Here is a 57,671-nt window from a genome sequence, read left to right as displayed (position 1 = left end):
TGATTTGCCTTATGAGATGCACTGCTTTTTAAGTAGTGCATTTTTTATAGAGTAACTTTAATGGAAGTTATCTCTTTACCATGACCTGGATATAACAATCTTATATTAAGTAAACTAACTTTAAGAACACTTTTCCTTAACATATCTATATCTTCTACAATTAAAGCTTCAGTTGGATATATTACATTCATGAATGTGTCCCCAACTATAAGCTCATTATTATTAAGAAGAACACCTATTGAACCTTTGGTATGACCTGGAATATGAATTATCGTTGCATCTAGTCCAAACTTATTTAAAGAATCGCCATCTGAGAAAAATATATCTGGTTCGAAATTTTCTGTTGTAACCTTTTTAAGAGCTTTTAAAGACGTAAATCTTAGAAAATTACCTAAAAAGGAGTTTACATAAATATTATGTATACTATTATTTTTAGATAACTTATAATCATCAGAATGCATAGCTACTTTTGCATTAAAATGCTTGGACAAGAATGCTGTATTCCCAATTTGATCTATATGGCCATGGGTTAGAATAATAAGTGTTATATTATATCCTTCGAGTTTTTTAATTAGATAGTCCCTGTATTTCTCTCTTGCCGTATCTATTAAAATAGCGAAGCTATCACAGTCTAGTAAGTAACAGTTTACATTTCCGCAGGGAATTGTAAGTATTTTGCACATTAGTTTCACCGCCTATAAATAGTTTTTCGTTTATTATAGCATTAACAAGAAGAAAATTCAACAAATGGAATAAAAAGTAAGTATATTCTAAAGAATTCTACATAGAATTATTTTTTGTAGGATTTTGTGAGGAATTAAATAGATTTATTCAACTAAAATATGGGTATATGTTATAATTAAAAAGTTGAGGTGAAATGAGACGAAATATATAGATTTACATTGTGATACTGCAGGAAGAATATTATATGAAAATCAGGGACTAAAGAATAATACCTTTAAAATTGACATACAAAAATTAAGAAAAGGAGACGCCTTGGCACAGGTTTTTGCTTTTTTTATAAATTTAACAGAGAGAAAAGAGCCTACCTTAGAGTTTGAGATAATGTATGATAATTTTAAACAGGAATTAGAGAAAAATAAAACAGATATAGAATTAGTCACCAATTTTAAAGAGTTAATTAATGCTGAAAAATCAGGCAAAATAGGTGCATTTATATCCATTGAAGAGGGTGAAGTTCTAGGAGCAAAGGTTGAAAATCTTCAGATGGTTTATGATAAAGGAATAAGATTTATTACATTAACTTGGAACCATAAAAATACTTTAGGATATCCTAATTATCAATATTTCTATAAAAATAATGGATTAAAACCCCTAGGAATAGAAATGGTAGAAGAGATGGAAAGGCTAGGAATAGTCCCAGATGCATCTCATCTTTCTGATAAAGGTTTTTATGATTTAGTTAGTATATGTAAAAATCCATTTATTGTAACTCATTCAAATAGCCGAGAAGTAACAAACCATCCTAGGAACTTAACAGATGACATGATTAAGCTTTTAAGTAATAAGGGTGGAGTTATGGGAATTAATTTTTGCGCAGAATTTATTGGGAAAAATAAGGTGACATCTATAGAAGATATGGTAAAACATATTAAGCATATTAAAAATGTTGGAGGAATAGATGTACTTTCTTTGGGAAGTGATTTTGATGGAATAGAAAATGAAGTGGAAATAAAAGATGCTTCAAAAATGGGAGATTTATATCATTATCTAACTAAAACAGGATTTACAGATTATGAGATTGAAAAAATATTTTATAAAAATTCATTAAGAATATTTAAAGAAAACTTGAAATAAAGAGGATAAGAATATGAGTAAATTATTAGGAAAAGTAGCAATAGTAACTGGGAGTTCAAGAGGAATAGGTAGAGCTATAGCAATAGAATTAGCAAAAGAAGGCGCATCAATAGTAGTTAACTTTTCTAAGGATGAAGAAGGGGCAAAGAAAACTTTAGATCTGCTAAAGAGAATTGGTGTGTCTGCTATTGGAATAAAAAGAGATGTGTCTACCTTTGAAGAGACTGAGAAAATAGTTGAAGAAACAATTAAGCATTTTGGAAGAATAGATATTCTAATAAATAATGCAGCCACAAGTAAAATAGGAATATTTTTAGATTCAACTAAAAGAGATATAGATGAACTAATAGGCACAAATCTTTTAGGAACCATGTACTTAACAAGAAATGTCCTTCCTCATATGTTAGGTAAAGACGGAGTAATAATTAATATTTCCTCAATGTGGGGAGAAGTTGGAGCTTCTTGTGAAACTTTATACTCAACATCTAAGGGTGGTATTAATTCATTTACAAAGTCCTTGGCAAAGGAGATGGCTCCATCCAATATAAGAGTTAATGCAATAGCTCCCGGAGTCATTGATACTAAGATGAATTCATTTTTAACAAAAGAAGATAGAGAAGAGCTAGAAAATGAAATTCCTATGGGGAGGTTTGGCTTAGCTTGCGAGATTGGAAAGGTTGCAGTCTTTTTATGTAGTAATGAATCATCGTATGTTACGGGACAAATTCTAAGAGTTGATGGTGGAATGATTTAATAAGGCACAATCAAAAAAAAGAAAGTTGGTAAATTTTAATGAAAGCATTAGAAATTAATAATTTATCCTTTAAGTACAAAGAGCTAGATAAGCTTATATTGGAGGATCTATCCTTTAGTATAGATAAAAATGAGTTTGTTACAATTATAGCTCCAAGTGGAACTGGAAAGAGCACTCTTTTCAGATTGATTTTAGGATTATTAAAACCAAATAAGGGAAATATAAATATAGAAAATCAAAATAAAAAAAATGTCATAGGGTATATGCCACAAAAGGATTGCTTAATGCCTTGGAGAAGTATACTGGATAATACCTCTGTAGGCCTGGAATTAAACGGATATAGTAAAAGAAAAGCTAGAAAAATAGCTCAAGATTACTTTGAAAGTTTTAATCTTCAGGGAACAGAAAAGCTTTATCCTCATGAATTATCAGGTGGTATGAGACAAAGGGCTTCTTTTTTACGAGCAATAGTTAACAATCCGCCATTATTACTACTAGATGAGCCTTTCTCGTCCTTGGATTCATTAACAAGACGGAAGATGCAGGAGTGGTTATTAGATCTTTGTGAAAAGGAAAAAAATACTGTGTTTATGATAACTCATGATATTGAAGAGGCTTTACTTTTATCTGATAGGATATTAATTTGTACCCAGCTTCCCTATAAAAATTTAAAGTCTATTGATGTTAATATTAAAAGACCGAGAACATATGAGACGAGTCTTACAAGTGAATTTATAGAATTAAAAAGATCTATTCTAAATATATTAGACGATTTAGAGGCAAATAAGGAGGGAAAACAGAATGAAAAAGATTAACAATATTATTTTTCCTCTAATATTTGTTTCTATAATACTTTTCTCTTGGGAAGTATTAATACCATATTTTCAAGTTCCTGATTTTATTCTACCTAAATTTTCTAAGATTTTAGTAGCATTATGGGAACAAAAAGAAATTTTATATACACATTCTTTAACTACCTTAGGGGAAGCTGTTCTTGGATTAAGTATATCTGTAGTTATAGGTATATTATGTGCTTTCTCCATATATTCTTGGAAGAATGTAGGAAAAACATTATATCCAATAATAATATTTTCTCAGACTATTCCCATAATAGCCTTATCACCAATAATGGTTATGTGGTTTGGATATTCTATATGGTCAAAAGTAGCCGTAGTAATATTATTTTGCTTTTTCCCTATAGTTGTAAGTACACTAGATGGCTTAAACAGTGTAGATAAAGACTTAGAAGATGTTCTAAAAGCCTTAGGTGGAAGCAAAACTAAGATATTCATGAAATTACATATGAGGTCAGTATTACCTAACTTTTTAAGTAGCTTCAAGATAGCGGCTACATATAGCATTGCAGGGGCAAGCATAGGAGAATGGCTTGGTGCTGACAAGGGGCTAGGTATGTATGTGAAAAGAGTAGCAGGAATGCTACAATCAGATTCGGTTTTTGCAGGAGTATTAGTTCTATCATTTTTAGGATTACTTTTATTTTCAATAGGAATTATATTAGAAAAGATTTTACTAAGATACAGAAAAGAAATAAAGGAGAGTAATTATGAAATTAAGAAAATTTAGTATGTTATTAGTTGCAGTTATGGGGTTAAGTTTTGTATTAACTGCATGCAGTAAGGTGGAATTAGAAAATAGTAATACAGAATTAAAGGAAATGGATGTTCTTTTAGATTGGTATCCAAATGCAGTTCATTCATTTTTATATGCGGCAGAAGAACAAGGATATTTTGAAGAAGCAGGACTTAAGGTTAATTTAATTACACCAGCAGGAACAGATGATGGAATTAAATTAGTAGCAGCAAATAAAGCTGATTTAGCTATAAGCTATCCAAAACAGGTGATTTTAGCTAAAGGAGAAGATATTCCTGTGGTTTCCGTAGGAACAATAGTTAGAAGTCCTTTAAATCAACTTATAGTTCGCAAGGATTCAGGGGTTAATAATTTAAAAGACTTAGAAGGGAAAAAGGTAGGGTTTCCATCTTTTGAGGTTGATAAAGAAACGGTAAAAGCAATGATTACAGAAGCTGGAGGAGATCCCTCTAAGGTTGAATTTATAGATGTAGGATATGATTTAATGCCTGCTATACAAACTAAAAGAGTTGATGCGATTATAGGTGGTTATATAAATCATGAAAAGATTTTATTAGAAGATGAAGGAATTGAGTTAGTTACCTTTAATCCAACGGATTATAAAATTCCTAGTAATTATGAGTTATCATTTATAGCTAGTGAGGATGGAGTTAGTAATAATAAGGATAATATAGAGGCATTTTTAAATGCAGCAAAAAAAGGATTTGATTATACTAAAAATAATCCTGATAAAGCTATAGATTTATTATTAGAAGTTCAAAATGAAAGTTTTCCACTTGAACCAGAGGTAGAAAAGAAGAGTTTAGATATATTACTTCCTCTAATGGAAAATGATGAGGAGACTTTCCTAAGTCAAAAGGAAGAGAACTGGAGTAATTATTCTAAATGGTTAGAGGAAAAAGGGATACTTAAAAACAAGATTGATATTAAAGATATTTTTACAGAAATAATCAAATAATAATTTAAAGCTCTGGAATCTAATTGATTCCAGAGCTTTAATATTTTATTACAGGGAGAATATTAATCTTCGTGTGATTCTTCCTTTGGTAAGTAATAAGTAAAGCATACGCCATTTTCTATATTTGCAAGAGAGTATTCAAATTCATGAAGGTCTAAGATATTTTTAACTATAGATAATCCGAGTCCTGTACTATTAGTATCTCTTTGTCTTGCTTTATCAACTCTATAAAATTTATCGAAAAGCTTATCTATGTTTTTATCATCTATTTTTGAGCCAGTATTAATTATTGAAATTCTATATCTTGCACCATCTTCGTTAATGGATAGGATAACATCATTTCCTAGTGGAGTGTACTTAATGGCATTTGTCATCAAATTTGTTAGTACTTGCTCCATTTGAAAAATATCAGCTAAGACATAAGAATAATCAGTATTTTGATTAAATGTAAGGGCTAATTGCTTTTCTTTAGCATCAAGACAATGTTTGTGAATTACCTTATTAATTAATCTGTTAATATTGAATATTTCTAGTTTTGGTTTTAAAACTCCAGATTCTAATTTTGAAAGTTCAAGCATATTTGAGACTAAAACTCCCATTTTTTTAGATTCATCAATAATTGTTTCAAGGTAAGTTAATACATTATCTCCAGTTACAATGCCATCCTTTAATCCTTCGGCATAACCTTCTATAATTCCTATAGGTGTCTTTAATTCATGACTTACGGAATCAACAAAATCTTTTCTCATAGTTTCAAGATTACGTTCCTTTTCAATATCTTCTTCTAATTTTTTATTTTTTGTTTTAAGATCTTGTAAGGCTGCATTAAGATTAGAAGATAAAAAATTCAAAGTTGTTGCAAGATTACCTATTTCATCCTGTCTTTCAACAGTACAGTTTTCAGTAAATTCCATTTTACTCATTTTCAATGCTACATTATTTATTTTAATAAGGGGCTTAGAAATGAGATTAGAATATATGAATGAGAGTAGAATTGAAATAAAGATAAACCCAATAAAAATATAAACATAAAATTCATTAGTAACAGCTGAAGCTTCTTCAATAGGTTGAATAGAGGCTACAGATATAACAACAGAGTCGTTTTTAGAGGTTAAAGACATTGGAGTTACAACACCAATTTTTTTAAAACCACTACTTTTATTATAAAATATTTGCGTTTCAGTAGTATCTTTGGAGGTAACTTTATAAAGCAGATCTTTATTATTGATTAACTCTGTACAAAAGGCAGTTAAAGTTTTAGTATCCTCAGAGGTACTATTCTGTCCATCAGATAAATATTTTAAATCTCCATTTAAGGAAAATATGGCAATTTTTGAATTGGTACTTTCCTCGAAGCTTTTCATAGCTTTTGAAACTACTGAGTTATCATTTAATTGGTAAGAATTAAGATCTCTAAATTTTGTTAATTCATTTGTTAGCATATGCTGCTTCTTTATTTCATAAAATTTTTGAAAGAAAAACACTTGGAATATTAATGTAGTTGCCATTAATATAAGTAATAAGGCTAATGTAATAGCAAAAAGTCTAGTAGATAGTTTATTAGAGAGCTTATTAGATAGTTTAATCCTCATTATCTGACCTCAAATCTATAGCCACTGCCTCTAACCGTTACTATATATGTAGCTTTATCGCATAATTTTTCCCTAAGTCTTTTTACGTTTGTATCTACAGTTCTTATGTCACCATAGTAATCAATGCCCCAAACATGGTCTAATATATTATCACGGGTTAAAGCAATTGATTCATTGGTAGTTAAATATACTAAAAGCTCATACTCTTTAGGGGATAGAGATAGAGGCTCACTATGTAATTTAACCTCTCTTGACAGCTTGTTAATTGTAAGTCCATTATACTCCTGAGAGCTTGAGTCTACGTCATCACGAGTTCTTTTTAAAAGTGCTTTAACTTTTGCAACTAGTACCTTAGGACTAAAAGGTTTTGTCATATAGTCATCAGCACCGTAGGCATAACCTTGAAGTTTATCATCTTCTTCACTTTTTGCAGTTAGTAAAATTATTGGAAGAGTAGACACTTCCCTAATCTTTTCTAAAACAGTTAGTCCATCCATAATGGGCATCATTATATCAAGAATTATAAGATCTATTTTCTTTTCTTTATATAAGTTAAGAGCAGCTAAACCATTTTCAGCTTCATAAATTACAAAACCTTCCTTTAGGAAATAGTCCCTTAATAAAAATCGTATTCTTATTTCATCTTCAACTATAAGAATAGCTTTCTTCATAATAATTTCTCCTTTCATAGGTTAATTGCAAAGTAGTATAAAACGAATCCCTAAACCTATTATATATAACATTAGCAAGATATAACATAGAAGAATGGAATAATATATTGTAATGTTGTAGAAAAAAGCTTATATTTAAACTTACTACAAATTAAAAGGAGATGTTGAATGTTAAATTTAAATTTTGACGTAAAGAAGTTTATTTTAGAAAATGGATTAGAAATTTTAACTATAAAGAAAAATACTCAAATAGCTTCGATTAATGTAGGAGTTAAAGTGGGGTCAATATATGAGACTATAGAGGAAAAAGGGATAAGCCATTTCATCGAACACATGTTATTTAAAGGAACAAAAAAAAGAAGCAATGAGGAGCTTAATGATGATCTTGAATCCCTAGGGGGAGAGTATAATGCCTATACAGATTATAGTGCTACTGTTTATACTATAAGTTGTCTATCAGAAGAACTTAAAAATGCCGTAGACTTACTTGGAGATATGATTACTTCATCTGTTTTTGAAGAAAAAGAAATGGAGAGGGAACGCGGAGTGATTCTAGCGGAAATTAGGACTGGTAAAGATGATATAGAGGATTTGAGTTTTAAAAAGATAAATGAGATAGCATTTAAGGAAAGTCCTTTAAAATATGATGTTACTGGCATTGAAGAGAGGATTAAAGAATTCAAAAGAGATGATATAGTAAACTTTTATAAAAAATATTATAGTCCTAAAAATAGCTTAATAACAATGGTTTCATCATTAGATCATGAAGATGCTAAAGATCTTATAGAGGCTAAATTTAAGAATTGGGAAGGTTTAAGTGTTGAGGACCCAGTAATAGTAAAAGAAAAGAATGCTAATGTAACAATACAAAGCTTTAAAAATGATATGGAGCAAAGCACAATAGTATATTTATATACTTTCTATCATTTAGATAAAAGTTATGAATTACCATTAAGAATATTAAATCATAAACTTGGAGAGAGCGCTAATTCTCTGTTATTTAGGGAAGTTCGGGAAAAAGAGGGCTTAGCTTATGATATTTATACGCAAATGGATGTAACAAAATATATAAAGACTTTATATATTTATACTGCAGTGGCAGATGATGATGTTGATGGTGCTATTAAAGCAATAGATAAAACATTGAATTCTATTTTGGATGGAGAAATCATAATTGGAGACAAGGACTTAGGTGTAATGAAGAAAGTTCATAAAACTGCAGTTATATCCACATTAGAGGATTCATCAGAGTTATGTAACTATATACTTCATCAAGAACTTGAGAAAGAGGATATATTTGAGTTTGTTAATGATATGGAAAGGTTAAATAAATTAGAAAAGGGAATAATCTATGAAGTATCAAAAATGGTTTTAAAGGACCCAACAGTTCACATTTTAACATCCTCAAAGGAGTAAAAATGGGTAAAATAACAAGAATTGATGTGCAAAAAAGGAATAAAGAACGATTTAATATATATATTGATGAAGTGTATGCTTTTTCAGTAAATGGAGAACTTGTTTATACGGAAAAACTAGAAGTAAATGGAGAAGTTGATGAAGAAAAACTTCATAAGATAGCATTTAAAGAAAATTTATCGAAGTGTAAAAATACAGCCCTTAGAATAATAGAAAGAAGTTATAAAACAGAAATGGAAATTAAGGAAAAACTAATTGAGAAAGGCTATGATTTAGAATCTATTTTACCCACAGTAGACTTTTTGAAGGAATATAGTTTTATAGATGATAAAGAATATATAAAACTATATATCAAAGATAGAATTAGACGGCAAGGATCACAAAAAATAAAATATGCTTTAATAAGAAAGGGTATAGATCCAAATGAAATAGAGGATAATTTAACAAACATTAATAAGGAGCAGGAAAAAGATGTGGCTTTGGAATTAGTGAAGAAAAAATATTCTCAGCTAGTTAATAGAGAAAAGGATATATATAAAATATCTAGTAAGCTTTATAGGTTTTTAGTTGGACGTGGATATGATTATACCTTAGCAAAGGATGTAATAAAGAAGACTATGAATATGGATGATATAGAGGGCATAGATTAAAGGAGAAAATTATGGATATTAGTATTCAGATGTTAATTTGTCTAGTTATAATAGTAGTTTCGGTTATAGTATCAGTAAAAACTGTAATGCAGAGCACAGATATTTCAGATGCAATTATGCCTATAATAGGAGGGTGCTCAACAATAATAACCTTTTTTATAATCCTTGGATTTTATGATTGGTTAAATAGCAAAATTAGTGGACTAATAAGTAAGTATTTACCCGCTATTATGAATAATGGAATAGTTCATTTGGGGGCTATTATAATAGCATTTATTGCAATGAAAATGTTGATTGAGAATTTATTAAGATTAATAAATTCATTTTCATTTAATAGCTCTATTACGAAGCTTAAGAATCACAAACCGTTTTTAATGATTTTCTCTACCGTATTTGGTGTTATACGAGGAATGGTTGTTATTATATTAATATGTATTCCATTAGCTTTGTATAATAGTGTATCATCAGGGACAAATCGAATAGCTGTTTTAGATAATCTAACGGTTTATAATAAGATGGAGAAATTTATAGATGCAGGTAAGATTAAGAATATATCAAATGGGCTATTGGAAAATGTTTCAGCAAATAAAATATCATATTATAATGGAGTTACTTTAGATGAAGGAGTAGCATCAAATTCTAGTATAGATAATAGAGCAAATGAAATTACTAAAAGTTCAAATACAGATAGACAAAAAGCAAGAGCTATATATACCTGGGTGGGAAGTAACATAAAATATGATGATAATAAAGCTGTAAAAGTTATGAATCAGGAGAAGGGCTATGAAAGTGGATCTATACCAGCTTTTAGAGATAGAAGTGGAATATGTTTTGATTACGCTTGTCTTTTCACATCAATGACAAAGGCTATAGATTTAAAATCAAGGATTATAATAGGAGAAGGTTTTAATGGAAGTGAATTTGTTAGCCATGCTTGGAATCAAGTATATTTAGAAGATGAGGGGATTTGGATTAATGTAGATCCAACATTTTATGTAGCAGGAGATTATTTTGATAATAGCACCTTTGATAATGAGCATAAAATGACAAGTATAGCAGGAGAATTCTAAATAAGACTCTAGTTTTGCCTAAATTATACCATCAGTTAGATAAGAATTGATTAAAAGAAATAGAGGCAATTTTAGCATGAAAAAGTTTCGATGAGAATCGAAACTTTATTTTTTCCCGATACGAGATGTAATTAAATTTATTGCCTTTTCACAATCGGTGTCCTCATTATTTAAAGACCATGCAATGTTAAAGTTTATAAGAGCCTTTTTTGTAGTTTCATTCATAGCATAGCAATAGCCTAAATTAAAATAATATTTGCTATCCTTATGTAATGCTAGGGCTTTTTTAATCATAGCTATTGCATTATAGTAATCTTTTAACTTAATAAAGCAAACACCAGAATTATAATAGGAACAAGCCTCGTTATCTTTGGCTGTTATTGCTTTTTTGTAACAATCAATAGCTTGTGTATAGTCTTTTGTATTATATAGTTTATTTCCTTCAGTAAAAAAGTTCATAAGACCTCCCAGATTAATGCTAGTTGAATTATAAATATTATTATGATTATAGACATAGATTTTATATTATATACATGAAAAACTAGACTTATTACTATATAAAAATTTTAAATAATTTCAAAATATAAATATAAACTTGAAAAGTATCTTGTAGAATGTATAATATAATATATGTATATTTAAATTATGGGGGTAAAAATGAATAAATTTAACATGGGACTTGATGTAGGATCAACTACAGTAAAAGTAGTAGTACTAGATCTTAATGAAAAGATTATTTTTAGTGAATATAGAAGACATTTTTCAGATATAAGAAGTACAATTATTGAAATAGTTAGAGAATCATATGAAGCTATTGGAGAAGCCGAGGTTACTCTGTGTGTTACTGGTTCAGGGGGACTCTCTGTAGCTAAGTGGATTAATATAGACTTTGTTCAAGAAGTTATAGCATGTACTAAAACAGTTGAGGAAGTCGTTCCACAAACTGATGTAGCTATAGAACTTGGCGGAGAGGACGCGAAAATTACATATTTTAAGGGTGGAATAGAACAAAGAATGAATGGTACTTGTGCAGGCGGTACTGGGGCATTTATAGATCAAATGGCAACCCTTTTAAACACGGATGCCGCTGGGTTGAATGAACTTGCAAAAAACCATAAAGTAATATATCCAATCGCATCAAGATGTGGAGTATTTGCTAAAACAGACGTACAACCTCTTATAAATGAGGGTGCGAAGGCTGAGGATATTGCAGCTTCAATTATGCAAGCTGTTGTTAATCAAACAATTAGTGGACTTGCTTGTGGTAAGCCTATACGAGGTAAAATAGCTTTCTTAGGAGGGCCTTTGTTTTTCTTATCAGAACTTAGACAAAGGTTTATAGAAACATTACAATTACAAGATGAGGATATTATTTTTCCTGAAAATTCGCAACTCTTTGTTGCCTACGGAGCAGCTTTATTATCTAAAAAATCTAAAAAGATTAATATTAGTGAATTAGCAGCAAGAGTGGATAAAATTGCAGATATAAAGGATGATAATATAGATAGACTTAAGCCTTTATTCAAGGATGCAGCAGAGTATATGGAGTTTAAAGACAGACATAATAAGGCTAAGGCTAAAAGAGCAGACCTTAATGACTACACAGGAAAGGCATTTTTAGGAATAGATGCTGGTTCAACAACAACTAAAGTTGTATTAATAAATGATATGGGAGAAATTCTTTATGATTTTTATGGCAGCAATGGGGGAAATCCTTTAAAAAAAGTTATAGAAATCTTAAAGGTCTTATATTTTAAAATGCCAGTTGGAGTTGAAATAATGAGCTCCACAGCTACTGGATACGGCGAGGCTTTAATTAAGTCTGCTCTACATGTAGATCTTGGTGAAATTGAAACAATAGCCCATTACAAAGCAGCAGAATATTTCTTGCCAGGAGTAGATTTTATCTTAGATATAGGTGGACAAGATATGAAGTGCTTAAGAATAAAAAATGGAGTAATTGACTCTATTCTTTTAAATGAGGCGTGTTCATCTGGGTGTGGCTCATTTATAGAAACTTTTGGGAAATCATTAAATATGGAAGTTGAAGATTTTGCTAAAGAAGCATTAAAATCTAATGCTCCAGTAGACCTTGGTTCAAGATGTACTGTATTTATGAATTCAAGAGTAAAGCAGGCTCAAAAAGAAGGCGCGCAGGTTTCAGATATTTCTGCGGGATTATCTTATTCTGTTATAAAAAATGCTTTATTTAAGGTTATTAAAATAAGAGATGAAAAAGAAATGGGCGAGAAGATAATAGTACAAGGGGGAACCTTCTATAATGAATCTGTTCTTAGAAGTTTTGAGCAAATTTCTGGTAGAGAGGCCATAAGACCAGATATAACAGGTCTTATGGGAGCCTTTGGAGCAGCATTAATCGCAAAGGAAAGATACATAGAAGGCAGTAAGTCAAAATTGCTAAAGAAGGACGATATAGATAGTTTTACAATGGTTTCTGATTTCAGAAGATGTGGAAAGTGCGGAAATAACTGCCTTCTAACTATAAATAAATTTTCAACTGATGAAGAATTTATATCAGGTAATAGGTGTGAAAAAGGTCTTGGAATTGATATGATTAAAGAAGAAGTTCCAAACCTTTTTAAATATAAGTTTGATAGGATATTTAAATATAAAGCTCTAAAGAAAGAAGATGCTAAACGAGGAGTTATAGGTATTCCGAGGGTATTAAATATCTATGAGAATTATCCGCTATGGTTTACTGTTCTAACTAATCTTGGATTTAGAGTTGAACTGTCACCTACTTCAAGTAAAAAAATATATGAGCTTGGAATAGAGACAATACCATCAGAATCAGCCTGTTATCCGGCTAAAATAGTTCATGGACATATTATGGCTCTTATTAATAGAGGAATAGGAACAATATTCTATCCATGTATTCCTTATGAAAGAGTAGAATTTAAGGATGCAAATAATAATTATAATTGCCCAATTGTAACTTCTTATCCAGAGGTTATAAAAAATAATATGGATGCTATTAAAGAGCAAAATGTTAAATTTATGCAACCATTTATATCACTAGAGAATAAAGATGTTTTAATTACTAGAATAGTAGAGGAATTTAAAGATTTTAATGTATCTAAGGATGAGGCGAGAAAGGCTGTAGAAGCTGGTTTTAAAGAAAGAGAGAATTTTGATAATGATTTAAGAGCTAAAGGTAAAGAGGTTTTAGATTACTTAGAGAAAACAGGCAAGAAGGGGATAGTACTTGCAGGCAGACCTTATCATATAGATCCAGAAATACATCATGGTATTCCCGATATAATTAATTCATTTGATATGGCGGTATTAACTGAGGATAGTATTTCACATTTAGGAGTATTAGATGCTCCTCTTAGAGTTGTTGATCAATGGATGTATCACTCAAGATTATATAGAGCCGCTGCATTTACGTCCAAGAATGATTCATTGGAGTTAATCCAGCTTAATTCATTTGGTTGTGGGTTAGATGCAGTTACATCAGATCAAGTATCTGAAATATTGGCTTCAAAAGGAAAAATTTATACTTGCTTAAAAATAGATGAAGGTAATAATCTGGGAGCAGCTAAAATTAGAATTAGATCTCTAAAGGCAGCTATAGAAGAAAGAGAAAGAAATGGATATATACCAGTAGAAGAACCTATTGTATATAAAAATACTGTATTTACTAAAGAGATGAAGAAAACTCATACAATATTAGTGCCTCAAATGTCACCTATCCATTTTGATATAATTGAGCAAGCTATAAATTCATGTGGATATAATTTTAAGGTATTGCCATCTATTGACAATGAAGCTGTGGAGGATGGTTTAAAGTATGTTAATAATGATGCTTGTTATCCATCGATTATAGTTGTAGGACAAATTATCCATGCATTAAAATCTGGAGATTATGACTTAAAGAATACATCAGTTATAATATCTCAAACTGGTGGAGGCTGCAGAGCTACAAACTATGTCGGATTCTTAAAGAAGGCTATGAAGGAAGCCGGGTTTGAAGATATACCAATATTGTCTTTAAATGCAGTTGGACTTGAAAAGCAACCAGGCTTTAAGATGTCATTGCCATTTATTCAAAGAGGTCTTATGGCACTTATATATGGAGATCTCTTTATGAGAATTTTATATGCCACAAGGCCTTATGAAAAGATAAAGGGATCGGCTGATGCTCTTTATGAAAAGTGGAATGAAATTGCAAAACAAAATGTTAGAAATGGAAGTAAGAGAGAATTTAATTCTACTGTATCGAAAATTGTAGAAGCATTTGATACTATTGAACTTTTAAATATAGTTAAACCTAAAGTTGGGTTAGTTGGAGAGATATTAGTTAAGTTTCACCCAACAGCTAATAATGATGTAGTGAAGATTATTGAATCAGAGGGTGCTGAGGCTGTAATGCCAGATTTAATGGACTTCTTCTTCTATACAGCATATGATGAAGAATTTAAATATAAATATTTAGCTGGTAGCAGACTAACTAAGAATATTTATATGTGGTCTATAAAATATATGGAAAGTTATAGAAAAAGTATGAAAAAAGCCTTGGATAAATCAAGTAGATTCCATGCTCCAAAGAGCATTGTAGATCTAGGGAAAATGGCATCCCCTATATTATCTTTAGGAAACCAGACTGGTGAAGGTTGGTTTTTAACAGCAGAAATGATTGAGTTAATTGAAAGTGGAACAGATAATATCATATGTATGCAACCTTTTGCATGTCTACCAAACCATGTAACAGGAAAGGGAATGATTAAGGCATTAAAGGAAAAATATCCAGTAGCAAATATAGTAGCTGTGGATTATGATCCAGGTGCATCACAGGTTAACCAGCTTAATAGAATTAAGTTAATGCTTTCTGTTGCCTTTACTAAAATAGAGAAGCAAACTTTCGAATTGCCAGGAAATAAGGCAACGACGGTTATAACAGAAGAGAATCAAGGTATTGAAATAGTTAAATAAATATATCAGACACTAGATGTAAACAAGCATCTAGTGTCTTTTTTTGCTTTACACACAAATTATAATCAAATTTATGTAAGTCATTTAAGTTTTGTTTAAGCTACAAATTATATTATAGACACATAGCAGAGAAAGAAAAAAATCGCTAAAAACGATAGAGAGATTCTCTGCAGAAGGGAGATCGGTTATGGCAATAGAGGTATTCAATAGACATGAAGTTAAGTTCTTAATTGACAGGGATATATATGAGAAACTTCAAGAAAAGTTGCTTGAACACATGGTGGCAGATGAATTTAATAATAGTCAAGAGTTCTATTCAATTAGTAATATCTATTATGATACTAAGGATAATACACTAATAAGAAATTCTTTATCAAAACCTAAATACAAAGAAAAGCTTCGCCTTAGAGGATATGGAGTTCCAAGTCAAGATTCAAATGTGTATTTAGAGATAAAGAAAAAATATTGTGGTCAAGTAAATAAAAGAAGAATAACTTTAGAACTAGGTGAAGCTTATGATTTTCTTAGCAAAGGAATAAAACCTGAACCTAAGGATTATTTAAAAAAGCAGATCTCAAATGAAATAGAATATATTCTGGAATTATATGATTTGGAACCAAAGGTGTACGTATCATATGACAGAAAAGCAATGTTTTGCAGAGAAGATCATGACTTAAGAATAACTTTTGATACAAATATAAAAACAAGAAGAAATGATCTAAGGCTTGAAAGCGGTAATTATGGGGAAGCCCTATTAGATGAAGGACAATGGATAATGGAAATTAAGACAGGAAAAAGCATGCCAGTATGGCTAACAAATTTACTTTCAGAGAAGAAAATTTATAAAAATAGTTTTTCGAAATATGGAAAAGAATATGAAAAGCTAGTGATGAAGAACAAATTACTTAAGGGGGAGAAAAGTTTATGCTTGAATCAATTTTCAGTACAACAACAGATGTTAGCACAATAACAGCATCAAATGCATTATTAACAATACTTATATCATTTATATTAGGTACAATAATAAGTGTAACTTATATAAAAACTAGTAGCAAAGGAGGTCATTCTCAGAATTTTGCATTGACAATGGTATTAATACCTTCAGTAGTAGCAATTATAATTCTTTTAATCGGAAGCAATATAGCAAGAGCCTTTAGTTTGGCAGGAGCATTTTCAATTATTAGATTTAGAAGTGCACCAGGAGATCCTAAAGACATTGGGTATGTCTTATTTACCATGGCAGCTGGACTTGCATGTGGTTCTGGATATTACGGATATGCAATATTATTTACTGGAGTTTTATGCTTGTTAATGGTTATTCTTAGTATAACTAAGTTTGGTGCAAAGAAAAACTCACAGAAATTACTTAAAATAACTATTCCAGAAGATTTAGATTATGAGGGAGCTTTTGATGGAATTATAAGTAAATATACGACTGCCTTTGAACTGAAAAAAGTAAAAACTACTGACCTAGGCAGTCTTTATGAATTGGTTTATACAGTGACGATGGAAAACAATATAAGTCAAAAGGAATTTATAGATGCACTTAGGTGCAGAAATGGAAATCTCAGTATTACGTTGCTTATGAGTGCGGAATCCTCAGAGTACTAAAAATTGACACTTGGAAGGCGCCCTTTGTAGGGAGTTGAGAGTTGACACCTGGAAGGCGCCCCTTGCGGGGAGTTGAAAATAATTAGGAAAGAAGTGTGGTTTTATTATGAATAAATTTAAGATATCAAAATTATTGGCAGGAATTTTGTGCATGGCCATGTTGGTTTCATGCAGTACTTCTAATACAGGAACTACTGAAGAAATAGCAACAACGGAAACAAGTGTAAGTACAGTTACAAGTGATATGATTACATTTGATGAGGATGACTATTATACTGAATGGATAGACGAAAATCCAAATTATATTGAATTAAACAAAACTGAGGCAGCTTTAAATGGCTCAGGAGCAGAGATAGATGGAAGTACAATTACTATAACAGCTGCTGGAGTATATGTAATTAGTGGAACTTTAGATGATGGACAAATCATTGTTGATGTGGAAGATGAGGATACGGTTAAACTAGTTTTAAATGGAATGACAATAAATTGCAGTGACAGTGTACCGATTTATGTTAAAAATGCAGAAAAAACTATCATCTCTTTGGTAGATGGAACAGAGAATTCAGTGATAGATGGAGAAACTTATACATTTGATGACTCTGATTCAAATGAACCTAATGCAGCAATCTTCAGTAAAGCTGATCTTAGCATAAATGGAGATGGTACTCTAACTGTTGATGGAAATTATAACAATGGAATTAGAAGCAAGGACAGCCTAAAAATTACTAGCGGTAATATTAATATTACTTCAAAGGATGATGGGTTAATGGGAAAAGATATGGTATTGACGGAAGATGGAACTATTACTATTGATGCTGGAGGCGATGCAATTAAATCAACTAATGACACTGATACTTCTAAAGGGTTTATTGGTATTCTAGGTGGAACTTTTAATTTAAAATCAGGATCAGATGGAATACAAGCGGAAACAGCGGTAATTATTACTGATGGAACCTTTACTATTTCCACCAATGGAGGTAGCGCAAATGGTGCTGTTAAAACTGGTGAAAACAATCAAGGTCCAATGGGAAATAAGGATAAGAGAGCAACAACAACTACAGAAACTACAGAAACAACAGAGGAGGAAACAGAATCTACAAGTGCAAAAGGAATTAAATCCTCTGCAGATATAGAAATTACTGGAGGAACATTTAATATTGATTCATCTGATGATGGTATACATAGTAGCAACAGTGTTACTGTAGCAGGTGGTGATATTTCAATTGCTACTGGTGATGATGCAATTCATGCTGATTCATCTGTATTAATAAAAAATGGAATTATAAATATTACAAAAAGTTATGAAGGAATAGAAGGTTCACAAATTACTATTTCAGGTGGTAATACTAATTTGATTTCAAGTGACGATGGAGTAAATGCAGCTGGAGGAAGTGATAACTCTTTAAATATAGAAGATGGTTATATATCAGTTGATGCCAGTGGTGATGGTCTAGATTCAAATGGAAACATTACTATGACAAATGGTACAGTTATTGTAAATGGACCAACAAATAGCGGAAATGGTTCTTTGGATTATGATGGAACATTTGACGTGAGTGGAGGAAGACTTATTGTAGCTGGAAGCTCAGGAATGGCACAGACAACTTCTACGGATTCTTCACAGAACTCTATAATGATGACTTATTCAAGTGCACAAGCAGCAGGGACAATTGTTTCTTTAAAGGATAGCGATGGAAATACAATAGCTACATTTGCTCCTAAAAAGCAATATCAAAGTGTAATTATATCTCTATCTGAGATTACTAAGGATACAGCTTATACATTATATTCAGGTGGAACATCAACAGGAACAGTATCAAATGGACTTTACAGTGATGGTACAAATGAAAATGGAACAGAGGTGGTAAGTTTTACAGTTACTGATACTGTAACAGCACTAAATGAATCTGGAATTACAACTATCACTGAAGGAGGAATGCAAGGTGGCGGCAGAGGAACTGCTCCAAGTGGAGATCGAGGAGCCGCTCCGGATAACCAGGGTGGAACTCCTCCAGATGGTGATGGTGGAGAAAGACCTACTGAAAAACAATAAAATTAGAAGATAAAAAGATTCACATTGAAACAAGATAGAATAAAAATTTATACATTGGGTATCTTACTATTGAGGTGAGATAAATGACTAATAAAATGAAGGCTAACAATACTAGGAAAAAGGGAAATGTTAACCATAATCCTCAGGTGGAAAGTGCTAAGGCAGTCTTTGGAGATCCTAAGGCTAAGGAATATAATCCAACTGATTTTAAAATTTGAGGAAATTAAATCTATAAAGCATTGATATAATTTTAGGATTATATCAATGCTTTTTTATTATTATAATAGGTGTACAATTATACTTAGTAAGTATATGGAAAGAGGGATTGAAAATGAAGAGGAAGTATTTAAATATATTCATATTTTGTTTAATGGTAGTTTTTATATGTGGTAGAGTTTTATTAGAAATTTTAATAAAAGATAAGGGTCTTTATTTTTTACATGATTCAATATATAGGATAATAAACTATAGTATTAATTCTACTTCCTAAAATAAGATAATTAGAGGAATTAGTTATACTATTTTTGGAATACTATTTATAGTAAATACCTTGGGATATATTAAGGATTTCAAAAGTCCATTATTTTATTCATATTCACCAAGTGAAGAGCATGTAGTAATAATTAAGGAAACTGATGACCCAATTAAGGGAAGTTATGGTTTAACAATGGCTCATAAAATATTTGTTAGAATAACTGATAAATTTTTTACTGATGATGAGTATAGAACTTTTTCAAAAGGGACGTATAAGGTAAGGTGGATTGAAGAGGATATAGCAACAGTAACCTATTTAAGTGGAAATAGAAATAAGTTGATTCAACATATTTATGATTATAGGGATTTTAATGGGACAAGTTATTTTAATGTGTTAGGGAGTATAAGTGGAAAATGGGTAGAGAAAGATAATGAAAATAATAAGTTGGATTTAACCTCAGGAAATATAAAACTAGATATGAATGGAGCGACATATTTTTATTATTTTGGAGATGCTGATGAACAAGGAATACATGGAACGGTACTTTATGGAGCTGAGGGAGTCCCAAGTGTTTCGATAATATTAAATGATGACAATACCATATCAGTTGGATTAGTATCCCTAAATAGTGAAAAATTCAATACTTATGTTAGGGAGGATTAGAAGATACTCAGATTACAACTTTAATATCAAATGATAAAGGAGAAAGTTTTGAAAAATCTGTTGTTACCAGTGCAAGTATTCAGAGTAGAGCAATTTATATGGGATTTACCTCTGAGGATAATGGATATGTAATTGTAGCTGGAGATAGAGCTATGAGATTTGAAATGACTTATGTTTTCTTAACTAATGATGGGGGAAAAAGTTGGCAACAAGTAGGAGATACTAGTAAAATAACAAATATGCTTGTTAATGGCGCAGCTTTTTCTACAGATAAAATTGGATTTATATCCTTTATATCTGCAGGTAATATTCCTTATCCTACTATGAAATATACTGAGAATAAGGGAGAGACGTGGCAAGATGTAAAATTACCATTGCCAAAAGATTATGAAGGAATATTTCTTAGAGCGTTATCACCTAAATTCGAGGGAGCTAGTGGAGAGCTACTTGTAGATCAAGGAGAAAATGGAGATTACGGAAAAGGAAAAGTGGCTAGGTTTTTAACTAAGGATTATGGGCTAACTTGGGTTTTTGATGATATTGTAACAATAGACGATGTGGAATAGAGTATTTGACAAAATATTTTTTATAATATATCATAAAATTAAATAAATATTGTTATTGGCAGTGAAAAAGAGGAGTAAAAACTGGGATTATCATAGGAAACTCGCTCAGTTAAACTGAGGAGTACAGTTCTTTTAGCTAAATCATAGATTTAAAAAAGAACTAGCAGAGAGAGGGAACAGGTGAAAGCCCTTATATGAAAGGTTTTGAAGGTAGCTTTTGAGCTTCTTTAGTGAAAGTAATAGTAGCTAAAGACGGTTTATCTAAATCGTTATTTGAATTAAGAGTCCATTTAAGCTATATATAATTATAGTTATTGCTTATGTGGAAATAAAGGTGGTACCACGAGTCTTCGTCCTTTTTGTGACGAAGGCTCTATTTTTATGCAATAAAAAATTGAAAATTGAAAGTTGAAAATTGAAAGTTGAAAATTGAAAGTGGAGGGATAAACCTGTACGTAATTTCACCATAACTATTAATTTTCAACTCCCCGTAAGGGGCACCTTCTAGGTGTCAATTATCAACTAAATAATTGGAGGAATGAACATGGCAGAGATTAAAAACATAGCAACTACATATGATCCAAAGGAATTTGAGGATAGGATTTATAAAAATTGGGAAGAAAAAGGATATTTTACACCTGTAATTGATAAAAGTAAAAAGCCTTATACAATAATTATGCCACCACCAAATATAACTGGTGAGCTTCACTTAGGGCATGCATTTGATGATACTCTTCAAGATATGCTTATTAGATTTAAGAGAATGCAAGGATATTGTACATTATGGTTACCAGGACAAGACCATGCATCTATTGCAACAGAAGTTAAAGTTGCAACTGAACTAGCAAAGCAAGGTTTTGATAAAAAAGAAATGGGAAGAGAAGCATTCCTTAAAAAAGTTTGGGAGTGGAGTGATGAATACAGGGCTAGAATAAGAAATCAAGTAAAGAAACTTGGAGTATCAGCTGATTTTACAAGAGAAGCTTTTACAATGGATAAAAATCTTAATGTTGCTGTAAAACATGTATTTGTTAAGCTTTATAATGAAGGATTAATTTATAAAGGAAATAGAATTACTAACTGGTGTACTCATTGTGAAACTGCGTTATCTGATGCAGAAATTGAATATGAAGAACAAGAAGGTCATTTTTGGCATATAAACTATCCATTAGCTGATGGAAGTGGAGTAATTGAAATTGCAACAACTAGACCTGAAACAATGCTTGGAGATAGCGGTGTTGCTGTTAATCCTAATGATGAAAGATATAAACATCTTATAGGTAAAAATGTAATGTTGCCACTAATAAACCGTGAAATCCCTATAGTTGCCGATGATTATGTAGATTTAGAATTCGGTACTGGAGCTGTTAAGATGACTCCAGCTCATGATCCTAATGACTTTCAAGTTGGAAAAAGACATAACCTAGAAATTATAAGAATTATGGATGATAAAGGTTTTATTAATGAAAAAGGTGGAAAATATCAAGGGTTAGATAGATATGAAGCTAGAAAAGTCATAATTAGGGATTTAGAAGATCTAGGACTATTAGTTAAAATTAAAGATCACTCCCATAATGTTGGGACTCATGATAGATGCGGTACTACAGTAGAACCAATAATATCTAATCAATGGTATGTTAAAATGGATACTTTAGCAAAACCTGCTCTAGAAGTAGTTAGAGAGAAGAAAACTAAGTTTGTGCCAGAAAGATTTGAAAAGACATATTTTCACTGGATGGAAAACATTCACGATTGGTGTATTTCAAGACAATTATGGTGGGGACATAGAATACCAGTTTTCTACTGTCAAGAATGCAATGAAATAATGGTACTTGAAGAGGCACCAAAAATATGTACTAAATGTGGGTCAACTAATATTAAACAGGATAATGATGTATTAGATACCTGGTTTTCATCAGCATTATGGCCTTTCTCAACACTTGGATGGCCAAATAAAACAGAAGATTTGGAATACTTCTATCCAACAAGTACATTAGTTACTGGACATGATATTATCTTCCCGTGGGTTGCAAGAATGATATTCTCAGGAATTCATAATATGGGAGAAACACCCTTTGAGACCGTTCTAATTCATGGTCTTATACGGGATTCAGAAGGAAGAAAGATGAGTAAATCCTTAGGAAATGGAGTTAATCCATTAGAAGTTATAGATACCTATGGAGCTGATGCTTTAAGATTTATGATCGCTACAGGTAATGCAACGGGAAATGATATGAGATATTATCCTGAAAGAGTTGAATCTTCAAGAAATTTTGCTAATAAGGTTTGGAATGCTTCAAGATTTGTAATGATGAATCTTGATAAAGAAATCATGAATAAGTATAAAGATAACAAAGACTATTCTTTAGCGGATAAATGGATTTTATCGCAAATGAATACAGTAGTTAAAGAAGTTACAGAAAACATGGATAAATTTGAACTTGGAATTGCTATGCAAAAGGTTTATGACTTTATGTGGACTGAATTCTGTGATTGGTATATAGAAATTGTTAAGCCAGTATTCTATGGTGATGATGAAAAAGCTAAGGGAATAGTTTATAATGTTCTTAATACTGTATTAATTACAGGGTTAAAATTATTACATCCAGCTATGCCGTTTATAACAGAGGAAATATTTACTCACTTAAGTGATGAGGAAACAATAACAACATCTGCATGGCCAGAGTATAATGAAGATTTAGCTAATAAAAAAGCTGAGGATGATATGGCTTATGTAATTGAAGCGATTAAAGCTGTAAGAAATATAAGAGCAGAAATGAATGTGCCACCATCTAGAAAAGCTAAAGTAATATGTTATATTGCAGAAGATGCTAAGATAGCATTTAATGCTGGTAGAGCATATATTGAAAAGTTAGCTTCAGCTTCAGAAGTTCAATTTATAGATAATAAAAATGAAGTTCCTAAAAATGCAGTATCTTTAATTGTTAAGGGTGGAGAATTATTTATACCATTACTTGACCTTGTAGATAAAGATAAGGAGCTAGAAAGATTAAGTAATGAAGGTAAGAAACTTCAAGGAGAAATTGAAAGAATAGATAAGAAATTAGGAAATCAAGGTTTTGTAGCTAAAGCTCCACAGGCTGTAGTTGATGGAGAAAAGGCTAAAAGAGAGAAGTATGTTGAAATGCTTGAAGCTGTTGAAGGAAGAATTACGGCTTTAAATTAATATTATGTAATTAGGCTATCTTAAAATAGAAAGAGATTTCTATTTTTAAGATAGCCTTAATTTTTACAAAATATTTAAAAATGACAATAAAATAAATTAATATATAAATCTTACAATTACCATAATAATATATAGTTACCATTAATATCAGTGTGTTATAGAGTAATATACTCTATGATAGGGATAATAATATAAATATAAATAGAGGGGTGATTAGATGTTAGAAATAAGAAATCTAACTAAAAAGTTTAAAAATGTCACGGTAGTAGGAGATTTATCCTTTCAGGTTAAAGAAGGGGAAATTGTTGGATTACTTGGTGAAAATGGTGCTGGGAAAACAACTACTTTAAGAATGATTTCTACTATGCTTAAGGTATCTTCTGGAGAAATAAAGGTAAATGAATTTGATGCTACAGATGAACCTGATAAGGTAAGATCACAAATAGGAATACTATTTGGTGGAGAAGTAGGCCTTTATGATAGGTTAACTGGTAGAGAAAATATAAGATATTTCGCAAATTTATTTGGGATGAATGATGATGAAGCTAACAGAAGAATTGATGAGTTAGCTAGTGAATTTGGAATGATAGCATATATAAATAAAAGAGTGGGGAAATTTTCAAGAGGAATGAAGCAAAAGGTTTCAATTGCTCGCTCAATTGTGCAAAATCCTTCTGTTATGTTATTGGATGAACCTTGTACAGGCCTTGATGTTAGCGCTACAAGAATAGTTCATCATTTTATAAAAAAATGCCAGAGTGAAAATAAGACTATATTATTTTCAAGTCATTCAATGGTAGAAGTTGAAAAGCTATGTGATAGAGTTATTATAATTCATAAAGGAAAACTTATAGAAAATGCAACAGTTCGAGAGCTTAAAGAAAAATATAAGAATGAAGACCTTGAAGATGTTTTTGTTTCTTTAATCGGAGGTGAATTCAATTAATAATTTTATAACTGTCCTAAAAAAAGAATTAATGGATATGTTAAGAGATAGAAAGACAATGGCCTTTACGGTTTTATTGCCAATACTTATCTATCCAGTAATGTTTAAGGTTATGGGAATGACCATTGAAAGTAGTACAAATGATGCTAAAAAAGAGATAAGAATGGTAGTTGAAGGAGATAAAAACTCAAGTTTAGTCTCTTTATTAAAGACTCAAGAAAATATAGTGATTGAAGACAATATAGAAAATCCAACAGAATCTCTTAAGGATGGGGATATTCAGTTAATTCTTAAATTGCCTGAAAATATTGATAGTTCTATAGAAGAGAAAAAGATGAGCAATATAGAATTGCTAATAGATGATCAGTCAAACAAATCTACAATATCAGCTGGAATGGTCAGTTCGATTTTTGAAACTTACAGTAAACAAATAGTAGAGGACAGATTAACTGAAATTAATGTGGATTCAAGCATTCTTATTCCATTTAGTATAGAACAGAAATCCGGGGTAAGCGAAGATGGTGAAATGAATCCAATAGCATCAACAGTGATGGGAATGCTGCCTGCTATGATTATTATATTATTACTTACTCCAACAGTGGCACTAGCTGCCGATTTAGGGGCTGGAGAAAAGGAAAGAGGAACCTTTGAACCTTTACTATCTACCTCTGGAAGTAGAAATTCCTTGCTCTGGGGAAAGATAGTTAGCATATCAATAATAGCTACATTTGCATTGATTGCAAGTATGATTTCCTTATTTGTTTCGTTTAAAGGATATATATCTACTGTATCAGGGAACAACACAGATTTAGATATAAACGCAAAAGCAATAGCTTTAATAATAGTAATTTCATTATTTATAATTATTGCAATATGTACCATGCAAATAGGAATAAGTATATACGCAAGATCGGTTAAGGAAGCAAACACTTATCTTGCAGGATCTATGATGCCAATGACGATTTTAGTGTTTATTCCAATGTTTATGGATATAAAAAGTATTAGTCCTATATTTTATAATGTGCCTTTAGTTAATGCAGTTGTTGTTATGAAGGAGTGTTTACTAGGAATATATAATGTGAGCCATATAGGAATAGTTCTAGGGTGGCATATAGTATATGTAGTAGTTGTTGTGATTGCTGTAAAATATATGTTTTCTAGAGAAGAAGTTGTATTTAGAAGCTGATATAAATAAATTTTGAATTTCCAATTCATATTTTATGTATGAATTGGAAATTTTTTGTTGTATAAATACGAATAAAATGGTAAAATATAGAACTATTAGATAACAGTAGAATAATAATTAAATAAATGAACTAACAACTGGTGAGAGGGATAGTTTTTCTTCAAGAGCCTCAGGAGCATATGGTGATGGTACTATATGAAGTAGGGTATTAAGTATAAAGGAGTATATTATGAGTTTGAAAAATGTAATTATTATAATAACATTATTAACTTTATCTTTTGGTGTAATGGGATGTGAAAGTTTAGGAATATCTCAAGAAGAGGAGATTAGTAGCGGAGAATACAAGCTAGAAACAATAAAGATGAACGAAAAAAATTTTAATGCACTTGGAAATAAGCAAGCAACGGATATAAAAAACATAGTTGAAAACTATGGAGTCGAAACAGTTATTGGGCTTACTGATACTGAAGGGGCACAAGTGTTTTTTTTATAAAGATGAAAATGGATTACTAACGGGTGAAAAGGGTAATGTAGTGGGAACGCTTCAGGATTTCAAACCTAAAGATGGAGGAAATAATAAATATAAAATAAGTTATAAAGCAACTACAAGTGATGTTGATGATAAGCTGCTTTATTCTGTTATTATAATCATTACCTATCCACCTAAACAAGAATTTAAATTAGATAATTTTAAAATGTTCAAGGAAATTTTACAAGTTGTTCATGGAAAAGATTACGATGTTACCTCCCTGGAAACAAGTATTCAAGAGCATATATTAACAGTTCAACCTGGAGAAATAAAATCACGTGGAAGTGAAGAAGTAAATTCTTTTAATGAGGCACTTAGCTTTTCCAATCAAAAAGATGGGGCAGTTGAGAATAGATTAACCTATATCTTAACATATAAAAATTAAGTAAATAAGCATAGGCTGTTTTTAGCCTATGCTTATTTACTGTACCTTTTGATAGATTTATTCTATAATTAAGATATTAAATTGTATACAAAGGATGATAAATAATGAATTATAAAGAAGCTATGGAATACATACAACAGATTGGAAATTTTGGATCGAATTATGGATTAGAGAGAACCTATAGATTACTTGAGATACTTGGCAACCCACAGGATAAACTAAAGCTTATACATATCGCAGGTACAAACGGGAAGGGATCTACAACTGCAATGGTAACAGCTCTTCTAAGGGGCAAAGGATTCAAAGTGGGGATGTACACCTCACCCTATTTAGAAGAATTTGAAGAGAGAATTCAAATAAATGGACAGAATATACCAAAAAGAAGATTAGGACAATTAATAGATAAGGTGAAAGAAGCAGTAGATATGGTAGTTTTAGAAAATTTAAACCATCCTACAGAATTTGAGATTATAACCTGCTTAATGTTTCTATATTTTTATGAAGAAAAAATAGATTATGGAGTAATTGAAGTAGGTCTTGGTGGAAGATTAGATTCAACTAATATTATAACCCCAATAGTTAGTGTAATTGCCTCAATTAGTTATGATCACATAAATATCCTGGGAAATACTTTAGAGGAGATAGCTTATGAAAAGGCAGGGATAATTAAAGAGGGCGTACCTGTTTTAGTATATCCTCAAGAAAAAAATGTTCTTCAGGTAATTAAGAAAAAGGCATTAACGATGAATTCAAAGATTTATATGATAAATAAAGAAGATGGTAGATTTGTAAGAATGGTAAATGAAGAAAAGATCTATCAGGTAGTAGAGGTTGACTTAAAAGGTGAGATTTTACAAATAAATCTTCCGCTTTTAGGAGAACATCAGATAACAAATCTTTTACTGGCACTTAGGACTTATGAAGTTATATGTAAAAAAGAAAATCTAGAATTTAATGAAGAAAAAGTAAAAGAATCAATAGCTAGTGTTAAATGGATTGGACGTCTTGAGGTTATGATGCGAGACCCTTTAGTTGTAATAGATGGAGCTCATAATATTCAGGGAATAAAAGCTTTAGCGCAAAATGTTAAAAAATATTTCAAATATAATAATATGTATTTATTATTAGGCATACTTGCAGATAAGCAGGTTCATGAAATGGTCTGTGAGATAACACCTCTTGCTAAAAAAGTAATAGCTCTTACACCACTAAGTGATAGAGCGGAGCTGGCTGAGGATTTAAAGAAAGAGGTTATGCTATACAATACTAATTGTATAGCAGAGGAAAGCTATGAAAGGGCATTAGAAATGGCTTTAGTCGAAGCAGATAGAGATGATATTATACTTATTAGTGGCTCCTTATACATGATTGGAGACATGCGAAAGAAAATTAGAAATAAATTAAATGAAAGTATAGGAGAGAAATAAATTATGAAAGTTTATGTATTAGATACTGGTTGGTTAGAGTGTGACAAAAATTCTATGGTAGCAATGTCTAAAGCAGGCATAAAAAATGAGCCTAGTGTAAGAAATCAATGGATTAAAATTCCGGTGATGGCGGTTTTAATTGATCATCCAGATGGAAAGATTTTGTATGATTTAGGAAGTAATCCAAAAGCTATGGAAGGATATTGGCCAGAGGGGCTATGCAATGTTTTTCCTTTTTATAAAGAAGATTTTCAAAGCTTAGAAAAACAATTAGAACTGTGTAATACTAAACCCGAAGAGATTAAAACAGTTATTCTTTCTCATATGCATTTAGATCATGCTGGAAATTTAGACTTATTCAAACATGCTGATATTTATGTACACAAAAAGGATTTTGAATATGGACTTACTTTAATACATTCAAGTACTGATCCTAATAAACATGGAGCTTATATTAAGGCAGATTTAGAAGTGCCAGTAAAACAATATCATTTAGTAGAAGAAGACTTTGAATTTGCTAAAGGAATAGACGTCATAACATTACCAGGACATACGCCTGGAATACTAGGTTTGGTTCTTCATCTAGAGAAGGATGGTACATTAATATTCCCACAAGATTGTATATATTCATCAGAAAATTACGGACCTCCCGCAAAGGCTTCAGGACTTATGTATGATAATTTAGCTTACTTTAACTCTATTGAAAAGGTAAGAAAGCTTGAAAAGAAATATAATGCTAAAGTTATGTTTGCACATGATATGCCTTTCTTTAAAACAATAAAACATGCTCCAGAGTGTTATGAATAGATAGAAATATGCACATCAAAGGTTTAAGTAGGAACAATAGAAAAATTAATTTTCGGAAAAAATATAAATCAGTAAGCAAGAGAAATCTTACTTGCTGATTTTATTTTTTAGAATATGCATGTCAAAATAATTTGAATATGACTTGAAAGGGCTATTTTCAATTAATTGATAGCTTTCCATTCCTTTAAGGCCTCTGCAAATTGATCAGGACAAGAAGTTCCACGACCGTTACAATCAATTCCTTCAAGCTTTAAAATGGCATCCTCAACCTTCATATCTTTAACGAGTGAAGCAAGTGCACTTAAGCTTCCGTTGCAACCTCTAGTAAATTTAACTTCCTTTATTACACCGTTCTCAATATTAAAATCAATTTGTGTAGAGCATGTCCCTTTTGTTTTGTAAGTATACATAATGTTATTCCTCCTAGTGTTTATTGTATTATATAAGTATATATTGATGCCCAGAATAAATAAAGTAAAAGATTATGAGGAAAGTTGTCCCATCAACTCTGTGAGCACATATATTGTAAGTGAAAAAGGTTTCCTAAAGGGGGTCAAAAGGTGAAATCTATTATAATTTGTAATACAGCTGCAGATAGCTTAAGCAAGGTAAGCTTAAATGATTACTCAGTAAAAAATATCCCCTTGGATTCAGGAGAAGGAAGAGTTGGGCCTCATGGTGTTGATTATTATAGGGGTAATATCATTACTGCAAATAATTATAGTAACAGCATATCTATAGTTAATTTGCTGGATAATAGGGAAGTCAAAAATATTTATGTAGGTGCGCATCCTAATGATGTTAAAGGATATAAGGATAGCCTTTACGTCGTTTGCGGAGAATCTAATTCTTTAAGCATAATAGATATGAGTACTGAAAAAATGATATTTGAAGTTTCCTTAGGAGAATATCCTCATAGTATTGATATTGACCAAGATAAATCTATAGCTTATGTTAGCAATATGGATGGTAATTCAGTATCTATAATTGATTGCGTTAACAATAAGGTAATAGACACTATAACATCATTAGAATGTCCAACAAAAATCTTGCTATCTAAGGATAAGAAAATATTATACCTTTGTGAAAGTTATCTGGGAGGTGATATAGATGGATACATTGATATTATTTCTACAGATAACAATAAAATTATTAGAAAGATAAAGGTAGGAGAGGCTCCAATTGATTTGTGGGAAGAGAATGGAAAACTCTATGTTACAAATTTTAATGAGGGGTCGTTAAGTATAGTTGATGTTCAAAAGGGCAGGGAAATTAGAAAAATATTTGTAGGTGGAATGCCTAGAGGAGTAATAAAATATCAGGATGATATATTTATAGGTAATTATATGGAGGGTACAATAAGTAAAATCAATCTAAAAGAGAGAATAATAAAAACCATAACAGTAGGCAAGGAGCCTAATGCTATGGTTCTTGTTGACCATCCTTAGAAAATAGTAAATTAATAATATTAGTATATATATCAGAAGGATTGTTTTGCCACTTTGAGCAAAGTGTGATAGCCTGCTTTTTTGTAGGCACTGAAATTTTTAATTCCATAAGAGTCGAATTATCCTCAAGAGCCTTAAGATCAACTAAGAAACTATCGTTTTTTTCTAAAGTGTAATCACTTTGAACAGTTAATTCTTTTTTTATTAAATCAAGTTTATCGTTAAGATAATTATTAACAATAGTTATCTTAGAAGGAGAAATTCTGTCCTTAAAGAAGGAGAGTACATTTTCTCCTTTTTTTGTTATAGCTAAAAGCTTTTTTTCATTAATATCCTTATAGGATATAAACTGAGATGAATCAAGTTCACTAACGTATTGCTGAAGAGTAAAATAATTAATTAAGTTATTTTCTAAAACCAGTTCAGTTAATTGAGTATTTGAAATTGGTCTATTTAAAACCTCTAAAACATATAAAAGTAAAAGCTTGTTCTCAGCTAATTCTGTTGTGTTTTCAAACATAAGAAACCTCCATTTTTATGAAAGTATATGTGTTCATTATATCATAAAAATCAGGTGCGTGAATATAAATTTAAAGATAGAAATGCTAGGAGTTTTACAATGTGAGATGGAGACGATTTAGAGCAGTTTTTACAATAATATTAATATTTAGTTTAATAGGAGGTTCTTATTTACTTAAGGAGGACAATATTCAGGCCAGCAATGAAACTTATGAGCTTCCTATATTTAAAGTTGATAGAGAAGACAAGGCAATCTCATTAACATTTGATATAAATTGGGCTCAAATAGATTACATTAATAGCATATTAGATACCTTAGATAAATATAATGTAAAAGCCACATTTTTCATAATGGGCGGTTGGGTTAACTACAGTGATGAAAACTTAAATAAGCTAAAGTTGATTGATGAGAGGGGGCATGAGATAGGGAACCATAGCTATATGCATCCTAGCTTTACTAAGATAGGGGAAGGTAAAATAATGGAAGAACTTAAGAAAACCGATGAAATAATTGAAAAAACCATAGGTAAAAAACCAAAGCTTTTTAGGTTTCCTAGTGGAGATTACAATGATCTATCTTGCAAGATAGTAGAGGAGGCTGGGTACATTCCGATACAATGGGACGTAGATTCTGTTGATTGGAAAGAACAAGGTGAAGAGGTAGAGTATAGTAGAGTAAAAAAGAAAATTAAGCCAGGATCTATAGTATTGTTTCATAATAATGCTAAATACACTCCTAGTAATTTAGAAAAACTATTAAAGGAGTTTAGTGGTGAAGGATATAAATTTATGCCGGTTGGTGAGTTAATATATAGTGAAAACGCTTATATTGATAAAAATGGTATTCAATTTAGAAAATAATTCTAATTTATATTGAAAAGTAATGATTTTATGTATTATAATGGAAGTATATACTTGTGGGGTATTCTTTATTTTAGAATAAGTTAGCACTAAGGGAGAAAGGGGTTACAAATGGATAATTTAATGGTAAATAACAAAATATACCTTGAGGGGAAAGTAGCATCAGAACTTGAGTTTAGTCATGAAATGTATGGGGAGGGTTTTTATAGCTTTAACATAGAGGCTATGAGATTAAGCGATTCAGTAGATTATTTAAATATTACCGTTTCAGAAAGACTGTTAAACGAACTTGATTTAGCAATAGGTAAGGAAATTATAGTAGAAGGTCAATTAAGATCATATAATAAATTTATGGATGGTTCAAATAAATTGATACTTACTGTGTTTGCTAGAAATATAGAACCTTGTATTGAGAGAAGTAAAAATCCTAATGAGATTTATTTAGATGGATTTATATGTAAAGAGCCTGTATATAGGACAACTCCCTTTGGACGAGAGATTGCAGATGTATTACTAGCAGTTAATAGGGCATATAATAAATCTGATTATATACCAACTATAGCATGGGGAAGAAACTCAAGATTTTGCCAAACTTTAAGTGTTGGAGATAATATAAAGGTATGGGGAAGATTACAAAGTAGAGAATATCAAAAGAAGATATCTGAAACTGAAGTGATTAAAAAGATTGCCTATGAAGTTTCTGTATCAAAAATGGAAAAGGTAACAAAAGAAGAATCAGCTTCTAATGAAGAAGCTGGAGCTGTATAAAATTTATAAATATAACACAAAGCAAAGTTAATCATAAAAAAACACATAATGACAAATCTTCAATTTAAAAAGCAGCATTTAGGCTGCTTTTTTATGTATTAATTTCTTAAGTCATTAAGTTGTTTAGTCTTAGACCGAGTTTTCATATCTACTTTTTTTACTATTTTACCAGGAACTCCTGCAACTAACATATTAGGAGGAACATTTTTAGTGACAACACATCCAGCAGCAACAACAGCACCTTGTCCAATAGTTATTCCCTCTAGTATAACAGCATTAGCACCAATCAAGACATCGTCCTCAATGACACAAGGATCGAGACTAGGAGGTTCTAAAACACCAGCAATAATAGCTCCAGCACCAATGTGAACTCTTTTGCCAATTTTACCACGAGCTCCGATAACAGCATTCATGTCAATCATGCTTTCTTCTCCTATTTCAGCTCCTATATTAATAACAGCTCCCATCATAATAATTGCATTCCGTCCAATAGTTACAAGATCTCGTATAATTGCACCTGGTTCTATCCTAGCATCTATTCTAGATAAATCTAGCATGGGAATTGCAGAATTTCGTCTATCACTTTCTATTCTAAAACATTTTATTAAATGTTTATTATCTAAAATAACCTTAGCAATAGCAGTACATTCTCCTATTAACATATAAAATCCAGTAGAACCATACCATTCAGTATCTTTAAAGTCTGCATTACTTAAATCTCCATTAATAAATGCTTTTACAGGAGTTGATTTTTTGGAATCTTTTATATATCTAGCTATCTCAAATGGATCTGATAAATCATAATTCATACATTACCTCTCTATAAATTGCTCTTACTACTATAGTTATGTTTGTATATAAAAAATTTACCAAAAAAATAAAATAAAAATATAATATACAAAAAAAAGCTCTCTATCTCAAGAATTTGAGATAGAGAGCTTTTTAGATATTAAAGGCCAATTACATCATCCATAGAGTAAAGACCAGATTTTTTTATATTGCTCATGTATTCACATGCTTTAAGAGCACCAACTGCAAATACCTCACGAGAAATTGCCTTGTGAGTAAGTTCTATAATTTCACCAGTACCAGCAAAAATAACTTCATGATCACCTACAATAGAGCCACCTCTAATTGCATGAATACCAATTTCAGTTTCTTTTCTTTTTGAATTACCTTCTCTACCATAAACATATTCTGTGGGTTGAGTTAAAGAATCTCGAATAGTGTCTGCAAGAAGTATAGCTGTTCCACTTGGTGCATCTACTTTTTGATTGTGATGTTTCTCAACTATTTCAATATCGTAGTTTCCATAAAGTAATGGAGCTACCTTTTTTAAAAGAGAATTAATTAGGTTAATTCCAAGGGACATATTAGCTGACCTAAATAGTGGAAGAGTCTTGCTCTTTTCATCAATTAGCGCTAAATCCTCCTTAGAGAAACCAGTTGAGCAGATAACTAAAGGTTTTTTAGTCTTGTCAGTTAAAGCCAAAAGATTAACTAGAGCATCAGCTCTTGAAAAATCTAATAGAACATCATAATCTATATTTACGTCTTCAATGTTTTTGAAAATAGGAAAACCTAATTCAGCTGGAAATTTATCAATACCAGCCACAATTTCGATATTTGGAAATTGTGAGGTAGTTTCAAAAACCATTTTACCCATTTTTCCAGAGCATCCGTTTAAAATTACTTTAATCATATGTGTATCTCCTTAAATTAACTTGTATTCTTCTAAAGTTGATCTTAATATTTCTTTTTTAGTAGAGTCCATATCATATAATGGAAGTCTAAGATTACCAACTTCTTTTCCCATCATGTTAAGAGCAATCTTAACTGGAATAGGGTTAGTTTCTATAAACAAACAATTTGATAATTTTAAATTATCAAGTTGAATAGCTAAGGATTCTTTAACATTACCTTCTAAATATGTCTTAGCTAAATTATGAACAGTTTTTGGAATAATATTTGCAAGTACAGAAATTACTCCTTTTCCACCTAAAGACATTATAGCAACAATTTGATCGTCATTACCTGAATAAATATCAATAGAATCCTTACATAGAGCTTTAATCTGAGCAACTTGACTTATATTTCCACTAGCTTCTTTCACAGCGACTATATTAGAAGATTTTGATAACGTTAATAGTTCTGTTGGAGATACGTTCATTCCTGTTCTGCTTGGAACATTATAAATAATTATTGGGGTATTTACAGCCGCACTAATTGTTTCAAAATGTTTTATCAAACCCCTAGAATTTGTTTTATTATAGTATGGTGTAATAACAAGAAGTCCATCAACACCTACACTTTCAGCATATTTACTCATTTCAACTGAGAGTAAAGTATTATTCGAACCTGTTCCTGCGATTACTGGAATTCTTTTATTTATAACATCTACGGTAAACTTAATTACTTCTTTTTTTTCTGTCTCCGTCATAGTAGTTGCTTCACCAGTTGTACCACAAACAATTATAGCATCAGTACCTTCAGCAACATGCCAGTTCAATAATTCTTTTAATTTTTCAAAATTAACTCCTTTATCCGTAAAAGGAGTTACAATTGCTACACCAGAACCTTCAAAGATTGACATTTGAAATCCTCCATTCTTACTTGCTTTCTATCATTAATTCAGCAATTTGAACTGCATTTAAAGCAGCACCTTTTCTAATATTATCTCCTACAACCCAAAGATTTAGACCGTTATCTATACTGAAGTCTCGTCTGATACGTCCAACATAAACATCGTCCTTACCTGTAACTTCAAGGGGAGTAGGGTATTTTAATTCATCTACATTATCATATACAGTAACACCCTTTGTGCTACCTAATAGCTTGAATATATCAGAAACTTCAAATTTTTTATCTAACTCCACGTTTATACTTTCACTATGGCTATTTAATACAGGGACTCTAGCAGTAGTAGCTGTAATCCTTAATGTATCATCGTGAAGTATTTTTTGAGTTTCATTTATCATTTTCATTTCTTCCTTAGTATAGCCGTTTTCCTCGAAAACATCTATATGAGGCAAGACATTACCAGTTATAGGGTATGGAAACTTCTTAGGAGCAATGCCCTTATAACCATTCTCTAAATCTTCTATTGCTTGTATTCCTGCACCTGATACAGCTTGGTATGTAGAGTAAACTACTCTTTTAATACCATAAGTATCCTGAAGTGCTTTAAGAACTGGCATTGCTTGGATTGTTGAGCAATTAGGATTAGCAATAATTCCATTATGCCATTTAATATCTTCAGGGTTAACCTCGGGTACAACTAGTGGTACCTTTGGATCCATTCTCCAAGTACTACTATTGTCTATGACAACAGCTCCTGTTTTAGCAAATTTAGCTGCAAATTCTAAACTTGCATCTCCACCTGCAGAAAATAAAGCAAAATCAAGTTTTCCAGTCTTACTATTGATTGTTTCATCACAAGTTTCCTCAATAACATAATCCTTTCCCTCAAACTGAATTGTTTTACCTGCTGATCTTTTTGATGCAAAAAGATACAAGTTTTTTATTGGAAAGCTTCTTTCAGCTAATATTTTCAAGAACATTCGGCCAACATTTCCAGTAGCCCCAACGATTGCAACGTTATACATTTAAATCCCTCCTAAATTGTGTAAAAATATATTTCAATACATACCTTTAAATGTGTAATATATTTCATACATACCTTTAAATATAGAGAAATATGGCCAAAATATCAAGTGTTATGGTAAAATAGTTGAATTTTTTAATAAAAGAATAATAAAATATATATGGGGAACAATAGATTTGTATATTAAAGAAGGAGTGAAAATTATGGGAAATACACTGCTTAAAAAAATAATTAAGGCAAAGATTAAGGGAAATAAGGAACTCACAAAAGAAGAAGTTCTTCGAGAAAAAATAAAATATGAAATAGCTGAGGAACTTGGACTTCAAGATAAAGTGACCTCATTAGGATGGGGTGGCCTCACTGCAGAGGAAACAGGCAGAATAGGAGGAATAATGACAAAAAGAAAAAAAGAGTTACATATTCCAACTAACGATGTAATCCTTGGTAGAAAATCAATTGACTTAAAGGTTAAATAGATTTAATATAATCTGTAGTAAAGATTAAAACTACTGGAGGCAGATTATGGCGTATGGAGAATTCGCAAAAATTTATGATGAATTAATTAATGAAGATATAGATTACGATATGATAGCAAGAAGACTAAGGTCGATAATTAGCAAATATAATGTAAAATATGAAGATTATCTTGATTTAGCATGTGGAACAGGAAATGTTACAGTAAAGATGGCACAGGATTTTAAAAATTCTTATGCCGTTGATTTATCCGATGATATGTTAGCAAAGGCTTATGATAAACTGCAAAAGACAGGATTAAATACTAGAATTATAAATCAAGATATGACGCAGCTTGATTTAAATCATAGTTTTGATGTTATAAGTTGCGTTTTGGATTCAACTAATTATTTAATAGAGGATGAAGAATTAGAAGCATATTTTAAAGGAGTTTACAGTCATCTTAAAGATGGAGGACTATTTTTGTTTGATATAAATTCTTACTATAAATTATCTAAAATATTAGGTGAGAATACATATACATATAATGAAGACAAGGTCTTTTATACTTGGGAAAATTCATTTGAGGATGATATAGTTAATATGTTTTTAACCTTTTTTATAAAAAAAGGAGATCTATATGAAAGATTCGAAGAGGAACATTTTGAAAGAGCCTATAGAGAAGAAGAAATAGAATCTAAATTAAGAGCATGTGGATTCACTTTATTAGGTAAGTATGATGGTTATGAAGATGAACCGGTAAAAGAAGAAAGTGAGAGAATATTTTATATAGTAGGCAAAAATATGGAGGTAGAAATTAATGAAGGATAAAATAGTAAGAGGAATAGCGAAAAATGGAATGGTTAGAGTTATCGGAGGTATTACAACCAACTTAGTTAATGAAGGAACTAGTATGCATGAATGTACTCCAGTTGCGTCAGCAGCTTTTGGTAGAATGCTAACAGCTGGAGTTCTAATTGGAACCACATTAAAATCAGAAAAAGAAGTAGTTACATTAAAAATAGATGGTGGAAATTGTGCAAAGGGAATAACTGTAACAGCCCACTCAGATGCATATGTTAAGGGATTTATAGGTAATCCATTTATAGATTTACCTCTTAACGATAAAGGAAAACTAGATGTTGGTGGAGCTATAGGAACAGATGGAATATTATATGTAATAAAGGATTTAGGATTAAAGAATCCATATGTTGGACAAGTACCAATACAAACTGGTGAAATAGCAGAAGATCTTACTTATTATTTTACAGTGTCCGAGCAAACACCATCAGCAGTATCTTTAGGGGTATTAGTAGATAGGGATTTATCAATTAAAGCAGCCGGTGGATTTATTATACAAATGATGCCAGATGCAGATCCGTTACTCGCAGACTTATTAATGTATAGATTAGAGGAAATACCAGCTATTACAACTATGATAGATGATGGAAAAACTGTTGAGGAAATACTAGAATTGATTTTTGAAGACATGGATTTAGAAATATTAGAGTCAATTGAACCTAAATATGTATGTGATTGTTCTATAGATAGAATAGAGAAAGCTTTAATTAGTATAGGGGAGAAAGATTTACAAGAAATATATGATGATGGAAAAGAAGAAGAAGTAGTATGTCATTTCTGTAATAAGAAATATAAATTTACGAATGAAGATATTAAAAATTTGCTGGATTCAGCAAAGAAATAAGAACCTATAAAGCTAGTAATCAAGAAATTGAGATTACTAGCTTTTTTTGACCCAAAATTGATATAAGAAGAATGAAATGTAAATCCCCTATATTTATGATATATTATACCTATATAGGGGGGGATACTATGCTAATTTTAAGCGGAATTATAAATTGTATTGCTATATTTGTTTCAATTAAAGAATTAGGATTAGTAACAATTAATAAAAAGAAGCAATGGTATATAATGCTTATTATAGGAAGTTTGACAATAATAGGAGCCTATTTTTCTCAAAGCATATCACTGGTATTATTATTTGGGTCTATACTGATTTTCTTGTTATTAGAAAGAAATAGTATTTTAAATAGTTTAGTATCAATTGTAATAGTACTTTTTATTACATTTATACTTGATATTATTATTGGATCTATTTTTGCAAAGATTATTGAGTATTTTAATATTAGTGGAATAGATAATTTTATTGTTAAGCTAATTAATTGTTTGGTTTTTTTATTTTTTATGATTATAACTTCAAAAAGGATTAATAAAATTGCAATAAATTTGGAAAGAAAAGGTTTTAAAGCTATAAATGTCTTTAAACGCAAGTCTATATCAATTATTGGTTGTATAGCAATAATAATAATATTTTTTCTTAATCTATTTGTTATAAATAATAGTCAAACTAGTTATAATTTTTTCGCATTAACAATAACATTTGCAATGAGTTACTTAATTATAGGTGTAATCATAGTATTTGTTATTTATAAGAGTATGAAAAGTGACGTTGAATCAAAAACAAGAGAAAAGGAATTAAAAACTATTACTATTTATAATGAAAATCTAGAATCTTTATATACTGATATGAGGAAATTTAGACATGATTATGTAAATATATTATCTTCTATGGCTAGTTACATGGAAGAGGATGATATGACTGGGTTAAAGGAGTATTTTAATAAAAAGATTATTCCATTAGGAAAAGATATGAATGCGAAAAACAAAGAAATAGGGTTATTACATAATATAGCCATAAAAGAGATAAAAGGAGTAATTTTAACAAAGATAATCCAAGCACAAGAGCTTGGAGTGGAAGTGATAATTGATATAGCGGAGATTGTAGAAGAAGTGAATTTAGATGTTATTGATTTAAGTAGATGTATAGGTATTTTAATTGATAATGCATTGGAGGCTACAGTTGTTTGTGAAAATGGTAAGCTAGAGATTGGATTTATTAAAAGAAATAATGCCGTAATGATAGTAATAGAAAATTCAGTGCAGGGGGAAGCTCCTCCTATTCATAAACTATTTCAAAAAGGTTTCTCAACAAAGGGAGAGGATAGAGGTCTTGGATTAAGTACTCTTAGAGAAATTTTATCAAAATATCCAAAGGCATCTTTAGATACAATTATTGAAAATAATAAATTTAGCCAAATTCTAGAAATATACTAAAGGGGTAAGAGGATGTTAAAGGTTTATATTATAGAAGATGATAATAATCAGAGAGTGAGATTAACTAAGTATATAGGTGAAAAAATAAAACAAAACAACCTACAGTTAGAAATAACTTTAAGTACTGACAAAATAAAAGAGTTAATTTCAAAGCTAGAAGGTAATGGAGCACGAGGAATATATTTTATAGATATTGATTTGGGACAAGATATAAATGGGTTGGAATTAGCAGAATTTATAAGAAAATATGATCCTAATGGATATATTATATTTGTTACTTCTTATAGTGAGTTGAATAGATTAACTTTTAAGTATAAGGTTGATGCTATGGATTTTATTGTTAAGGATGATTTTCAAGAAATGGCTATGAGGGTAGAGGAATGTTTGATTAAAGCTAATGAATTGGAAAAAAGAATTAGTGGAATATCTAAAGAGATGTACATTGTAAATATGGGGGAAAAGAGTATAGAATATGAAAAGAAAAACATTCTATTCTTTAAATCGAATTCTAGTTCTCCAAAGATAATTTTGCATGGAATAAATAGACAGATTGAATTTGATGGGAATATCAAAGATATAGAAAAAGAGGTTGGCGATAACTTTTTCATGGTGAATAGGACTTCATTAATAAATTTAAATAAAGCAGAAACTATATCTGAAAATGGTAATTATATTTTAATGAAAAATGGAGAATCTTGTAAAATAAGAATTAGAAAAAAGAGTAAGCTGTTAAAGTTAATAAAATTAAATTCCATTAATCAATAAAAGGTAGCCTTTCGGCTACCTTTTTAATAAATTAAATTAAATTTCCACCATATAAGGTTTTCTTTTCAATCGAAATTCCAAAAGTTTTTTCGTAAATTCTAATTCCAGCAAGTTCACTTGGGGTTACTAAAGATATAGTAATTCCTGTATGATTTCCTCTAGCAGTTCTACCAGCTCGATGTAAGTATTCATTTGTATTACCTGGGAAGTCTAGATTTATTATATGTGTAATACCTTCAATATCTAAGCCTCTAGCCGAAATGTCAGAGGAGACAAGTATATTTATCTTTCCAAGCCTAAAGCTTTCAAGTGCATTTTGTCTCTGCTCTTTAGTAACACCTTTATGTATAGCAAAGGTAGCTTTGTTATGAAAGTTTAATTTTTCTGCAATAAGATTAATTTCATATGCCTGATTAACGAAAACCAAAGCTTTCTCTGGATCAGTTGCAGCAATTAATTTTCTTAACACTTCGAATTTATCTCTTGCGGCAACTTCTATGTACATATGCTCTATATTTGGATTCAAGGATGCTTTGCCTTGGCTTTTAATAATGAGAGGGTCATCATGCATAAGTTCCTTAGCAGTAACCATTGTCTTTTCATTAACTGTAGCTGAAAAAATCATAAGTTGTCTATCTCTCATAGTGGTTTTAATAACATCCTTAACCATATCAGAACTTGTATTGTCTAGTAGGTTATCAGCTTCATCTAGGACTATAGTTTTTATAGTCTGAGCATTAATTTTCTTCTTTTTCTTAATTAAATCTAAAACCCTACCTGTAGTACCAACGATAATATGTGGCTTAACATCCTTAAGCTTTTTTATTTGCTTATCTATGTTTACATCTCCAATTACTGACATGGAGGTAACAGGGATTTCTGAGTTTAGAGCTAATAATTTAATTTGTGCCTCAATTTGCATAACAAGTTCATGGGTTGGAGCTAGGATAAGAACTTGCATCTCTCTTTTAGTAACATCTATTTTTTGGAAAATTGGTGCTACAAAGGCAAGAGTTTTACCGCTACCTGTGTGAGCTTCACCTATAACATCTTTGTTTTCAAGAATCCCTGAGATTGTTAAAGATTGAATTTCTGTAGGAGTATCTATTTCCTGTTTTGCTAATCCATCTATTATATTTTGATTTAAACCTAATTCGCTAAAAGTTTTCATTCTATTCTCCTTTATATGTATTCATAACTTTTATTATAACATTTTCAAGAGAAATATCGAGAAAAATATTATCTTTCGCAGAATATAGTGATATTAAAAAAATTATTTGATATAATATAGAATATATAGAAAGGACTGATACTATGGAAATAGGAAGAGTAGGAAGAAGTGCAATTACGCAAGAAAGAAAAGTTGTTTCAAGTAGACAAGATTTTTCCCAGAATCTTAATCAGGAAAAAGAAAAGAAATCTCATGAACAACTTAAAAGAATGGTCGATGATATAAAGTCAAAAGGTAATAGGCTTGTTATTACAAAAACTTATGCAGATGTTAATTCGTATAAAAAAATGATTAAGCAATACTTAGAATCAGTACTTCAATACATGTATGACACTAAAAAAGATATAAGCTTTTGGCAAACCCAGTATTTTATAACTGTAGATACTGTTGATGAAAAGCTTGGAGAACTTACAAGTATGTTGCTTGAAGACGAGAAGGGAAATTTAGATATTGCAGCTACTATTGATGATATACAGGGGTTAATTGTCGATATTTATAGATAAAAGTATAGAAGGAATCATATTTAAAGTATGGTTCCTTTTTGATTTTCCCCCTTAAAGCTCTGTATCAAAAAGATGTTGTTTATGATTAGGTTAATATATGTGAGATAGCTAAAGATTTTACTTTTATAAGTACAAAAAAATAAGAGTGAATAAAAGTTAGAAGAAAGAAACAACATTTAAGTAATACAGAGCATTAAGAGTAGAATATACTAGTATAGTATAAATATTTTAGCAATAACTTTGGTAAACTTGTAAAAATAAGATTAATTGTAGTAATATATATATTAGAGTAAGAATATCAGGAGGATTAAAATGAATAAAAAATTCGCAATAATTTTATCAGTTGTATTAGCTTTAGGGATATTAACAGGATGTCAAACTAAAGAAGAGTCAGTAGTAACAAAGGACATTCAGTTTATATCACCAGATGGATTACCATCTATGGCATCAGCTAAAATAATGAAGGAAGATCCTGAAATAGCTAAAAATTATAATGTAAACTATTCAATAGAGAAAAGTTCAGAGAATATAGTTGCACAAGTTTTAAAAGCAGAAGTTGATATTGCAATAGTTCCATCAAATATAGCAGCTACACAATATAATAAGGATTCAGGATACCAAATAGCAGGAACTATAGGGTGGGGATCATTTTATTTAGTATCAACAGAAGGGGAAAAGACTCTAGATCAGTTAAAAGGACAAGAGATATATAATATAGGTAAGGGGCTAACTCCAGATTTAGTCACAAGAGCAATATTTAAAGATATGGGATTTGACCCAGATAATGATTTTAATTTCTCATATGTAGATGGAGTAGCAGAGCTTGCACCACTTATATTAGCTGGAAAAACAAAATATGCAATAGTTCCGGAACCAGCGTTATCACAAGTTTTAAGTAAAAATCCAGATCTTAAAGTTATTATGAATTTAAATGAAGAGTGGAAAAAAACAAATGATTCTGAATATGGGTTTCCACAATCTACAGTTATAATAAAAAAGGATTTAATAGAGAATGATAGCAAGTTTGTAGATAAATTCCTTACACAGTTAGAAGAAAGCTGTGATTTTGCAAATGAAAGTAAAGAAGAAATGGCTACATACTCTGAGGAACTTGGTGTTTCAGCAAGTAAAAGTATAATTCCAACTGCAATACAGAAAGCAAATATTAATTTTGTTAGAATTAAAGATTGTTATGTAGAATACGAAACTTATTTCAATAAACTTAACGACTTAGATCCTAAGTCTATAGGAGGAAAGGTTCCAGATGAAGGGGTTTTCATGGAAAAGTAAAAAACAAGAATTAATATCTTGTATAATACTACTAATATTATGGGAGATTGTTTCTATAAAAATTAATAATGAAATTTATCTTCCAAGGGTAGAAAAAATATTGATTTCCATGGGAGATATATTCAAAGAAGAAGGATCATTAATAAATATTTTTAGTAGTTTATTTAGAGCAATAATTAGTTTCACAGCTGCCATGTTTTTAGCAGTAATTTTAGGGGTACTTTCTTTAGTGTACCCCTTTTTTAGAAACTTTTTAAAACCAATTAATGCAATAGGCAAAATAATACCAACAATGGTATTAGTTGTACTTGCCATTGTTTGGTTTGATAAGGACAATGCCCCTTTTATTGTAGGTTTTGCAATAGTATTTCCTATATTATATGAAGGGGTATTAAGTTCACTAAAAAAAGTAGATAAAAACCTAGTGGAGATGTGCCAAATATACAATGTATCTACTAAGGAAAAAATAAAGAAAATTTACATACCTGTAATAAAGTTTTATATTACAGGAATTATGATGTCTACCTTCTCATTAGCATTTAAGGTAGTTATAGCAGGGGAAGTTCATGGACAACCAAAGTTTGGAATGGGCTCTGCAATTCAAATTGAAAAGGTGAACTTTAATACTACAGGGATTTTCGCTTGGATTATAATTATAGCTATTTTATCAATACTATTTGATAAAGCAAACAAACTATTAGTTAAGAGGGTTTATAGGTGGAAGTATGAAGATAAGAATTAACAATCTATGTAAAAGTTTTGATGGTAGATTTGTATTTAATAAATTTAATCTTCAACTTGATTCTGAAAATATTAATTGTATTATAGGGGAATCGGGTGGAGGCAAAAGTACTCTTTTAAATATATTATCAGGACTTTTAAAAGCGGATTCAGGAGATATAATTGGCATAAAAGAAGGCGATATAAGCTATATTTTTCAAGAAGATAGGCTAGTTAATTGGCTTACAGTAAAAGAAAATATGGAACTATTTATCTATGATTACTATAAAAAAGAAGACGTAGATCGTAAATTAAAAGAAATATTTAAACTTTTACATATAGAGGATTTAGAGAACAAATATCCAGAAAAGTTAAGTGGAGGAATGAAGCAGCGGGTCAATATAGCCAGGGCACTACTTAAACCGTCAAAATTAATTTTAATGGATGAGCCATTTAAATCCCTTGATTATAAGACAAAGTATTCTATAATGGCGGAACTAAAAATCATTTTTAAAAATGAAAATAGGATGGTTATATTTGTAACTCATGATGTAGATGAGGCCATATACATGGAGGGAAATATATATATTCTTGGAGGAAAACCCTTTGATATTAAAGGGATATTTACAAATAATCTATTAAAATTTAAAGAAGAAATAATTAAACTTATTTAATTACTAAAGAGGAGGATACATGTTTAGAAAATTTATTGGCTTTTACAGGCCCTATAAAAAATTATTTATATTTGATCTGCTAGCAGCATTAATAGTGGCGTTATGTGAGTTAGTATATCCAATGATGACACGGGAACTAGTGGATAATTCTATTCCAAATAAGAATTTAAGAATGATAGGAGTATTTGCTATTGTATTAATTATATTATTTGTAATTAAGGCAATTTGCGGATATTTTATGCAGTATTGGGGTCATGTGGTTGGAGTTAGGATGCAGGGGGATATGAGAAAAGAAATATTTAGCCATATTCAACGCCTTCCAAATACATATTTTGATAATAATAAAACAGGGGACATAATGTCTAGAATAATTCATGATTTAATGGATATTTCAGAGCTTGCCCATCATGGACCAGAGGATTTGTTTATATCCTTTGTAATGCTAATAGGCTCTTTTGCAGTATTATGTACAATTAACGTTCCACTGACTCTAATAATATTTGCTTGTATACCGTTAATAGTTATTTTCACAATACAACAAAGAAAAAGAATGAGCAAAGCATTTTTAAAAACTAGAGTTAAAACAGGAGCTGTTAATGCAACTTTAGAAAACAGTATTTCAGGTATTAGAGTTGCAAAAGCCTTTGCTTCTCACGATTACGAGGAAGAAAAGTTTGAAGAAGGAAACAGTAGTTTTATGAGGGCTCGTGAAAAGGCTTATAAGACTATGGCACAATACTTTTCAGGTGCGAATTTTTCAATTGATATATTGAACTATGTGGTATTGATTGTAGGTGGATTATTTACTCTAAATGGTCAAATAGGAATTGGAGACTATATTGCCTATCTGTTATATACTAAAATTTTTATAGAGCCAATTAAGAAATTAGTTAACTTTATGGAACAGTATCAAAATGGTATGACAGGATTTCAAAGATATATAGAGATACTTCAAGAAGAGAAAGAAAAGGAAAAAAAGGATGCTAAAACTTTAACTGATGTTAAGGGTAAGATAACATTTAATAATGCTATCTTTAGTTATGAAAACAATAAAATAATTGATGGATTATCATTAACTATTGAGGCTGGAAAAACCCTTGCTTTAGTAGGACCATCAGGGGGAGGAAAGACAACATTTTGTAACCTTATTCCTAGATTTTACGATTTAGATCAAGGTGATATACTTATAGATGATAAAAGTATATATGATTTTACTATAAACTCCCTTCGAGAAAATGTTGGTATAGTTCAGCAGGAAGTCTTTTTGTTCGATGGAACCATTAAAGAGAATATAAGATATGGAAGTTTTAATGCTAGTGATGAAGAAGTCTACAAATCGGCTAAAAGAGCTAATATTCATGACTTTATATTAGGACTTGAAGATGGGTATGATACTTATATAGGAGAACGAGGAGTTAAGCTATCAGGAGGGCAAAAACAAAGAGTTTCTATTGCTAGAGTATTTCTTAAGAATCCGCCAATTTTAATTCTTGATGAGGCTACATCTGCTTTAGATAACACTACTGAGTATTATATTAAGAAATCTTTAGATGAATTGTCTAAGGGGAGGACTACAATTGTGGTTGCACATAGATTATCAACTATAAGAAATGCAGACGAGATTATAGTGTTAACAGATAAAGGGATGCAAGAAAGAGGAACTCATGAAGAGCTTATTAGCCTAGGGGGACTTTATAAAGACTTGTATAAATTTGTAGAAAATTAAATTAGTGAGGCTAGTAAGGTTAAAGCCTTACTAGCCTCTATTAGTTATTTACAACAACTTTCTTTGCAGCATTCAGATGGTATATATGAAAATATTACTGTAAAGTCGTATATTGTAGTATCATCTTTTGCGGTGAATGTTAAGGTGTCTATTTCACCAGGACACATATTTTTGTAAGGGTAAAATACTATTCCAGAATCAAATACACTATATACGCCTAAATCTCCTATAATTTTACCTGTTCTACAATCAAAGTTACAGCCTGTATACTTAACGTTAACTTGTCCACAACATTTTGAAGAAGTAATTAGAAAGTACTGAGGCTTTCTAGGGCATACATAAATTATTTTATTTTTTGGATTAAAACTTACCTCTAATTTGCAATTAACAGAAATGTTCTCTATTTTCTTATCTTTGTGATCGTCCATATTAGCATCCTCCTATTTTAAACTATAATACATTATACGAAGAAGAGTGGGATAGTGGAACAATGATAAGAATAAAGGCATATTATATTTTGTAAGACTATGCAGAGGAAGTGATGATTTGGATAGAAAATCTTGCATTAAAGATGATGATGAATTTATTGTATATCCAAGTAACTTTAATGTAATAATTAAACAGATTAGACCCCTTTATGTTAATGGGACTAGACCTATTATTATAGATTGTAGGAGGGTGGGATGCCCGGATATTAAGAGTTTTATGAAAATAAAATTTAAACCTATGCATGGACGAGTATATCTTGTTGAGCCCTCTATATTAATCTATAAGGCAAATAGATGTTTTTGTGGAATAGATATGTTTCAAATTCTTTTTCAAGATGAAGGTAGGGGAACTCATGTAGAAAGTATACTTATTCATGTGAAATAAGGACACACTAATGAAGTACTGATTTAAGTTGGTACTTCTTTTTTTATAAAACCTGTATAAAAGTTTAAATGTTGCTAAAAATATTAAAGAGCTGTGGTTGTTGACATAAACTATTAGTTAGAGTAGACTAGAGATAAGATTCATACCCTAAGGGGTATAAGGAGGAGAGAAAATGATAAAACATATAAATGATAATGATTATAAAGCGGAAGTTCTAGATAATGCAGGAGTGGTTGTTGTAGACTTCTTTGCTACATGGTGCGCTCCATGTAAAATGCTTGCACCTGTTCTTGAGGAACTTCAAGGAGAAATGGGCGAAATTAAAATAGTTAAAATTGATGTTGATGAAAGTCCTATTACAGCAAGTAAATATGGAGTTCAAAGCATTCCTACAATTAAGATATTTAAAGCTGGTGCTGAAGTCGCTACAAAGATGGGATTCATGCCTAAAGAAGCTTTAAAGGAAGTTATTGAAGAGGTTATTTAAAAATGGATAAAAGATATGATATTGCAATAGTAGGCACGGGGCCAGGTGGATTATCAGCTGCTCTTAATGCTAAAATTAGAAATAAATCCTTTATTTTATTTGGAAACAATAATCTAAGTTCAAAGGTTCAAAAAGCACCAAAAATAAATAACTACTTAGGATTTTCAAGTGTATCAGGTAAGGAACTTGGAGAATCCTATGGAAACCATATAAAAGAGATGGGTATAGAAATAACTGAGGAACGAATTAATAATATTTATGCAATGGGAGAATACTTCACCTTAATGGTGAATGAGAAAGCCTATGAAGCAACCACAGTTATCTTAGCAACAGGAGTAGAATTTTCGAAACCTCTAGTAGGAGAAATTAAGTATCTTGGACGAGGAGTGGGATATTGTGCTACTTGCGATGCACCTCTGTATAAGGGCAAAATCGTAACAATAATATCTTCTAATGCTGAAGGTGAAGAGGAGGCAAATTACGTTAGCGAATTAGCTTCCAAGGTTTATTATATTCCATTATATAAAGGAGAATACAACTTAAATGAAGGTATTTTAATTGTAAATGATAAACCTATTGAAGTATTAGGGGAATCCAAAGTAAATAAGTTGATTCTTAAAAATAGTGAAATAGAAACAGATGGTATATTTATATTAAAGGATGCCATTCCACCTTCACAGCTTGTCCCAGGACTTAAGGAAGATGATGGACATATTAAGGTTGATAGGTTAATGGCTACTAATCTTAATGGCTGTTTTGCAGCAGGAGATTGTGTAGGAAAGCCTTATCAGTATATTAAAGCCGCAGGAGAAGGTAATATTGCAGCTTTAAGTGCTGTTAAATATTTAAATAAATAATTAAGAAAACTTGCAAATCTAATTAAGATTTGCAAGTTTTTTTTGTTGTTACTTAAAATAGGAATGATTAACACAAAGATAACACAAAATATTTTGAAAATTTAAAATAGTGTGATATAATCAAAAATGTGTTTAAAGTATTTATTTATTATTGTAAATTTTTCTACTTGATTTACATATAATAAAAAATATCATAATTAAGATATACACAGGAGGAGGCGAACTTTATGGCAGTAAGAGATTACAGAGAAATGTACATTACAACTATACTTACACTAGGTAGAGATAATGGACTATCACAAGAACAATTAAATAGATCCTATTTTGCTGGATTATCATTTGATGAGTTAAGAGAATTAGCTCAAAAAATTCAAGGGTAATCAGGAAGGAAATTAATATGGTTTCTGAGTGTAAATACTAAAGGGAGTAGCTTAAAGATTGAATAGCTACTCTTTTTTTAATTCAGAAACAATAATAAAGGTGAATAGATGAAAAAAGAATAATGTGAGAGCATATTGTACTAATTCACAGGTAAAATGGACTAGTGAGCGAATATAAGCGAATATGAGCGTAATTAAGTATATACTAGATAGGTATCCTGTGATATAATAATATTTGTTGTGGTCCATTGGTCAAGTGGTTAAGATGCCACCCTCTCACGGTGGAGTCAGGGGTCCAATTCCCCTATGGACTACCAAAAAAATGGTAAAACAGCTTAATCGGTATGGTTAGGCTGTTTTTTTATGTCCCCAAAAGGGACTAAAGGTGATTCATATTTTTAAAATGACAAGAATATTGATGTTTTCCCACAGTTTTCCCACACTAGTATTTGGTAGTCCATAGGGGACTACCATTATACGTTAACAAACGGCTTAACTAGTAGGGCTGAGCTTTTTTTATACCCTAAACGGTGCCCAAACGGGGACTAAAGTAATGTTTAGACCTTTAGGTGTAACGTGAAATTTTAGGAGGTAGGAAATGATATTAATTAATTCTAAAAATTCTGAACTTAAAAATATAGTTATTTTAGCTACGGGTGGTACTATTGCTGGTACTGGAATAGCTGGAAAGACAACTAATTATAAAGCTGGTAATTTGGATATAAAATCATTAGTTGATAGTGTTCCTAGTCTTGATGAAATAGCTAATATATCTTATCAGCAAATTGCGAATGTTGATAGTAATGATATAACTATTGATCATTGGTTAACTCTTGCAAATAGAATAAATGAGATTTCAAAGCAAAGTGATGTAGATGGGTTTGTAATAACTCATGGCACTGATACTTTGGAAGAAACAGCATATTTTTTAGATTTAACTGTTAAAACAAATAAACCGGTAATAGTAACAGGAGCCATGAGACCCTCTACTGCAACTAGTGCTGATGGACCATTAAATTTATATCAATCAGTGGCTTTGGCTGCTAATGATTTATCTAAAGGTCAGGGGTGTATGGTTGTTTTTGCTGATGGAATTTATAGTGGAAGAAATGTACAAAAAGTTAATACATTTAAAACAAATGCTTTTAATTCTATAGATTTAGGTTGCCTTGGATATATGAGAGATAATATACCTTATTTTTTAAATAAATCTATAAAACCACATACAGTTGATACAGAATTCGATATTTTTGGATTAAAAGAATTACCCCAAGTCTCTATTGCATATTTTAATATTGATGCTGATCCTTTAATTATTGATTATTTGGCTCAAAAATCTGAGGGGCTTGTAATCGCAGGGGCTGGGTGTGGAACGTTTAGTTCTGCTTGGATAAAAAAAGTTAAAGAACTTGAGACTAAAGGTATACCGGTTGTAAGATCTTCAAGAACTGGAAGTGGAATTATATTAAAAGATTATGCTATAGATAAATCGACTAATTGTATTCCAGGCAATACATTAGCACCTTCGAAAGCTAGGATATTGCTCTCCTTAGCTTTAACTAAAACACGAGACTATTCTGAAATAAAAAGAATTTTTGAAGAATATTAATATTTTTTATAGTAAACATCAACGTTTTAGATATTAAGAACGTTGATGTTTTTCTATGTAGCGTAATTTATTTTAGTGTAATTAATTTTATAAAGTATTTAAATAAGCTTGGTGGTTTTTCTTCATGGTAAAAATAATAAGATAAAGCGGCATTAAACCATAGTACCACGATACTTAGTAAATACCAGTAAATAGAATTCTGTAGGCATATTTGTCCTAGAAAGTTAAATTTTTGTTGAGAATAATCCCATAGGTTTAGGTGTAGATGTAGGTTGAAAAATATTCCGGATAGGAATTCTGCCACAATAATTAATGTTCCTCCTATAAATACTTGTTGCCACATTTTAAGATTGTAAAATTTAGGACTATCATTTAAGCTACCTAGAATGACTCCACATAGCCCACCTACTAAAAACATCCATGAGGATGTCCAACCACATAGGCTCCACTTTGATATGCCATCAAAACCTATTAACTCACCAGTATAAGCCTTGGAAAACACCTCTATATTTAAATATATACTGCCGAAAGCAAAGAAATGAACTATTTTATTTTTCCAGTATCTCAAAATGTATCATCCCCCCTTATTATTTTATGCGGAAAATATGGGAGTATTTCATGTTTTAAACTAAGAGCATTAGGATTTGAATAATACGGAAGAGTGTCAGATGAAATTCGTCAAAATTAGCGAAAAGTTTACAAAGTAGTATACTAAGGAGTATACTTTAAAATGAATTATTTTGTTAAAGAAGGGGATTTTAATATGAAAAGGAAAGAATTATTAAAAAAGATAAGTTGTATTCTAGTTGGTGGCTTAATATCTACTATGGTTTTAAATGGTTGCAGTAGCAAAGAAATTGAAACTGCACAAACTGAAACCGAAACAACTATTTCAATGGAAGCAGAAGATCTTCATGAGGAAGGAGTTACGTATGAGGAAGCAGAAACTGCTATTATAGAAGGAAATAAAAGATTTGTATCTGGAGAGCTTTTAAATAAGGATTTATCATCAGAAGTACGTACTGATCTTTCGGAAAATGGACAACATCCTTTTGCTACAATATTAACATGTTCAGATTCAAGAGTTGCACCAGAGTTAATATTTGATCAAGAATTAGGTGATTTGTTTGTTATTCGTGATGCTGGAAATGTAACAGATACGGTAGAAACAGGAAGTGTAGAATATGCAGTTGAGCATGCAGGCACTCCATTAGTTATAGTATTAGCACATGAAAAATGTGGAGCTGTACAAGCTACTGTTGAAGGTGGAGAAACTACACCTGGAATTCAAGCAATAATAGATAAAATTAAACCATCTTTTGATAAAGTAAAACAAGCGAATAAAGATGCAAGTGACGAGGAAATTGCTTCAGAAGTTGAAAATGAAAACGCAAAGGAAACAGTTAATGAATTATTAAAGAGTACTGTAATTAAAAATCTAGTTGATTCAGGAAAGTTGAAAGTAGTAGCTGCTAAATATCATTTAGAATCAGGTGAAGTTGAATTCTTAAATTAACTACATATTTTGAATTGGCATATTAAATATAGTGATATATAATATGTAAAATGATATACTAATGCAATGTGCAATATAACGTACAATGCAGGAGGGCAAAATGGATTATATAAATAGAAATGTGTCAATAAATTTAAAAACAATTAGAAAACGGAAGAAAATGAGTTTAACTATGGTAGCTGAACAAACTGGAGTTAGTAAAAGCATGTTAGGGCAAATAGAAAGAGGAGAGTCAAATCCAACTGTTGCTATATTGGGTAAAATAGTTAGTGGACTTAGAGTTTCATTTAATGATCTGGTTTCTATTCCTAAGGAAGAAATATACATTGTAAAAAAAGAGAGCTTAACGCCAACAAAAGAACTTGTAGACGGGTATAGTGTGTATACTTATTTTCCATATGAAGAGGATACAAGCTTTGAAATTTATGTTGTTGAAATAAAGCCAGGGTATAGATACATATCAGGATCTCATGGAGAAAATACTAGTGAATATGTAAATGTGTTTAAAGGAGTATTAACATTAGAAGTAGAGGATAAAACAATGACTATTAATAACGGGGATGCTGTAAGATTTAATACAGATAAAGATCATATTTACATAAATAATGGAGATGACCTTCTAGCTTTTAATATGATTTTTCATTGGAAATAAAAGAAAAAAATATATATTCAAAATGATTATTGACACTATAACGCATTAGTGGTATATTGAGGATATAAATTAATTGAATATTATAAAGAATTTGAACAAGGGCGTTCTGGACTTTTAAGTCTAGAGCGCTTTTTTTTATTTGAAAACAATGGAGTTTCCAAATAACTAGTACTAACACAAAATATTATTTTTAATTAGGAGGGTTTATTATGGAAAAGTCCAAATTTGACAGAGTTTTAAATCAGAAGGATATATTTGCAATAGCGTTTGGAGCTATGATAGGTTGGGGATGGGTAGTCATGGCAGGGGTTTGGATTAGAGGTGCTGGAACAATTGGCGCTATTTTAGCATTTCTACTTGGTGGTATCATGGTACTTTTTGTTGGATTAACTTATGCGGAATTAACTGCTGCTATGCCGCAATGTGGAGGAGAGCATGTATTTAGTTTAAGAGCACTTGGAAAAACGGGCTCATTTATATGTACTTGGGGAATAATCTTAGGGTATGTAGGAGTTGTTGCTTTTGAAGCTTGTGCATTCCCAACGGTTATTCAATATATTTACCCGGATTTCTTAAAAGGTTATATGTATACAATAGCTGGATTTGATATCTATGCATCCTGGGTTGCAGTAGGAGTTATTGCTGCTATAATTATTACTGTTATTAATTGCTTTGGTGCAAAGGCAGCAGCAAAATTACAACTTGTTTTAACAATTGGAATTGCGGCTATAGGTATTGCTTTAGTAGTTGGATCAGGTTTTTCAGGAAATATAGAAAATACAAAACCTTTATTTAATGATGGAATAGGTGGAATATTAACAGTTGTAGCAATGACACCATTTATGTTTCTCGGATTTGATGTTATTCCTCAAGCTGCTGAAGAAATTAACGTGCCATTCAAAAAAATTGGTAAAATTATGATACTTTCAATAGCTATGGCAGTTGCATGGTATATCATGATTATAGTAGCTGTTTCACTTGTAATGACAAAAACTGAATTAGATACATCAACTCTTGTGACAGCAGATGCTATGAAAAATGCATTCTTTAATAGTGATATGGCTGCCAAAGTAGTTATTATAGGGGGGATGACTGGTATAATTACAAGTTGGAATTCGTTCTTTATAGGTGGAAGTAGAGCTATATATTCTTTGGCAGCGTCTCAAATGTTACCAGGCTTTTTAGCTAAACTACATCCGAAATATAAAATACCAATAAATGCAGTCTTACTAATAGGAGCAGCTTCAATTGTAGCACCTTTCTTTGGACGAGCTATGATGGTATGGCTTACTGATGCAGGAAGCTTTGGAGTGGTAGTTGCATATCTTTTAGTTGCAATATCCTTCTTAGTGCTTAGATTTAAAGAACCTAATATGCCTAGACCTTATAAAGTAAAAGCAGGCAAATTCGTTGGGATTATGGCAATATTGTTAAGTGGATTCATGACAGCATTGTATATTCCAGGAATGCCATCAGGTTTAGTTAAAGAAGAACTAATAATTGTAGGAGCTTGGTGTTTGCTTGGACTTATCTTTTATGCAGTAGCAAGGACAAAATATAAAGATTTTGGAGAACATGAATTCATAGATGTTGAAAAAGAAATTGAAGACGAAGAAGGTATAGAGGGCGCTATTTAAAATATTAATTTATATAAGAGAGCATGGTTTAACATATTAATCTATACATCGTAGAATTAAATAATTATTAAAATCAAAAAGGAGAGTTTATTTATGAAATTTAATTATAGTTTACCTGTAAATCTTATCTTTGGACAAGGCAGGGTTAAAGAATTAGGAATAGAAGTTGCTAAGTACGGAAAGAAGGTTTTAATCGTAACAGGAAAAAATAGTACAAAGAAAACAGGACTTCTTGATAAAACTATTGCTTTATTAAAGGAATCTGACGTAGAGTCTGTTGTATTTGATAAAGTAGAGCAAAATCCAACAACTATAACTGCATATGCTGGAGCAGAACTTGCAAAAACTAGTAAATGTGATGTTGTTCTAGGTCTTGGTGGTGGAAGTATAATGGATGCTGCAAAGGCAATTGCTTTTATTACATTAAATGAAGGGGATATATCAGATTATATTTTTGGAAAGAAAGTCAGTGATAAGGCACTTCCAATAGTATTAGTTCCTACAACATGTGGAACAGGTAGTGAAGGAAATGGATTTGCAGTATTAACTAATCCAGAGAATAATGATAAAAAATCATTAAGATCTAATGCAATAGTAGCAAAAGCATCTATAGTAGATCCTCAATTAATGACAACTATGCCAAAGTATATTCTAGCTTCAGTTGGATTTGATGCGTTATGTCATAACATGGAGGCTTATTTATCTGAAATTACTCAACCGATGACAGCTATGATGGCTCTTCAAGGAATTGAACTTATAGGAAAAAATTTAGTTAATGCCTATAAAAGTTCAGATGATATAGAAGCTTTTGAAGGAGTAACATGGGCAAGCACTCTAGGTGGAATGGTAATTAATACAGCAGGAGTAATAGCTCCCCATGGAATGGAACATCCAGCAAGTGGACTTAAGGATATTGTACATGGAAGAGGACTTGCAGCCTTAACACCAATAATTTATGAAGAATCAATAAGTTCAGCTCCAGAAAAATTTGCTATGATTTCTAAGTTATTAGGCGGAAAAGATGAAAATGATTGTGTTAAAACAATAAGAAAATTACTTAAGGATATTGATTTAGAAACAACTTTATCTGAACAAGGAATTAAAGACGAGGACATAGATTGGATGGCAGAGAATTGCATAAAGGTATCAGGAGCAAGCATTAGTATTCATCCAATTAAATTTAACATAGAAGATATTAAGAGAATTTATAGAAAAGCACTTTAATTAGGAAAATAATATTAAATTTAAGGAGATATATTTATGAAATTAAGAGATGTAAAATTATCAAAGAGAGAATTAAAGGATTTAGTTAGCACATACATGATTGAAACTTATGAAAGATTTGACTTTATTGCAGAAACAGCAAAGGATATGTATCTATACGATGAAAATGGTGAGGGCTATTTAGATTTTTATGGTGGAATTGCAGTTAATAGTGCAGGAAACTGTAATGAAAAAGTTGTAGAAGCAGTTAAAGAACAAGTTGAAGACATAATGCATACATTTAACTATCCATATACAATTCCTCAAGCGGTACTTGCAAAATTAATTTGTGACACTATAGGAATGGATAAGATTTTTTATCAAAATACAGGAACAGAATCTAATGAAGCTATGATAAAAATGGCAAGAAAGTACGGAGTAGAAAAGTATGGTCCTAATAGATTCAATATTGTAACTGCAAGAAATGGGTTCCACGGAAGAACATATGGATCAATGTCTGCAACAGGACAACCTGATAATGGATGTCAAATAGGATTTAAACCAATGATTTCTGGTTTTTCTTATGCTGACTTCAATGACTTACAATCATTTAAAGACGCATGTACAGAAAATACTATAGCTATTATGATTGAACCTCTTCAAGGAGAAGGTGGGGTACACCCAGCAACACAAGAATTTATGAGGGGAATTAGAGCATTCTGTGATGAAAAAGGAATGTTGTTATTATTAGATGAAGTTCAAACTGGATGGTGCAGAACTGGAAAGATAATGGCTTATATGGATTATGAAATAAAACCAGATATAGTTTCAATGGCAAAGGCTATGGGTGGCGGAATGCCAATTGGTGCAATCTGTGCAACTAAAGAGGTAGCTAAAGCTTTTAATTTAGGTGCTCATGGATCAACTTATGGTGGAAATGCTGTATGTTGTGCAGCGTCTTACGCTCAAATTAATGAATTACTTGATCGTGATTTAGCAGGAAATGCAGAGAAAATGGGAAAATATTTTGCAGGAAAATTAAAAGAATTACCTCATGTGGTAGAAGTTAGGGGAAAGGGGTTATTAATTGGAGTTGAATTTGATCAAAACATCGCAGCACAAGTAAAACATGATTGTTTAGATAAAAAGCTTTTAATTACTTCAATCGGAGGAACTATAATACGTATGATTCCACCATTAATATTAGATGAAAAAGATTGTGATAAAGCATTTGATATTATAAGGGAAGTAGTTGAGAAAATTACAGCATAAATTACGGAATGGTCAGGGTGAATTATCCAAAGAAATCGAGTAGGAGCTAAATAATTATTTTATTTAGCGTCCTCTCACACCACCGTGCATACCGTTCGGTACACGGCGGTTCATTAGAAATTAATGTATCTTTTGATATTTGCTTGTTAGGCTAACG

Annotated in this window: 58 protein-coding genes and 1 tRNA gene; 46 read left to right on the top strand and 13 right to left on the bottom strand. The window is 30.9% G+C overall.

Annotation, left to right across the window (positions count from 1 at the left end; genetic code table 11):
• Positions 1–44: 44 nt before the first annotated feature.
• The gene (locus tag CLVI_RS10715) at positions 45–683 is read right to left on the bottom strand and encodes an MBL fold metallo-hydrolase (RefSeq protein ID WP_106060127.1); all 639 of its coding nucleotides are present in this window, start codon (positions 681–683) and stop codon (positions 45–47) included.
• A 208-nt stretch (positions 684–891) separates the two neighbouring features.
• Here CLVI_RS10715 and CLVI_RS10710 point away from each other — a divergent pair, with 208 nt between their 5' ends.
• The 5 genes from CLVI_RS10710 to CLVI_RS10690 are packed head-to-tail and all read left to right on the top strand — an operon-like array spanning position 892 to position 5,141.
• Positions 892–1,818, top strand: coding sequence for a dipeptidase (locus CLVI_RS10710; protein ID WP_106060126.1), 927 nt, complete (start codon positions 892–894; stop codon positions 1,816–1,818).
• 13 nt (positions 1,819–1,831) lie between these two features.
• Positions 1,832–2,572 carry an elongation factor P 5-aminopentanone reductase gene (gene ymfI / locus CLVI_RS10705; RefSeq protein ID WP_106060125.1) on the top strand — a complete coding sequence of 247 codons (741 nt, stop codon included), beginning with the start codon at positions 1,832–1,834 and terminating at the stop codon, positions 2,570–2,572.
• A gap of 38 nt (positions 2,573–2,610) precedes the next feature.
• Positions 2,611–3,387, top strand: a complete 777-nt coding sequence (locus CLVI_RS10700) for an ABC transporter ATP-binding protein (RefSeq protein WP_106060124.1) — start codon at positions 2,611–2,613, stop codon at positions 3,385–3,387.
• Positions 3,374–4,156, top strand: a complete 783-nt coding sequence (locus CLVI_RS10695; protein WP_106060123.1) for an ABC transporter permease — start codon at positions 3,374–3,376, stop codon at positions 4,154–4,156. Before CLVI_RS10700 ends, CLVI_RS10695 begins: the two co-directional genes overlap by 14 nt.
• Positions 4,137–5,141 (top strand): ABC transporter substrate-binding protein, encoded by a 1,005-nt coding sequence (locus CLVI_RS10690; protein ID WP_106060122.1) that lies wholly within the window; start codon positions 4,137–4,139, stop codon positions 5,139–5,141. Before CLVI_RS10695 ends, CLVI_RS10690 begins: the two co-directional genes overlap by 20 nt.
• A 62-nt stretch (positions 5,142–5,203) precedes the next feature.
• On the opposite strand, the gene CLVI_RS10685 is transcribed toward CLVI_RS10690, so the two are convergent.
• Positions 5,204–6,733: a sensor histidine kinase gene (locus CLVI_RS10685; RefSeq protein ID WP_106060121.1), complete on the bottom strand. Its 1,530-nt coding sequence runs from the start codon at positions 6,731–6,733 to the stop codon at positions 5,204–5,206.
• Positions 6,733–7,404, bottom strand: coding sequence for a response regulator transcription factor (locus CLVI_RS10680; RefSeq protein ID WP_106060120.1), 672 nt, complete (start codon positions 7,402–7,404; stop codon positions 6,733–6,735). Before CLVI_RS10680 ends, CLVI_RS10685 begins: the two co-directional genes overlap by 1 nt.
• Before the next feature lie 168 nt (positions 7,405–7,572).
• On the opposite strand from CLVI_RS10680, the gene CLVI_RS10675 reads away from it, so the two are divergent.
• The 3 genes from CLVI_RS10675 to CLVI_RS10665 are packed head-to-tail and all read left to right on the top strand — an operon-like array spanning position 7,573 to position 10,540.
• A complete protein-coding gene (locus CLVI_RS10675) occupies positions 7,573–8,820 on the top strand; it encodes a M16 family metallopeptidase (RefSeq protein ID WP_106060119.1) in 1,248 nt (415 codons plus the stop codon).
• A 2-nt stretch (positions 8,821–8,822) separates the two neighbouring features.
• A complete protein-coding gene (gene recX, locus CLVI_RS10670; protein ID WP_106060118.1) occupies positions 8,823–9,470 on the top strand; it encodes a recombination regulator RecX in 648 nt (215 codons plus the stop codon).
• Between the two features lie 11 nt (positions 9,471–9,481).
• On the top strand, positions 9,482–10,540 hold the full coding sequence (locus tag CLVI_RS10665; RefSeq protein ID WP_242980657.1) for a transglutaminase-like domain-containing protein: 1,059 nt from the start codon (positions 9,482–9,484) through the stop codon (positions 10,538–10,540).
• Between the two features lie 105 nt (positions 10,541–10,645).
• Here the strand turns inward: CLVI_RS10665 and CLVI_RS10660 are convergent, their stop codons facing one another.
• Positions 10,646–10,999: a tetratricopeptide repeat protein gene (locus tag CLVI_RS10660; protein WP_106060117.1), complete on the bottom strand. Its 354-nt coding sequence runs from the start codon at positions 10,997–10,999 to the stop codon at positions 10,646–10,648.
• A 198-nt stretch (positions 11,000–11,197) separates the two neighbouring features.
• Between CLVI_RS10660 and CLVI_RS10655 the strand changes: the two genes are divergently transcribed.
• The 14 genes from CLVI_RS10655 (at position 11,198) to CLVI_RS10595 (ending at position 29,331) form a co-directional block, all read left to right on the top strand.
• Positions 11,198–15,496 carry a 2-hydroxyacyl-CoA dehydratase gene (locus CLVI_RS10655; protein ID WP_106060116.1) on the top strand — a complete coding sequence of 1,433 codons (4,299 nt, stop codon included), beginning with the start codon at positions 11,198–11,200 and terminating at the stop codon, positions 15,494–15,496.
• Between the two features lie 187 nt (positions 15,497–15,683).
• Positions 15,684–16,466 (top strand): polyphosphate polymerase domain-containing protein, encoded by a 783-nt coding sequence (locus CLVI_RS10650; protein ID WP_106060115.1) that lies wholly within the window; start codon positions 15,684–15,686, stop codon positions 16,464–16,466.
• Positions 16,421–17,107: a DUF4956 domain-containing protein gene (locus CLVI_RS10645; RefSeq protein WP_106060114.1), complete on the top strand. Its 687-nt coding sequence runs from the start codon at positions 16,421–16,423 to the stop codon at positions 17,105–17,107. Before CLVI_RS10650 ends, CLVI_RS10645 begins: the two co-directional genes overlap by 46 nt.
• A 106-nt stretch (positions 17,108–17,213) precedes the next feature.
• Entirely contained in the window at positions 17,214–19,160 is a 1,947-nt protein-coding gene (locus CLVI_RS10640) for a carbohydrate-binding domain-containing protein (RefSeq protein WP_106060113.1), read from the top strand.
• Between the two features lie 83 nt (positions 19,161–19,243).
• On the top strand, positions 19,244–19,378 hold the full coding sequence (locus CLVI_RS17985) for a CPC_1213 family protein (protein ID WP_278320520.1): 135 nt from the start codon (positions 19,244–19,246) through the stop codon (positions 19,376–19,378).
• A gap of 332 nt (positions 19,379–19,710) precedes the next feature.
• Positions 19,711–20,298 carry a hypothetical protein gene (locus tag CLVI_RS10635; protein ID WP_106060112.1) on the top strand — a complete coding sequence of 196 codons (588 nt, stop codon included), beginning with the start codon at positions 19,711–19,713 and terminating at the stop codon, positions 20,296–20,298.
• Between the two features lie 98 nt (positions 20,299–20,396).
• The gene (locus CLVI_RS10630; RefSeq protein WP_106060111.1) at positions 20,397–20,864 is read left to right on the top strand and encodes a beta propeller repeat protein; all 468 of its coding nucleotides are present in this window, start codon (positions 20,397–20,399) and stop codon (positions 20,862–20,864) included.
• A gap of 544 nt (positions 20,865–21,408) precedes the next feature.
• Positions 21,409–24,051, top strand: coding sequence for a valine--tRNA ligase (locus CLVI_RS10625; protein WP_106060110.1), 2,643 nt, complete (start codon positions 21,409–21,411; stop codon positions 24,049–24,051).
• A gap of 217 nt (positions 24,052–24,268) precedes the next feature.
• Positions 24,269–24,997: an ABC transporter ATP-binding protein gene (locus CLVI_RS10620; RefSeq protein WP_106060109.1), complete on the top strand. Its 729-nt coding sequence runs from the start codon at positions 24,269–24,271 to the stop codon at positions 24,995–24,997.
• The gene (locus tag CLVI_RS10615) at positions 24,984–26,183 is read left to right on the top strand and encodes an ABC transporter permease (protein WP_106060108.1); all 1,200 of its coding nucleotides are present in this window, start codon (positions 24,984–24,986) and stop codon (positions 26,181–26,183) included. Before CLVI_RS10620 ends, CLVI_RS10615 begins: the two co-directional genes overlap by 14 nt.
• Before the next feature lie 229 nt (positions 26,184–26,412).
• Positions 26,413–26,676, top strand: a complete 264-nt coding sequence (locus CLVI_RS10610; RefSeq protein WP_106060107.1) for a hypothetical protein — start codon at positions 26,413–26,415, stop codon at positions 26,674–26,676.
• Positions 26,615–27,097: a hypothetical protein gene (locus tag CLVI_RS10605; RefSeq protein WP_207655362.1), complete on the top strand. Its 483-nt coding sequence runs from the start codon at positions 26,615–26,617 to the stop codon at positions 27,095–27,097. The genes CLVI_RS10610 and CLVI_RS10605 overlap by 62 nt, the downstream gene beginning before the upstream one ends.
• A gap of 104 nt (positions 27,098–27,201) precedes the next feature.
• Positions 27,202–28,524: a bifunctional folylpolyglutamate synthase/dihydrofolate synthase gene (locus tag CLVI_RS10600; protein WP_106060105.1), complete on the top strand. Its 1,323-nt coding sequence runs from the start codon at positions 27,202–27,204 to the stop codon at positions 28,522–28,524.
• 3 nt (positions 28,525–28,527) lie between these two features.
• Positions 28,528–29,331: an N-acyl homoserine lactonase family protein gene (locus CLVI_RS10595; protein WP_106060104.1), complete on the top strand. Its 804-nt coding sequence runs from the start codon at positions 28,528–28,530 to the stop codon at positions 29,329–29,331.
• Positions 29,332–29,492: 161 nt separating this feature from the next.
• On the opposite strand, the gene CLVI_RS10590 is transcribed toward CLVI_RS10595, so the two are convergent.
• Positions 29,493–29,741, bottom strand: a complete 249-nt coding sequence (locus CLVI_RS10590; RefSeq protein WP_106060103.1) for a TIGR03905 family TSCPD domain-containing protein — start codon at positions 29,739–29,741, stop codon at positions 29,493–29,495.
• Positions 29,742–29,891: 150 nt separating this feature from the next.
• Here CLVI_RS10590 and CLVI_RS10585 point away from each other — a divergent pair, with 150 nt between their 5' ends.
• Positions 29,892–30,779 (top strand): YncE family protein, encoded by an 888-nt coding sequence (locus tag CLVI_RS10585; RefSeq protein WP_106060102.1) that lies wholly within the window; start codon positions 29,892–29,894, stop codon positions 30,777–30,779.
• On the opposite strand, the gene CLVI_RS10580 is transcribed toward CLVI_RS10585, so the two are convergent.
• Complete coding sequence (locus CLVI_RS10580; RefSeq protein WP_106060101.1) at positions 30,754–31,299, bottom strand: DUF4364 family protein; 546 nt, start codon at positions 31,297–31,299, stop codon at positions 30,754–30,756. The two genes, CLVI_RS10585 and CLVI_RS10580, sit on opposite strands and share 26 nt — an antisense overlap.
• Positions 31,300–31,400: 101 nt before the next feature.
• Between CLVI_RS10580 and CLVI_RS10575 the strand changes: the two genes are divergently transcribed.
• Positions 31,401–32,159 (top strand): polysaccharide deacetylase family protein, encoded by a 759-nt coding sequence (locus CLVI_RS10575; protein ID WP_106060100.1) that lies wholly within the window; start codon positions 31,401–31,403, stop codon positions 32,157–32,159.
• Positions 32,160–32,270: 111 nt separating this feature from the next.
• The gene (locus CLVI_RS10570) at positions 32,271–32,927 is read left to right on the top strand and encodes a single-stranded DNA-binding protein (RefSeq protein WP_106060099.1); all 657 of its coding nucleotides are present in this window, start codon (positions 32,271–32,273) and stop codon (positions 32,925–32,927) included.
• Positions 32,928–33,025: 98 nt separating this feature from the next.
• Here the strand turns inward: CLVI_RS10570 and dapD are convergent, their stop codons facing one another.
• From dapD to CLVI_RS10550, 4 genes are all read right to left on the bottom strand, one after another.
• The gene (gene dapD / locus CLVI_RS10565) at positions 33,026–33,736 is read right to left on the bottom strand and encodes a 2,3,4,5-tetrahydropyridine-2,6-dicarboxylate N-acetyltransferase (protein ID WP_106060098.1); all 711 of its coding nucleotides are present in this window, start codon (positions 33,734–33,736) and stop codon (positions 33,026–33,028) included.
• Positions 33,737–33,876: 140 nt separating this feature from the next.
• Positions 33,877–34,629 (bottom strand): 4-hydroxy-tetrahydrodipicolinate reductase, encoded by a 753-nt coding sequence (gene dapB / locus CLVI_RS10560; protein WP_106060097.1) that lies wholly within the window; start codon positions 34,627–34,629, stop codon positions 33,877–33,879.
• A 12-nt stretch (positions 34,630–34,641) separates the two neighbouring features.
• Positions 34,642–35,520, bottom strand: a complete 879-nt coding sequence (gene dapA, locus CLVI_RS10555; protein WP_106060096.1) for a 4-hydroxy-tetrahydrodipicolinate synthase — start codon at positions 35,518–35,520, stop codon at positions 34,642–34,644.
• Positions 35,521–35,536: 16 nt separating this feature from the next.
• Entirely contained in the window at positions 35,537–36,532 is a 996-nt protein-coding gene (locus tag CLVI_RS10550; RefSeq protein WP_106060095.1) for an aspartate-semialdehyde dehydrogenase, read from the bottom strand.
• Positions 36,533–36,734: 202 nt separating this feature from the next.
• On the opposite strand from CLVI_RS10550, the gene CLVI_RS10545 reads away from it, so the two are divergent.
• The 5 genes from CLVI_RS10545 to CLVI_RS10525 all read left to right on the top strand — a co-directional run bounded on the left by CLVI_RS10545 (position 36,735) and on the right by CLVI_RS10525 (position 40,884).
• Entirely contained in the window at positions 36,735–37,007 is a 273-nt protein-coding gene (locus CLVI_RS10545) for an alpha/beta-type small acid-soluble spore protein (protein WP_106060094.1), read from the top strand.
• A 46-nt stretch (positions 37,008–37,053) separates the two neighbouring features.
• On the top strand, positions 37,054–37,815 hold the full coding sequence (locus tag CLVI_RS10540; RefSeq protein ID WP_106060093.1) for a class I SAM-dependent DNA methyltransferase: 762 nt from the start codon (positions 37,054–37,056) through the stop codon (positions 37,813–37,815).
• Positions 37,805–38,689 (top strand): Hsp33 family molecular chaperone HslO, encoded by an 885-nt coding sequence (gene hslO, locus CLVI_RS10535; RefSeq protein WP_106060092.1) that lies wholly within the window; start codon positions 37,805–37,807, stop codon positions 38,687–38,689. Before CLVI_RS10540 ends, hslO begins: the two co-directional genes overlap by 11 nt.
• 128 nt (positions 38,690–38,817) lie before the next feature.
• Positions 38,818–40,119 (top strand): sensor histidine kinase, encoded by a 1,302-nt coding sequence (locus CLVI_RS10530; protein WP_170065644.1) that lies wholly within the window; start codon positions 38,818–38,820, stop codon positions 40,117–40,119.
• 12 nt (positions 40,120–40,131) lie between these two features.
• Positions 40,132–40,884: a LytR/AlgR family response regulator transcription factor gene (locus tag CLVI_RS10525; RefSeq protein WP_106060090.1), complete on the top strand. Its 753-nt coding sequence runs from the start codon at positions 40,132–40,134 to the stop codon at positions 40,882–40,884.
• Positions 40,885–40,915: 31 nt separating this feature from the next.
• Here CLVI_RS10525 and CLVI_RS10520 read toward each other — a convergent pair whose 3' ends face one another.
• Positions 40,916–42,055 (bottom strand): DEAD/DEAH box helicase, encoded by a 1,140-nt coding sequence (locus CLVI_RS10520; RefSeq protein WP_106060089.1) that lies wholly within the window; start codon positions 42,053–42,055, stop codon positions 40,916–40,918.
• A gap of 143 nt (positions 42,056–42,198) precedes the next feature.
• On the opposite strand from CLVI_RS10520, the gene CLVI_RS10515 reads away from it, so the two are divergent.
• From CLVI_RS10515 to CLVI_RS10495, 5 genes are all read left to right on the top strand, one after another.
• Entirely contained in the window at positions 42,199–42,618 is a 420-nt protein-coding gene (locus tag CLVI_RS10515) for a YaaR family protein (protein WP_106060088.1), read from the top strand.
• Positions 42,619–42,930: 312 nt separating this feature from the next.
• Entirely contained in the window at positions 42,931–43,908 is a 978-nt protein-coding gene (locus CLVI_RS10510) for an ABC transporter substrate-binding protein (RefSeq protein WP_106060087.1), read from the top strand.
• Positions 43,883–44,650, top strand: a complete 768-nt coding sequence (locus CLVI_RS10505; RefSeq protein WP_106060086.1) for an ABC transporter permease — start codon at positions 43,883–43,885, stop codon at positions 44,648–44,650. The genes CLVI_RS10510 and CLVI_RS10505 overlap by 26 nt, the downstream gene beginning before the upstream one ends.
• On the top strand, positions 44,634–45,302 hold the full coding sequence (locus tag CLVI_RS10500) for an ABC transporter ATP-binding protein (protein WP_106060085.1): 669 nt from the start codon (positions 44,634–44,636) through the stop codon (positions 45,300–45,302). Before CLVI_RS10505 ends, CLVI_RS10500 begins: the two co-directional genes overlap by 17 nt.
• 19 nt (positions 45,303–45,321) lie before the next feature.
• Entirely contained in the window at positions 45,322–47,028 is a 1,707-nt protein-coding gene (locus tag CLVI_RS10495; protein ID WP_106060084.1) for an ABC transporter ATP-binding protein, read from the top strand.
• Between the two features lie 44 nt (positions 47,029–47,072).
• On the opposite strand, the gene CLVI_RS10490 is transcribed toward CLVI_RS10495, so the two are convergent.
• The gene (locus tag CLVI_RS10490) at positions 47,073–47,456 is read right to left on the bottom strand and encodes a hypothetical protein (RefSeq protein ID WP_106060083.1); all 384 of its coding nucleotides are present in this window, start codon (positions 47,454–47,456) and stop codon (positions 47,073–47,075) included.
• A 118-nt stretch (positions 47,457–47,574) separates the two neighbouring features.
• On the opposite strand from CLVI_RS10490, the gene CLVI_RS10485 reads away from it, so the two are divergent.
• The 6 genes from CLVI_RS10485 to CLVI_RS10465 all read left to right on the top strand — a co-directional run bounded on the left by CLVI_RS10485 (position 47,575) and on the right by CLVI_RS10465 (position 51,234).
• The gene (locus tag CLVI_RS10485; protein ID WP_106060082.1) at positions 47,575–47,901 is read left to right on the top strand and encodes a hypothetical protein; all 327 of its coding nucleotides are present in this window, start codon (positions 47,575–47,577) and stop codon (positions 47,899–47,901) included.
• A gap of 172 nt (positions 47,902–48,073) precedes the next feature.
• Positions 48,074–48,388: a thioredoxin gene (trxA, locus tag CLVI_RS10480; RefSeq protein WP_106060081.1), complete on the top strand. Its 315-nt coding sequence runs from the start codon at positions 48,074–48,076 to the stop codon at positions 48,386–48,388.
• Between the two features lie 2 nt (positions 48,389–48,390).
• Positions 48,391–49,245, top strand: coding sequence for an NAD(P)/FAD-dependent oxidoreductase (locus CLVI_RS10475; RefSeq protein WP_106060080.1), 855 nt, complete (start codon positions 48,391–48,393; stop codon positions 49,243–49,245).
• Between the two features lie 227 nt (positions 49,246–49,472).
• Positions 49,473–49,625 carry a hypothetical protein gene (locus CLVI_RS17480; RefSeq protein ID WP_170065643.1) on the top strand — a complete coding sequence of 51 codons (153 nt, stop codon included), beginning with the start codon at positions 49,473–49,475 and terminating at the stop codon, positions 49,623–49,625.
• Positions 49,626–49,867: 242 nt separating this feature from the next.
• Positions 49,868–49,942 (top strand) — tRNA-Glu (locus CLVI_RS10470).
• 281 nt (positions 49,943–50,223) lie between these two features.
• On the top strand, positions 50,224–51,234 hold the full coding sequence (locus tag CLVI_RS10465) for an asparaginase (protein ID WP_106060079.1): 1,011 nt from the start codon (positions 50,224–50,226) through the stop codon (positions 51,232–51,234).
• Between the two features lie 67 nt (positions 51,235–51,301).
• Here the strand turns inward: CLVI_RS10465 and CLVI_RS10460 are convergent, their stop codons facing one another.
• Positions 51,302–51,802 (bottom strand): putative ABC transporter permease, encoded by a 501-nt coding sequence (locus CLVI_RS10460; RefSeq protein ID WP_106060078.1) that lies wholly within the window; start codon positions 51,800–51,802, stop codon positions 51,302–51,304.
• 195 nt (positions 51,803–51,997) lie between these two features.
• Here CLVI_RS10460 and CLVI_RS10455 point away from each other — a divergent pair, with 195 nt between their 5' ends.
• From CLVI_RS10455 to CLVI_RS10435, 5 genes are all read left to right on the top strand, one after another.
• The gene (locus CLVI_RS10455; RefSeq protein WP_106060131.1) at positions 51,998–52,750 is read left to right on the top strand and encodes a carbonic anhydrase; all 753 of its coding nucleotides are present in this window, start codon (positions 51,998–52,000) and stop codon (positions 52,748–52,750) included.
• 100 nt (positions 52,751–52,850) lie between these two features.
• Positions 52,851–53,402, top strand: coding sequence for a helix-turn-helix domain-containing protein (locus CLVI_RS10450; RefSeq protein WP_106060077.1), 552 nt, complete (start codon positions 52,851–52,853; stop codon positions 53,400–53,402).
• 209 nt (positions 53,403–53,611) lie between these two features.
• Complete coding sequence (locus CLVI_RS10445) at positions 53,612–55,039, top strand: APC family permease (protein ID WP_106060076.1); 1,428 nt, start codon at positions 53,612–53,614, stop codon at positions 55,037–55,039.
• Positions 55,040–55,132: 93 nt separating this feature from the next.
• A complete protein-coding gene (locus CLVI_RS10440; RefSeq protein WP_106060075.1) occupies positions 55,133–56,263 on the top strand; it encodes an iron-containing alcohol dehydrogenase in 1,131 nt (376 codons plus the stop codon).
• Positions 56,264–56,299: 36 nt separating this feature from the next.
• The gene (locus CLVI_RS10435) at positions 56,300–57,514 is read left to right on the top strand and encodes an aspartate aminotransferase family protein (protein WP_106060074.1); all 1,215 of its coding nucleotides are present in this window, start codon (positions 56,300–56,302) and stop codon (positions 57,512–57,514) included.
• Positions 57,515–57,671: the final 157 nt, after the last annotated feature.

The sequence above is a fragment of the Clostridium vincentii genome (genome assembly GCF_002995745.1).
Classification (GTDB): Bacteria; Bacillota; Clostridia; order Clostridiales; family Clostridiaceae; genus Clostridium; species Clostridium vincentii.
The sequence above is the reverse complement of the archived record's forward strand: the minus strand, read 5'-3'. Positions and strand labels throughout refer to the sequence as shown.

Excerpts from the sequence above, each read along its gene's own strand:
- CLVI_RS10715 (WP_106060127.1), bottom strand. The coding sequence starts at position 683 with ATGTGCAAAATACTTACAATTCCCTGCGGAAATGTAAACTGTTACTTA.
- ymfI (WP_106060125.1), top strand. The coding sequence starts at position 1,832 with ATGAGTAAATTATTAGGAAAAGTAGCAATAGTAACTGGGAGTTCAAGA.
- CLVI_RS10700 (WP_106060124.1), top strand. The coding sequence starts at position 2,611 with ATGAAAGCATTAGAAATTAATAATTTATCCTTTAAGTACAAAGAGCTA.
- CLVI_RS10695 (WP_106060123.1), top strand. The coding sequence starts at position 3,374 with ATGAAAAAGATTAACAATATTATTTTTCCTCTAATATTTGTTTCTATA.
- CLVI_RS10690 (WP_106060122.1), top strand. The coding sequence starts at position 4,137 with ATGAAATTAAGAAAATTTAGTATGTTATTAGTTGCAGTTATGGGGTTA.
- CLVI_RS10685 (WP_106060121.1), bottom strand. The coding sequence starts at position 6,733 with ATGAGGATTAAACTATCTAATAAGCTCTCTAATAAACTATCTACTAGA.
- CLVI_RS10680 (WP_106060120.1), bottom strand. The coding sequence starts at position 7,404 with ATGAAGAAAGCTATTCTTATAGTTGAAGATGAAATAAGAATACGATTT.
- CLVI_RS10675 (WP_106060119.1), top strand. The coding sequence starts at position 7,573 with ATGTTAAATTTAAATTTTGACGTAAAGAAGTTTATTTTAGAAAATGGA.
- recX (WP_106060118.1), top strand. The coding sequence starts at position 8,823 with ATGGGTAAAATAACAAGAATTGATGTGCAAAAAAGGAATAAAGAACGA.
- CLVI_RS10665 (WP_242980657.1), top strand. The coding sequence starts at position 9,482 with ATGGATATTAGTATTCAGATGTTAATTTGTCTAGTTATAATAGTAGTT.
- CLVI_RS10660 (WP_106060117.1), bottom strand. The coding sequence starts at position 10,999 with ATGAACTTTTTTACTGAAGGAAATAAACTATATAATACAAAAGACTAT.
- CLVI_RS10655 (WP_106060116.1), top strand. The coding sequence starts at position 11,198 with ATGAATAAATTTAACATGGGACTTGATGTAGGATCAACTACAGTAAAA.
- CLVI_RS10650 (WP_106060115.1), top strand. The coding sequence starts at position 15,684 with ATGGCAATAGAGGTATTCAATAGACATGAAGTTAAGTTCTTAATTGAC.
- CLVI_RS10645 (WP_106060114.1), top strand. The coding sequence starts at position 16,421 with ATGCTTGAATCAATTTTCAGTACAACAACAGATGTTAGCACAATAACA.
- CLVI_RS10640 (WP_106060113.1), top strand. The coding sequence starts at position 17,214 with ATGAATAAATTTAAGATATCAAAATTATTGGCAGGAATTTTGTGCATG.
- CLVI_RS17985 (WP_278320520.1), top strand. The coding sequence starts at position 19,244 with ATGACTAATAAAATGAAGGCTAACAATACTAGGAAAAAGGGAAATGTT.
- CLVI_RS10630 (WP_106060111.1), top strand. The coding sequence starts at position 20,397 with ATGGGATTTACCTCTGAGGATAATGGATATGTAATTGTAGCTGGAGAT.
- CLVI_RS10625 (WP_106060110.1), top strand. The coding sequence starts at position 21,409 with ATGGCAGAGATTAAAAACATAGCAACTACATATGATCCAAAGGAATTT.
- CLVI_RS10620 (WP_106060109.1), top strand. The coding sequence starts at position 24,269 with ATGTTAGAAATAAGAAATCTAACTAAAAAGTTTAAAAATGTCACGGTA.
- CLVI_RS10610 (WP_106060107.1), top strand. The coding sequence starts at position 26,413 with ATGAGTTTGAAAAATGTAATTATTATAATAACATTATTAACTTTATCT.
- CLVI_RS10605 (WP_207655362.1), top strand. The coding sequence starts at position 26,615 with ATGGAGTCGAAACAGTTATTGGGCTTACTGATACTGAAGGGGCACAAG.
- CLVI_RS10600 (WP_106060105.1), top strand. The coding sequence starts at position 27,202 with ATGAATTATAAAGAAGCTATGGAATACATACAACAGATTGGAAATTTT.
- CLVI_RS10595 (WP_106060104.1), top strand. The coding sequence starts at position 28,528 with ATGAAAGTTTATGTATTAGATACTGGTTGGTTAGAGTGTGACAAAAAT.
- CLVI_RS10590 (WP_106060103.1), bottom strand. The coding sequence starts at position 29,741 with ATGTATACTTACAAAACAAAAGGGACATGCTCTACACAAATTGATTTT.
- CLVI_RS10580 (WP_106060101.1), bottom strand. The coding sequence starts at position 31,299 with ATGTTTGAAAACACAACAGAATTAGCTGAGAACAAGCTTTTACTTTTA.
- CLVI_RS10570 (WP_106060099.1), top strand. The coding sequence starts at position 32,271 with ATGGATAATTTAATGGTAAATAACAAAATATACCTTGAGGGGAAAGTA.
- dapD (WP_106060098.1), bottom strand. The coding sequence starts at position 33,736 with ATGAATTATGATTTATCAGATCCATTTGAGATAGCTAGATATATAAAA.
- dapB (WP_106060097.1), bottom strand. The coding sequence starts at position 34,629 with ATGATTAAAGTAATTTTAAACGGATGCTCTGGAAAAATGGGTAAAATG.
- dapA (WP_106060096.1), bottom strand. The coding sequence starts at position 35,520 with ATGTCAATCTTTGAAGGTTCTGGTGTAGCAATTGTAACTCCTTTTACG.
- CLVI_RS10550 (WP_106060095.1), bottom strand. The coding sequence starts at position 36,532 with ATGTATAACGTTGCAATCGTTGGGGCTACTGGAAATGTTGGCCGAATG.
- CLVI_RS10545 (WP_106060094.1), top strand. The coding sequence starts at position 36,735 with ATGGGAAATACACTGCTTAAAAAAATAATTAAGGCAAAGATTAAGGGA.
- CLVI_RS10540 (WP_106060093.1), top strand. The coding sequence starts at position 37,054 with ATGGCGTATGGAGAATTCGCAAAAATTTATGATGAATTAATTAATGAA.
- hslO (WP_106060092.1), top strand. The coding sequence starts at position 37,805 with ATGAAGGATAAAATAGTAAGAGGAATAGCGAAAAATGGAATGGTTAGA.
- CLVI_RS10530 (WP_170065644.1), top strand. The coding sequence starts at position 38,818 with ATGCTAATTTTAAGCGGAATTATAAATTGTATTGCTATATTTGTTTCA.
- CLVI_RS10525 (WP_106060090.1), top strand. The coding sequence starts at position 40,132 with ATGTTAAAGGTTTATATTATAGAAGATGATAATAATCAGAGAGTGAGA.
- CLVI_RS10520 (WP_106060089.1), bottom strand. The coding sequence starts at position 42,055 with ATGAAAACTTTTAGCGAATTAGGTTTAAATCAAAATATAATAGATGGA.
- CLVI_RS10515 (WP_106060088.1), top strand. The coding sequence starts at position 42,199 with ATGGAAATAGGAAGAGTAGGAAGAAGTGCAATTACGCAAGAAAGAAAA.
- CLVI_RS10510 (WP_106060087.1), top strand. The coding sequence starts at position 42,931 with ATGAATAAAAAATTCGCAATAATTTTATCAGTTGTATTAGCTTTAGGG.
- CLVI_RS10505 (WP_106060086.1), top strand. The coding sequence starts at position 43,883 with ATGAAGGGGTTTTCATGGAAAAGTAAAAAACAAGAATTAATATCTTGT.
- CLVI_RS10500 (WP_106060085.1), top strand. The coding sequence starts at position 44,634 with ATGAAGATAAGAATTAACAATCTATGTAAAAGTTTTGATGGTAGATTT.
- CLVI_RS10495 (WP_106060084.1), top strand. The coding sequence starts at position 45,322 with ATGTTTAGAAAATTTATTGGCTTTTACAGGCCCTATAAAAAATTATTT.
- CLVI_RS10490 (WP_106060083.1), bottom strand. The coding sequence starts at position 47,456 with ATGGACGATCACAAAGATAAGAAAATAGAGAACATTTCTGTTAATTGC.
- trxA (WP_106060081.1), top strand. The coding sequence starts at position 48,074 with ATGATAAAACATATAAATGATAATGATTATAAAGCGGAAGTTCTAGAT.
- CLVI_RS10475 (WP_106060080.1), top strand. The coding sequence starts at position 48,391 with ATGGATAAAAGATATGATATTGCAATAGTAGGCACGGGGCCAGGTGGA.
- CLVI_RS17480 (WP_170065643.1), top strand. The coding sequence starts at position 49,473 with ATGGCAGTAAGAGATTACAGAGAAATGTACATTACAACTATACTTACA.
- CLVI_RS10465 (WP_106060079.1), top strand. The coding sequence starts at position 50,224 with ATGATATTAATTAATTCTAAAAATTCTGAACTTAAAAATATAGTTATT.
- CLVI_RS10455 (WP_106060131.1), top strand. The coding sequence starts at position 51,998 with ATGAAAAGGAAAGAATTATTAAAAAAGATAAGTTGTATTCTAGTTGGT.
- CLVI_RS10450 (WP_106060077.1), top strand. The coding sequence starts at position 52,851 with ATGGATTATATAAATAGAAATGTGTCAATAAATTTAAAAACAATTAGA.
- CLVI_RS10445 (WP_106060076.1), top strand. The coding sequence starts at position 53,612 with ATGGAAAAGTCCAAATTTGACAGAGTTTTAAATCAGAAGGATATATTT.
- CLVI_RS10440 (WP_106060075.1), top strand. The coding sequence starts at position 55,133 with ATGAAATTTAATTATAGTTTACCTGTAAATCTTATCTTTGGACAAGGC.
- CLVI_RS10435 (WP_106060074.1), top strand. The coding sequence starts at position 56,300 with ATGAAATTAAGAGATGTAAAATTATCAAAGAGAGAATTAAAGGATTTA.